Here is a 57544-nt window from a genome sequence, read left to right on the forward strand (position 1 = left end):
ATCCGTGAACGGACCAGGTTGGCGACCACCCCCCGGGCGTACGCGACGGGGTGGTCGGCTGCCCTGACCCGGTCCCAGTGCCGCCACATGGCGAGCAGCGCGTCGGAGGCCAGATCGTCCGCCGTGTCCGCCTCGCCCGTCAACAAGTAGGCGAGAGTGGACAGTTCCGCGTAGTGCCGCTCGAAGAACGCGTGGAATTCGGCGGCCGCGGTGTCGTCCACGACAGAGCTCACGACAAAACCGCCCCTTCTCCGCGGTGGTGTCCCCGCGGTCGACCGGCCCCCGTCGTACGCGTTTCCGGCCCGCCCTCGCCGGACCGGGCACGGTACGACGGCTCGGTCCGGCGGGCGCGGGCGCCCTGGCTCAGCCGTGGAAGGAGTGCTCCGTGGCCGAGCGGTAGGTCTGTCCGGGGCGCAGGACGGTCGAGGGGAACGAAGGCTGGTTCGGGGAGTCGGGGAAGTGCTGGGTCTCCAGGCACAGCCCGTCGCCCTGCCGGTAGACCCGGCCCGAGGTGCCGGCCAGGGTGCCGACGAGGAAGTTGCCCGAGTAGAACTGCACGCCGGGCTCCGTGGTGGCGATCCGCAGGATGCGGCCCGAGCCGGGGTCGCGGAGGGTGATGGCGTGCCGGGGCTCGGCCGTGATGCCCTTGTCGAGTACGAAATTGTGGTCGAATCCCTGGCCGCGCAGCAGCTGCGGGTGGCCGGTGCGGATGTCACGGCCGATGGGCTTCCCGGCCCGGAAGTCGAACGGTGTGCCCACCACCTTCGCCAGTTCGCCGGTGGGTATGAGGGTCGTGTCCACCGGTGTGTAGCGGGTGGCGGCGAGCGTCAGCTCGTGCCCGTACACATCGCCGCTGCCCTCCCCCGCCAGGTTGAAGTAGGTGTGGTTGGTCAGGTTGACGACCGTCGGGCGGTCGGTCGTCGCCGCGTACTCGATGCGCCAGCTGCCGCGCGGGGTCAGGGTGTAGGTGACCGCCGCCCGGAGGGTGCCGGGGTAGCCCATCTCGCCGTCGGGGCTGGTCCGGCGCAGGACGATCCCGACGTCCGAGCCCCGGGTGAACGGCTCCACGTCCCAGACGCGTTTGTCGAAGCCTTCCGTGCCGCCGTGCAGGGTGTTCTGCCCGTCGTTCAGCGGGAGCTGGTAGGTGCGGCCGTCCAGGGTGAAGCGGCCCTTGGCGATCCGGTTGCCGTACCGGCCGATGAGCGCGCCGAAGAAGGTGTCGGCCCCGAGGTAGTCGTCGAGGTTGTCGAATCCGAGGGAGACGTTGGCGTACCGGCCGCGGCGGTCGGGGATCTCCAGCGACTGGACGATGCCGCCGTAGCTGAGCACGCGCAGCCGGGTGCCGCCGTTCTCCAGGGTCCAGCGGTGGACCCTGGAGCCGTCCGGGAGCCGGCCGAACGGCTCCCGGACCGGGGCTCTGCCGCCGGCCTGTCCGGCCGGTCCTGACTCCGCTCGCGCGGTGGTCGCCGTGGCGGCCGCCAGGCCCGCGGCGGCGGCTCCCGCCAGGACGGTACGCCGGGTGGCGGGGCCCGTGGTGGTACGCGGGCGGGGTGTTTCGTTGTTCATCAGCGCGGCTCCTGCCGGGAATGCGTCGGGGTGTGTTCGGCCCGGCCCCGGTCCGCGCGAGGCGGCGGGCCGGGGGCCGGTGGTGTGTCACGGTGGTCCGGGCGGTCACGGACGGCGCGCGGTGGTGCCGGGGAGACGGGGTCAGCCGGCCCTGAGCCGCAGAAACGTGACCGAGTGCGGCGGAAAGGTGTGGGTGAAGGTGGCGCCGACACCGTCCCGTGTCGAGGTCACCGGCCTGATGGGCTGGTCGTCGACGGTGTTCACGGCCTCGGGGGCGCCGCTGAGTGTGGTCAGCCGGGCCGTCGGGGCGACGTTGCGCACCCCGGCCAGGCGGACGGTCGTACGGGCCGCGTCGCCCTGCGCGTTGACGACCTTGACGATGAGGTCGTCCCCGTCGCGGGTGACGACCTGGCGGAAGGGCTCGGCCGCCTTGTCGTCGGTGAAGCGCCCCCATTCCGCGCCGTCGAGGTAGAGGGTGACCTGACGGCCCCGGACCGCGACGCGTACGTCGTAGGTCCGGCCGGTCTCGATCTTCGTGTCCGTGGAGACGAGCGTCTGTTTGGCCCCGCCGACGGCCTTCTCCACGGCGGACTGCGTGTTGTTCCAGCCGCCCAGGTTCCACCAGTAGTAGTTCCCGGTGTCCCGGACGCCGAAGGCGATCAGGAAGCCCTCCTTGCCGGCCTGTTTGGTCGCCTTGACCCGCAGGTCGTAGTTCTGCCAGGCGGGGTCGCCCGCGGTGACGAGGGTGTTCTCGGCCGCCGTGTCCGTCTGGACGTAGGCGCCGTCCCGCACCGCCCAGCTTCCGGTGCCCGCCGCCTTCGTCCAACGGCCGTCACCCGCCGAGAAGTCGTCGGCGAACAGCGTCTTCCCGTCGGCGCCGGTGACCGTGACGTCGTCGTAGGCGGCGCTCGTCGCCCAGGTGGACAGGCCGACGGCGCCCGTGATGGGAGCGGTCCCGGCCGGGGTGGCGCTCGCCGTGCTGGGAACGACCCGGTCCCCGGTGTTCGTCATGAACAGCTTCTGCGTCTCGTAGTTCGCCGAGCCCCAGGAACGGGTGGTGTCGAACCAGATCATGTCGGGCCGCCACTGCACGGAGTCGGTGTTGGCGAGCAGCGGGGCGTACGAGGCGAGCTTGACGACGTCCGCGTTGCGTTCGAGGCCCGTCATGAAGGCGGCCTCGGCGAGGGCGTTGCCGAAGGTGTTGCCCTGGGAGGCGTACTCACCGAGGAACACCTTCGGTCCGGAGCGGTCGTAGGTGTCGTAGCGGTCGTTGTTCTCCAGGAACCACTGCGGGCTGTTGTAGTAGTGCTCGTCGACCATCGCCACCTTGGCGTCGCGATTGAGCTGCCAGGCCCTGTCGAAGGTGGCACCGGCGTCGTCGGGGCCGGAGTTGGAGATCACCGTGATGTCCGGGTGCGCGGCCTCGACGGCCTTGCGGAACTCGGTGAAGCGGGCGAAGAACGCGTCCGGGAGGTTCTCCTCGTTGCCCACCTCGATGTGGGTGAGGCCGAAGGGCGCGGGATGGCCCATCGCGGCGCGCTTGGCACCCCAGACGGAGGTGGCGGGCCCGTTCGCGAACTCGATGAGGTCGAGCGTGTCCTGGATGTGGCGGCGCAGCAGGGCCGGGTCGTCGGTCGCCGTGTCCTGACCGCAGCCGGTGACGAGGGCGGGGACGACCGGCAGGGCGGTCGCGCCGATGTCCTCGGCGAACTGGAAGTACTCGAAGTAGCCGAGTCCGTAACTCTGGTTGTACCCCCAGAAGTTGGCGTTGGTGGCGCGCTGCTCGACCGGGCCGACGGTGTCCTTCCACTGGTAGGAGCGCTTGCGCTGCCAGCCGGAGGCCGCGTCGTACCCCTCGTGGCTGCCGGTGTTGACCAGGCAGCCGCCGGGGAACCGGACGAACCCGGGGCGCAGCGCGGCGATCTTCTCGGCGAGGTCCTTGCGCAGTCCGCCGGGGCGGCCCTTGTAGGTGTCCCGGGGGAAGAGGGAGACCATGTCGAGCCGGACGGTGCCGCGGCCGGTCGCGGTCACGGCGAGGCGGCCCGCGGTGTGCGTGGCCGTGGCGGTCAGGGTCGCGGTGTACTTGGCCCAGCGGTCGCCGCGGGCGGTGATCCGCAGCGGCCGGGCGAGCGCGGTGCCGTCGGCCGCGCGTAACTCCACGCCCAGGGGGGTGCCTGCGGCCTGGTCGGTGCGCGCCCACAGGGAGACGTCATAGGTCTTGCCCCGCGCCACCGCTATGCCCGTGGTGAAGCCGGAGTTGACGACACCGGTGCCGGCCGCGCTCCCGTCGAGCCCGAGCCGCAGGTAGGTGCGGTTGCGTTCGTTCAGCCGGGCGGAGTCGTTCACGGCGGTGGCCGTGCCGGTCCCGGTGGGGGTCCACGCGGTCATCGGGGTGTACGAGGCGTTGTCCGCGGTGCTGTACTCGAACGACCGGTTCTGGACGAGTTCGGCGTAGAGCCCGCCGTCCGCCGCGCGGTTGATGTCCTCGTAGAAGACGCCGTACATCGTGTCGTCGATCGCCGGTCCCGGACGGCTCGCGTCGATGTCGATCGTGTAGTCGGTGGTGTCCTCGGCCGCCTGCGCGGGCGCCTGGAGCACGCCTGCCGTCACCAGGAGCGCGGCGGCCGCGAGAACTGGTCTCCAGCGTGTGCGTGGCATGGGTATCCCGTCGCTCCTCGTTCGATATCCCGGACGATGGCCAGAACTGCGAACGCACCATAGGAAGAGGCGCCGTGAGCGTCAATGGTCCGCGCAGCATGTCCTTGATCCGGGCCGGTCAGGCCGGTGCGGGCGGCCGCCGCCCCCGTACCGCCGCGGCCCGGACCGCTCCCGTGGGACGGGCCCGCTCCCGTGGGACAGGTCCGGGCCGCTTCCGTACGGGGGCGCGGTCAGATCTCCAGCAGGTCCCCGGCGCGCACCGGGCGGCCCGTGGCGAAGGACTCGTTGGCGGCCAGTCCGGTGACCAGGGAGCGCGCTCCGTCGGCCGCGTCCGCCGCGCGTCCGAGGACGTCCGGCGCGGCGGGGTCACGGTCCCCGAAGAGGTCGGCGAGCATCCGGACGTCCCCGCCGCCGTGCCCGCCCTCGCCGGTCGCCGGCGTCAGCGCCCGCGGTTCCTCCCAGAACCGGCGCAGCAGCAGTTCGGTCCGGCCGGCCTCGTCGCCGACCGCGGCACCGTGCATCACCGCGCTCACACCGTCGGTGCGGGGCCGGGGGCGGGCCCAGGTGGACTCCTCGACGAGCAGTTCCAGGCGGCCCTCGCTGCCGTTGAAGGCGATCCGGTAGCCCTCCCAGGGGGCGTACGCGGTGAGGTGGTAGGTGAGCGTCGCGCCGGTGGCGTAACGCACCAGGACCGCCATGTCGTCCTCGATGCTCACGCCGGGGCCGAACACGTTCCGGTCGCGGTGGTAGCCGTCCTCCGCCTCGGCGTCCAGGTAGAGGGAGCGCAGGACGGAGGAGTCTGCGAGGTGGACGGCGAAGGGGTCGTCGTCGGCGGCGGGCGAGCCGTGGGCGCGGGTGTAGTCACGGGCCAGGCCCCGGCGCCGGCCGGCCTCGTCGCCGTAGAAGAACAGCCCGCCGTGCGCGTACACCGTCTCCGGTCGCGTGCCCAGCCACCAGTTGACCAGGTCGAAGTGGTGGGTGGCCTTGTGCACCATCAGGCCGCCGGAGTTGGCCTTGTCGCGGTGCCAGCGGCGGAAGTAGTCGGCGCCGTGGCGCACGTCCAGCAGCCACTCGAAGTGCACCGAGCCGACCTCGCCGATCCGGCCGGCGGCGAGGGTCTCGCGGACGGCCGCGTGCACGGGGTTGTACCGGTAGTTGAAGGCCACCCGCACCTCGCGGCCCGAGCGCCGCCGGGCGTCCAGGATGCGCCGGGCCCGCTCGGCGTCCGTGGTCATGGGCTTCTCGGTGACCACGTCGCAGCCCGCGTCGAGGGCGCGAACGATGTAGTCGTCATGGGTACGGTCCACACTGCACACGACGACGAGGTCGACCCGCTCGCGGTGGAGCATCTCCTCGAAGTCGTCGGGGCCGTACGCGGGTACCGGGGGCCGACCGGGATGCGCGGCCGCGATCCAGTCGTTGTGGACCGCCATGCGGTGGGCGTTGACGTCGACGAAGCCGACCAGGTCGATCCGGTCCGCGTACGGTCCGGTGAGCGCCTCGGTGAAGAGCTGGGCTCGGGCGCCCAGGCCCACCACGGCGCAGCGGCGGCGTGCGGTGTCGGGGGACATCGGGATCTCCGTTCGACGGGGCCGTGGGGAGGGTGGTGGAGGCGGCGGCAACGATTGCACGCCGCTTCACCGCGGGACAAGGGGGGCCGAAGAGCCATGCCTTCACGGCTGATTCGGGAGTTTTCATTGACTGCCCGGTTGTCACAGGCGTAACTTCCCGGCCAGTTGGAAACCGGTTGGCAACGTTTGCAGCCCCCTCCCTCACCGCTCCCTCCCGCGTCGTTCCTCCGCCGCCCCCGCGTTTGTCCTCCCCGTCGCCGCCCGCCCGCACCCCCGTAACGCCCGCATCCGTCGAAGGGCCCGATGTGCACAGGTCAGCCGCGTTCGTAAGCGGCCGTCGACCCCCGTACCACCAGATGGGTCGGCAGCACCCGCCGCAGGGGTTCCGCTCCGTCGACGGCGGGTGTGCCCAGCATGCGGAACATCAGGTCGACAGCTGCTCGCGCGCCGTGTGCCTTGGGCACGGAGACGGTGGTCAGCGGTGGGGCGGCCATGCCGGAGAGGGCGATGTCGTCACAGCCCACCACGCTCATGTCGTCGGGAACCCGGACGCCGCGCGCGGTGAACCGGCTGATCAGCCCGAAGGCGACGATGTCGTTGAAGGCCACCACCGCGCTGGCGCCGCTGGCGAGCACCACATCGGCGGCGCCGGTGATCCCGCCGTCGAAGTGGGGGGCCACGCTGCCGACGTGGACGATCTCCACCGTGCCGGTCCTGGCCATCTCCTCGATTCCCGCGGCCCGTTCGCCGGCCGCCCAGGTGGAGCGCGGGCCGCCGACATAGGCGATCCTGCGGTGGCCGAGTGCGTGCAGATGCGTCAGCGCGTCCGTCATCCCCTCCAGCAGATCAGCCGTCACGCTCGCGAATCCCGGCTCGGATCTATGGAGCAGCACGATGGGCTTGTCGGTGAGTTCGCGCAAGCCCCGCAGCTCCTCCCCGCCGAGCTGGGGCGAGCACAGAAGGATGCCGTCCACCTGGGGTGCGAGGGTACGCACCGCGTCCAGCTCCAGCCCCTCGTCGTGCTCGGAGTCGCTCACGAACACGGCGTGCCCCAGGCCTCTGGCGCGGGCCTGCACCCCTTTGCAGATGTCGGCGAAGAAGGGGTTCAGCAAATCCGGGACGATCAGTCCGAGATGGCCCGTGCGGCCGGTGATCAGGCCCCGCGCCGACGGGTTCGGCCGGTAGCCCAGCCGGTCGGCCTCGGCCCGTACCCGCTCGCGCGTCCGCCGGCTCGCCGTTCCCCCCGGTGCGAGCGCTCGGGACACCGTGGACGGGGAGACCCCCGCCGCCTTCGCGACCTCTCGAATCGTCACCTGCACGCCCCGAGGTTGGCACCACCACCGACGGGCGTCAATGAACATCGGTGGCCGCCGTCCGCCCGCCGGCCGGCCGGCGCATCGCGCGCCGTACGACCGGATCCTGGAGAAGAGAGGTGAGTTCATCCATGCCCGCAGACAGGACGACGAGGCCCTGGGCACTCCTCGTGACCCTCGCGCTCACTGCCCTGCTCACCGCCTGCGGCGGTCCCGACGACAGCGGTGGCGGGGGCCGGGTCACCCTGCGCTACACCTGGTGGGGCAACCCGGACCGGGCGGCCAGGACCGAGCAGGCCGTCGCGCTGTTCGAGAAGCGGCACCCCGGGGTCGAGGTGCAGACGTCCTTCGCCGGCTACGACGCGTACAAGCAGAAGCTCGCCACCCAGGCGGCGGGCGGCGACGCGCCGGACGTGATGCAGCTCGACTACCGGATGATCGACCAGTACGCGACCGGCGGGGTACTGCTCGATCTCCGCGAGCAGTCCGCGGTGCTGCGCACCGACGACATCGACCCGGGGCTGCTGGCCACCGGGGAGGTGGACGGCGCGCTGGCGGGGCTCGTGCAGGCGCGGGGCACCGAGACCTTCGTGTACGACGCGGCGCAGTGGCAGGCCACCGGGGTGGCCCCGCCGCGCGCGGGCTGGACCTGGCAGGAGTGGGCGGACACCATGCGCGAGCTGACGCGGAAGTCCGGCAAGCCCGGCGCCACCGATCCCGGCCAGAGCGAGGACTGCTTCGAGGTGTGGCTGCGCGGTCAGGGCAAGTCCCTCTACCGCGAGGGTGGCGGGCTCGGTTTCACCGTCGACGACCTCACCCGGTGGTGGACCTTCACCGACGGGCTGCGGCGCGAGGGCGTGGTCTCCTCCGCCCGGCAGACGACCCAGCTGGACGGCACGGTGGAGAACACCGCGCTCGGGCGCGGGACGGCGATCGGGGACTTCAACTGGGACGCGCCCGCCAGCGGCTATCTGGGAATCGTCGGGGACGGGGTGACGCTCGGGCCGATGCCGTCGGGTGAGGACGGCAGGCCCGGCCAGTACTTCAAGCCCTCGATGTTCGTCGGCGCGGCGGCCAACACCGCGCACCCCAAGGAGGCGGCGCAGCTGATCGACTTCCTGATCAACGACCCGGAGGCGGCCGGTGTGCTCGGGGCGAGCCGCGGCATACCGGTCAACGAGTCGATCCGTGCGGACCTCGTGCCGAAGCTCGAAGGCTTCGACCGGACCGTTGCGGACTACCAGGACTCCGTCGACGGCAGCCTGGAGGCGCCACCGCAGGCACCGCCCTCGGGTGACAGCGCCTTGCAGACCACCTTCAGCCGCGACTACGACCAGGTGTCGTTCGAGCGGATGTCGCCCCGCGAGGCGGCCGAGAACTACGTCACCGAGGCGAAGGCGGAGCTGAGGTAAATGACCACCACCGACATACCCGCGGCCACCGCGCGCCGCACGCCGCCACCGGCCGCGGGCAAGGGCGCCGGCCGCCGGCGCGAGGGCGCGGCCTGGGTGTTCCTCTCCCCCTGGGTGCTCGGCGCGAGCGTGCTGACCCTGCTGCCGATGGCGGTGTCCCTGTACCTGTCGTTCACCGACTACGACATGTTCAACCCGCCGCGCTGGGTGGGGCTGCGGAACTACACGCAGATGTTCACCGAGGACCCCCGCTACTGGCGGTCGGTCGGCACGACCCTGCTCTACGTGGTGCTCGCCGTGCCCCTCCAGCTGGCGGTGGCGCTGGCGGTCGCGCTCGCGCTGAAGTCGGTGCGGCGCGCCAGAGGCTTCTACCGTTCGGCGTTCTACGCTCCCTCGCTGCTGGGCGCGTCCATGTCCATCGCCCTGGTCTGGCGGGCGATCTTCAACGACGGCGGTACCGTCGACAACCTGCTGGGCACCGGCGGCTGGGTGACGCAGCCCGGCTGGGCGCTGCTCGCCGTGGCCCTGCTGACGGTGTGGCAGTTCGGCGCGCCGATGGTGATCTTCCTGGCCGGTCTCCAGCAGATCCCTGCCGAGCTGTACGAGGCCGCGGCGGTGGACGGGGCGAGCAGGGGCCGACAGTTCGTGTCGATCACGCTGCCGATGCTGTCGCCGGTCCTCTTCTTCAATCTGGTGCTCCAGACCATCCAGGCGTTCCAGGTCTTCACCCCCGCCTTCGCGGTGAGCGCGGGCAAAGGCGGACCCGCCGACTCCACCCTCTTCTACACGCTCTACCTCTACGACCGCGGCTTCGTCGCCTCGCACATGGGTTACGCGTCCGCCATGGCCTGGGTACTGCTGATCGCGATCGGCGCCGTCACCGCGGTGCTGTTCCGCACCTCGCGCGCCTGGGTCTTCTACGCCGGTGAGGAGACCCGATGACCACGAACGCGCCGACCGCCGCGCCCGGCGCCCAGGCCGCGCCGCGCCGGCCGCTGCCCTGGCGGCGGATCGCCCTGCACACCGGCCTGCTGGCCGCGCTGCTGGTGATGCTGTACCCGCTCGGCTGGCTGCTGGCGACCTCGCTCAAGCCCGCCGACGAGGTGATCGCCAGCCTGAACCTGCTGCCCAGCCGGCTGGAGTGGGGCAACTACACGACCGCCCTGGACGGTGTGAACGACGTCTCGATCCCGCGGCTGCTGACCAACTCGCTGCTGATCGCGGGCGGCGCGGTCCTCGGCAATGTGCTGAGCTGCTCGCTGGCCGCCTACGCCTTCGCGCGGCTGCGGTTCCGGATGCGTGGCCCGCTCTTCGCGTTCATGATCGCCACCATCATGCTGCCGCACCACGCCGTGCTGATCCCGCAGTACGTCATCTTCAACCAGCTGGGCATGGTGAACACCTACTGGCCGTTGATCCTGCCCAAGTTCCTGGCCACCGAGGCGTTCTTCGTCTTCCTGATCGTGCAGTTCATGCGCGGTCTGCCGCGCGAGCTGGAGGAGGCCGCGCGGATCGACGGCTGCGGTCCCTTCCGCAGCTTCGCGCTGGTGATCCTGCCGCTGATCCGGCCCGCGCTGATCACCACGGCGATCTTCACCTTCATCTGGACCTGGAACGACTTCTTCACCCAGCTGATCTACCTCTTCTCGCCCGAGAAGTTCACCCTGACGCTGGCACTGCGCTCGTTCGTGGACGCCTCCAGCCAGTCGGCGTTCGGGCCGATGTTCGCGATGTCGGTGATCGCCCTGCTGCCGATCGTGCTGTTCTTCCTGGCCTTCCAGCGGTTCCTGGTGGAGGGCATGGCCAGTTCCGGGGTGAAGGGGTGAGCGCGGCGCGGGCCCGGGAGCCGGGCGAGCTGTTCGGGCCGCGCACGGCCCTGTTCGCGGACATGCTGAGCGTCGGCCTCGCGACGGCCGTGACATGCCTGCCGCTGGTGACCGTGCCGGCGGCGCTCTCCACCGCGTGCGCGGTGCTGCGCGGGTCCGTCCGGGACCGGCCCGTGACGGCGGGGCGGTACGTGGCGCTGCTCCGGCGGCGTGCCTGGGGCGCGGATCTCGCCGCGGGTGCGCTCCTCCTGGCCGGGGCGCTGCTGTTCGCGGCGGATCTCGCCCTGGCCGGGGCGGGGCTGCCGGGCGCGCGGCTCTTCGCGGTGACGGCCGCCGTGCTCGGCGCGGGTGCCGCGGTGGTGGGGCTGCGCGCGTGCGCCCGCCCGGAGTCGAGGGCCGCGGGCTGGCGGGCCGCGCTGCGCGGCGCGGCCCGTGACGCGGTGTCGGACGTGGGCGGAAGCCTGCTGGTGCTGCTCGCCCTGGCCACGGCCGGGCTGTGCGCGTGGATGACGCCGCCGCTGGCCTTCCTCGCGCCGGGGCCGCTGGCGTTGGCGCTGACCGCCGTCGACGTGCGGCGGGGCGGGCCCGCCGCCTCGCGGGCCCGTGTGAAGACCTCCCGTACCTGTGACACTTCCGAGACCGCCGAGACCTCCCGGGAGCGTGTGTGATCGCCCGCCGAACCCTCCTCGCCACGACCGTCGGCACCGTCACGGCGGCCGGTCTGGCCGGAGTTCTTCTCACTCGGGCACTTCCGCGCCGAGTCGCTGGAGGCCGTGGACGAGAGCGGGAGCGGAGGCGAGGGCTGGCGGCTGCGCGCGGATGCGCGGGCCGCGTTCCACCAGCCACTGTCCGGCCGGGGCCTGGAACCGCTCGCCGGGGCCCGGGACACCTACCAGCTCGTCAGCGGTGAGGCGGCGTACACGGTGGGCGAGGACAGGATCGTCTTCGGTCCGGGCAACGGCAAAGGCGGCAAGCAGCCCCCGGTCGTGGACCCCGGCGAGCGCTCAGCCGGAGAAGTCCAGGCGCGCCAGCCGGATCCGGCCGCGCAGCGTGACCCGCAGGTCATGGACGCCGGTCAGCGACACCTCGGCGTGCACCGAGGTGTAGTCGTACGGTCCGCCGGTGGCCGGGACGGCCAGGGCCGCCACCGCCTCGCCCCCGGGCAGGGACACCTCGACCGAGCCGGGGCCGCCCGAGACCTCGGCGGCGACCCGGGCCACGCCGCCGCCGAAGTCGCAGTCCCGGAAGAGGAGTTCGCCGTCCTCCCGCATCGGTGCCACCGCGTCGCCCCGGGTCTTGGCGCGGTCCACGATCTCGGTACCGCGCTGCTCGTCGTAGTCCGCCGCGGACAGACCGTTCACCCGTACGGCGCGGGCGCGCGGGGCCTCGCCCGGCAGCGTGACGCGGGCGGTGGCGCGGATGTCCGCGCTGGAGGCGCCGGCCTCGATCACGTACACCCCGCCCGGTAGGGTCCAGCGGCCGTGCGCGACGTCGTGGTGGCCGAGTTCGGTGAGGCGTACGGCCGTCTCGACGGTACGGGACTCCCCCGGACCGAGTGGCACGCGCGCGTAGCCGACGAGCTGGCGGTGCGGGCGCGGGACGCGCGGTGCCTCCTCGCGCGCGTAGAACTGCACCACCTCGTCGGCCGCGCGCGCTCCGGTGTTGGTGACGGTGACCCGGACCGGCAGGGTGTCCTTGCCGTCGGCGGGCGCGGCCGCCTCCAGGCCGTCGTAGCCGAAGGTGCTGTAGGACAGCCCGTGGCCGAAGGGGAACAGCGGCGTGCCGTCGAAGTAGAGGTAGGTCTGGCGCGAGCCGATGATGTCGTAGTCGAACAGGCCGGGCAGGTCGGCGTCGTCCGCGTACCAGGTCTGGGGCAGCCGCCCGGCCGGTGAGACGTCGCCGGCCAGGATCCGGGCCAGCGCGGTGCCCGCCGCCTGGCCGCCGTGCGCCGTCCACAGCAGCGCCGGGAGCGCGGCGCGCGCGTCCGGTACGGCGTAGGGGTAGGCGGAGACCAGCACCAGCACCGTGTCCGTGCCCGTGGCGTGGGCCGCGCGCCAGAGCCGGTCCATCCGCGCGGGCAGCGCGAGGGTGGTCCGGTCCTCGGTCTCCCGGCCGTTGATGTGCGGGTCGTTGCCCGCCACGACGATCACCACGTCGGCGTCCGACGCCACGCGGGTCACGGCCTCGTCGCCGCGTTCGACGGTCTCGATCTCGAACCGGTCGCCCTGGTCGGCAACCTTCACGCCGTCGGCGGCGACCGCTACGTGACGGCCGGTCCCGAGGTGGGCGAGGAGGTGTCCCCCGTCGTCATGTGGCACCAGCCGGAAGGTCTCCTGGACGACCCAGCCGCCGGGCTGGTCGGCGGAGGCGCGCACGTACCCGTCCTCGGCGACCGAGAGATAGCGGCCGTCGGGCGCGCGCAGCGTGATCACCCCGTCGCCCCAGTCGGTCAGGGCGACGGTGGTGGGCTCTTCGCCGCAGGTCAGCGGCGGCAGGTCGGTGCGGCCCGCGAGCAGCGCCGGGTCGAGCGCTCCGTCGGCGCCGCGCTGCTCGTCGGCGGCCTCGGAGACGGGCACCTGGAGTCCGCCGCCGGCCGCCGCCCTGATCCTGACCCGGTCGGCGCCGTCGGCGAAGGTGACCCGGTCCGCGCCGAACCGGCTCCGCAGTCCGTCCAGCGGGGTGGAGCGGTGGATGAGGGTGCCGCTGTACCAGTCGAGTTTGCACTCGTCGGCCAGCGGGCCGACCACGGCGATCCGGCGGCCGGGCTTCAGGGGCAGCGACCCGTCGTTCTTCAGCAGGACCACGGCCTCCTCGGCGGCCCGGCGGGCCAGCTCGCGGTGGCGGGGCGAGTCGATGTCCTTGACGTCCCGGTACGGGTCGAGTTCCGGGTCGAACTCGCCGAGCGTGAACCGTACGGTCAGCTGGCGCCGTACGGCCGTGTCGATGTCGTCCTCGCCGATCAGCCCCCGCGCCAGGGCGCCCCGGATACGTCCGATGACGATCGAGGGGTCGGTGCCGTGGTCGGTGAAGCTGTCGACACCGGCGCACAGGGCCGCCGCGGTCGCCTCCTCGTGCGTGTCGAAGTAGTGCTCGGAGTCCACCAGGTTGGAGGGCGCGCCCGCGTCGGAACAGACCAGCAGTTCCCGCTCGGTCCAGGTGCGCAGTTCCTCACGCAGGTACGGGGAGAGGTGGTTGGGCCGGCCGTTGACCAGGTTGTAGGCGGGCATCACGCCGGCCACCGCGCCGGCCTCGACGGGCTCGCGGAAGGCCCGCAGGTCGTACTCGTGCAGGACGCGGGGGCGGACGGAGGAGGAGCGGGTGGCCCGGTCGGTCTCGTTGTTGTGCGCGAGCCAGTGCTTGAGCACGGGCGCGGTGCGCCAGTAGGCGGGGTGGTCGCCGCGCAGGCCACGGGTGTAGGCGACGGCGGTGGCGGCGGTGAGCTTGGGGTCCTCCGCGTACCCCTCCTCGTTCCGGCCCCACCAGGGGTGGCGCAGCAGGTTGACGGTGGGGGCCCAGACGTTGAGTCCGACCCGGTCGTCGTCGGCGCGCATGGCCCGGACCTCGGTGGCGACGGCAGCGCCGATCCGGCGCACCAGCTCCGCGTTCCAGGTGGCTCCGAGCCCCACCGCCTGGGGGAAGACCGTGGCGGGTCCCATCCAGGCCACGCCGTGCAACGCCTCCTGACCGGTGCGGAACGGCCCGACGCCCAGGCGTGCCACCCCGGGCGTGAACTGGTGCAGCAGAGCGGTCTTCTCCTCGAGCGTCAGCCGCCCGAGCAGATCGTCGACGCGCCTTTCGAGGGAGAGCCGAGGGTCGCGGAAGGGCGGCTGCTGGTCTGCGGTCACGGGCGATTCCCCCTGAACAGATACGGGACGGAGCGGGTGGATCAGTATCGAAGCGCTTCGATGCTCTGGGTCGTATCGACAGGTGTCAAGACGCGCCGCCGTCAACGGCGTGCCGTAGCCGCACCTGTAACGCGGCGTGTATTTACCGCAGTTGGGGGTTCGGGCTCGCGGTTGAGGAATCTTGGAACCGGCCCTTGTGCCTCTGGAGACGTTCACTTAACCTCGCAGCAACATCGAAGCGCTTCGACGCAGCATGGGCCGATCGCGGCTCTGTGGCCGCTGACGCCCGGTCCGGACGGGACAGGACGGCCGTCGGTCACCGCCCGTCACACCGCTCGCCCCGCCTCCTGCCCTCACCTCCTGACACCGCCTCCGGTCGACGGCCCCCCGCCAGGTGTCCTGGCGCCCACGAAGGGTTGACGCAATGACGCAGAACGCCTGTTCCGCCCCGAGCCGGAGAAGTTTTCTGGCTTCCACGGCGGTCGCCGCCGTCGCGGTGGCGGGCGGTGCTCCGCTGCTGGCCGCCTGCGGCGGCGGTGGGCGGAGCGGCGGGGAGGAGGGCACCACCTCCGGGAAGGACGCGCGGAAGATCCTCCCGGCCTTCGTGGCACAGACCGTCGTCTCCCCCGACATCCCCGCGAAGAACGGCTCGTCCGCCGGGTTCCTCAAGGCGATTCCCGAGGCGCGGCTCAAGGCGTCGGTGCCCGAGAAGCTGGGCAGGGGCAGCACGATCAGGATCATGTCGCCGTTCTGGGGCACGCCTCCCGACGGCGCCAACCCGTACTACCGGGCCGTGAACGAGGCGATCGGTGTGCGAACCGTCTGGCAGAACCAGGACGGGAACACCTATGACGAGAAGCTGGGTGCCGTGCTCGCCTCGAGCGAGATCCCCGATGTGGTGGTCGTACCCGGCTGGAATCTGGGCGGCAAGATCCCGGGGGCCATCAACGCCAAGTTCGCCGACCTCGGGCCGTACCTCTCCGGCGACAAGGTGAAGGACTTTCCCAATCTGGCCGCGGTGCCCACCGACGCGTGGCAGCGGTCGATCTTCGGAGGCGCGCTGCGCGGCATCCCGATGCCCGCGTCGTACGTCGTCAACATCGCGCCCTTCTACCGCGCGGACATCTTCGACGCGAAGGGGTACGAAGTCCCCACGTCGGCGGACGAGTTCCTCGCCCTGGCCAAGGAGGCCACCAGCGCCAGGGCGAAAGTATGGGCCTGTGACGACCTGAAGTGGACCGCCTTCAACATGTTCGGGGTACTGCCGGGCGACGACAAGGCGCTGGCCTGGGACCTGGTGGACGGCAAGCTGGTGCACCGTATCGAGACGCAGGAATACCTCGAGGCCCTGGAGTGGACCCGCAAGCTGTTCGCCTCCGGCGCGGTCCACCCCGACGCGCGCGCCGGTACGGCCACGGACGCCGGCATCCGCTTCACCGCCGGCCAGGTCCTCGTCTACAACCAGGACCTCTCCAGCTGGTATGCCAAGACCGCCGAGCAGGGCGGCAGGAAAGGCTTCCGCATGGGGGCCATGGACATTCCGGGACACGCGGGCGGCGACCCGGTGCTGCACGCCGTCCAGCCGGCGAACATCTGGGCCTTCGTCAGGAAGGACGCGCCGGAGAAGCTCGTCCGGGACGTCCTGGCCGTCTCCAACTTCACCGCCGCGCCGTACGGCACGAAGGAGCGCATGCTCACCGACTACGGCGTCACGGGCACCCACTACACCTGGAAGGGCGGCCTGCCGGTCAAGAACGACCGCGGCAACTCGGAGATCATCGGGGCGTTCGACTACACCGGCGACCCGGCCGCGTACATCGCCCACCCCGACCTGCCGGACATCACCAGGTCGCAGGTGGAGTGGCAGCAGCGGATGGGCGCCTTCACCGTCAAGACCCCTTTCTACGGGCTGACCATCACCGAGCCCACGCGCTGGACCAACCTCGCCAACGACTTCGAACAGTTGGAGGACGACATCGTCCGCGGCCGGAAGAGGATCGGCGACATGCGGCAGGCGGTGGCGGACTGGAAGAGCAAGGGCGGCGACGGGCTGCGCGACTGGTACAAGAAGATCCTCGACGACTCCGGCCCGGCCGCGAACTGACCGGGCGAGGCGAGGAGTCGACGTGTCGCACAGTGGGGTACCGGTACCGGAGGCACGCCCCGCGCGGGAGAGCGGCGAGGCCGGTTCGAGTGGCGGAAGCGGTTCGGCCGTCGGGGGCGGTACGGGCGTCGAGCGGGGACCGGGCGGGGCACTCCCGCCGAAGACCGTCCGCGGCGACGGGCGCCGTGGCCGGCGGAAGGCGACACCCCGGGCGGACGGTGGCGGAGCACGGCGGGGACCGGGCCCGCGCGAACGGCTGCGCCGGGACCGGACGCTTCTCCTGCTGACCCTGCCAGCGCTCGCGCTGGTCCTGGTCTTCAACTACGTGCCGATCCTGGGCAACGTGGTGGCCTTCCAGGACTACGACCCGTATCTCAGCGAGAACGGCTTCGTGGCGATGCTGCAGAGCCCGTGGACCGGGTTCGAGCAGTTCGAGCGGATCTTCGCGGACTCCGCGTTCTGGGACGCCGTACGGAACACCCTGGTCCTGTTCGTCCTGCAACTGGCGCTGTACTTCCCCGTCCCGATCCTGCTGGCCCTGCTGATCAACAGTGTGATCCGGCCCCGGGTGCGGGCGGTGGCCCAGGCCGTGATGTATCTGCCGCACTTCTTCTCCTGGGTGCTGGTCGTCACGGTCTTCCAGCAGATCTTCGGCGGGGCGGGCATCATCGCGCAGGAACTGCGCCGGCACGGCGTCGAGGGCTTCGACCTGATGACCGATCCGGGGATCTTCAAGTTCCTGGTGACGGCGGAGGGCGTCTGGAAGGACGCGGGCTGGGGCATCATCGTCTTCCTCGCCGCGCTCGCCTCCGTCGACCACCAGCTGTACGAGGCCGCCGCCATGGACGGCGCGGGCCGCTGGCGCCGGATGTGGCATGTCACACTGCCCGCGCTGCGCCCGGTGATCGCCCTGCTGCTGGTGCTGCGGGTGGGCGACGCGCTCACCGTCGGTTTCGAGCAGATCCTGCTCCAGCGCGACGCGGTGGGGCCGGGGGCCGCGGAAGTGCTGGACACGTTCGTGTGGTGGAACGGCATCCGGAACCAGGACTTCAGCTATGCGGCCGCCGCCGGACTGATCAAGGGCGTCTTCGGGCTGGCACTGGTGCTCACGGCCAACAAGGTCGCCCATCTCATGGGCGAGCAGGGGGTGTACAAGAAGTGAGTGCCACCGGCACGGCCACGAAGGACACGGCGCGGAGCGGGACTCGACGGGCGGCGGCGAAGCGCTCGCGCTGGTCGGCCCCGCCCCGCCCAGTGTGGGAGGAGGCGCCCACCCGTCCCGGCCTGGCGGGCAAGGGCATCGTGCTGGCCGCCGCCTGTCTGGCGATCCTCTTCCCGCTGTGGATCGTCGTCGTCACTTCCGTGTCCTCGCGGGAGACCATCGAGGCGGCCGGCGGGCTGGTGATCGTCCCGAAGGATCTCACCCTCGTGGCGTACCGGGAACTGCTCAGCGGTGGCCAGGTGCAGCGCGCCGCCCTGGTGAGCCTGGGGGTGACGCTGGTGGGCACGGTGTTCAGCATGGTGGTGTCCATCGGCTGCGCGTACGGGCTGTCCCGGCCGGGCTCGGTCGGTCACCGCTGGATCCTGATGACGCTGCTGGCCACGATGTTCTTCGGGGCCGGCCTGATCCCCACCTATCTGCTGGTGCAGGCGCTGGGGCTGACCGACACCTACCTGGCGCTCATCCTGCCGAGCGCGGTGAGTGTCTTCAACATCCTGGTCCTGCGCTCCTTCTTCATGAACATCTCGCCCGAACTCCTCGACAGCGCGCGGATCGACGGCGCGGGCGACCTGCGCATCCTGTGGCGGATCGTCATGCCGCTGTCCCGGGCGGTGATCGCGGTCATCGCGCTGTTCTACGCGGTCGGTTACTGGAGCGCCTGGTTCAACGCGTCGATCTACCTGACCGACCAGAGCATGATGCCGCTGCAGAACGTCATGATCCAGCTGGTGCAGAAGCAGGAGCCGCCGACCGGCCTCGGCCAGCAGATCAAGACCGGGGCGCTCTCCCCGCTCGCGGTGCAGATGGCGGTGATGGTGATGGCGCTGCTGCCCGTCGCCGTCGCCTCGCCGTTCGTCCAGAAGCACTTCAGGAAAGGCATGCTCACCGGCGCGGTCAAGGGCTGATCCGGCCCCGGCCGCGCGTGCCACCCGCTCGCACCCCCACCGACGGAAGGTGACGTCATGGCAGACGACGACCGGAACCCCAGCAGACGTACGCTGCTCGCCACGGCCTCGGGGGCGGCGGCCGCCCTCGCCCTGACCGGCCCGGCCGCCGCCGTCGCCGCGACCGGCTCGCCCGCCGGCGCCGGTGTCCCGGCCGGGGCCCGGCCCGCCCCCGGGCGCGGGGCCGCGGCACAGGCGTACACCTGGCGCACCGCCGCCATCGGCGGCACCGGCTTCGTCACCGGAGTGCTCTTCCATCCGAAGGTCAAGGGTCTCGCCTACGCCCGTACCGACATCGGCGGCGCCTACCGCTGGGACGAGGCGGCCCAGCGGTGGACGCCGCTGACCGATCACATCGGCTGGGACGACTACCACCTGCTCGGGGTCGAGGCCCTCGCCGTGGACCCGGCGAACCCGGACCGGGTGTACCTCGCGCTCGGCGCGTACACCCAGTCCTGGGCGGGCAACGGCGCGGTGCTGCGCTCCACGGACCGGGGCGCCACGTTCAGCCGGACGGACCTGACGGTGAAGCTCGGCGGCAACGAGGACGGGCGGGGCACGGGGGAACGCCTGCTCGTGGACCCCCGCGACAGCGACGTGCTGTACCTGGGGACCCGGCACGACGGGCTGCTCCGCTCCGCCGACCGGGGCGCCACCTGGGCCGCCGCGTCCTTCCCCGCCGCGCCGAGCGGGAGCGGCCAGGGCATCACCTTCCTGGTGGCCGCCGAGCGGACCGTGTACGCGGGGTGGGGCGACGGTGGCGGCGCCCTGTACCGCACGAGCGACGGGGTGACCTGGCAGGCCGTGCCGGGCCGGCCGGTCACCGCGGCCACCCGGGTGCCGGTCCGGGCGGCGTACGACGCGGGCGCGCGCGGTCTGTACGTCACCTACGCCAACACTCCCGGCCCCAACAACCAGACCGACGGGGCCGTGTTCCGGCTGGACACCGTCACCGGGGCGTGGACCGAGGTGACCCCCCTCAAGCCGTCGGGCGGCGACGCCTTCGGGTACGGCGGCGTGGCGGTCGACGCCCGGGTGCCCGGCACGGTCGTGGTCTCCACCAACAACCGCTGGGGCCCGGTCGACACGCTGTACCGCTCCACCGACGGCGGCCGGACCTGGATGTCCCTGAAGGAGACCGCGGTCCTCGACGTCCGCGAGACGCCCTACCTCACCTGGGGCGGCTCCGCGCCGAAGTTCGGCTGGTGGATCCAGGCGGTCGCGATCGACCCGTTCGATTCGCGGCACCTCGTGTACGGCACGGGCGCCACGCTCTACGCGACGCGCGACCTGGTGCGCTGGGCGCCGTGGGTCAGGGGCCTGGAGGAATCGGCCGTACGCCAGCTCGTCGCACCGCCCGCCGGGGGCGCGACGCTGCTGAGCGGGCTCGGTGACGTCGGTGTGATGTACCACGACACACTGACGGCCTCGCCCTCGCGCGGCATGGCCACGAATCCGGTCTTCGGCACGGCCACGGGTCTGGCGCTGGCGCCGCTGAAACCCGCGTACGTCGTCCGGGCCGGCTGGGGGGACCAGGGCAACGGGGCGTACTCCACGGACGGCGGCAGGAGCTGGCGGCCCTTCGCCGCGCAGCCCGCCATCGCGTCCACGGCCCCCGGACCGATCGCGGTGAGCGCCGACGGCACCACCCTGCTCTGGTCGTTCGTCCACTGGGACGGCACGAAACACCCCGGCTTCCGCTCCACCGACAACGGGGCGTCCTGGGCCGAGGTGACCACGTTCCCCAGGGGCGCGGTGCCGGTCGCGGACCCGGTGGACCGCACCCGTTTCTACGTGTACGACACGGACGCGGGCGCGGTGTACCGTTCCACGGACTCGGGTGCCACGTTCACGCGCGGCGCGGGCGGACTGCCGTCGGGGGACGTCCAGTTCCGTATCGCCGCGGCCCCCGGCCGGTCGGGCGACCTGTGGCTGTCAGCGAAGTGGAACGGCCTGTACCGGTCCACCGACGGCGGTGCGTCCTTCACCAAGGTGACCAGTTGCTGGGGCAGTTACGCGCTGGGCTTCGGCAAGGCCGCGCCGGGCGCCGCCTACCCCGCGATCTTCCAGACCGGCGCGACGGAGCACTTCGTCGGTGTGTACCGCTCCGACGACACGGGCACCAGCTGGATCCGCGTCAACGACGACACCCACCAGTGGGGGTGGACCGGCGAGACCATCACCGGCGATCCCCGCGTCCACGGCCGGGTGTACCTCGGCACGAACGGCCGTGGCATCCAGTACGGAGACCCCGCCTGATGCCCTCCCTCTCCGACGCCACCCGTGGCCGCGTGCTGTTCGGCGGTGACTACAACCCCGAGCAGTGGCCGGAGGAGATCTGGCCGGAGGACGCGCGGCTGATGAAGGAGGCCGGTGTCACCTCCGTCACCGTCGGGGTCTTCTCCTGGGCCCGGATCGAGCCCCGTCCCGGGGTGCGGGACTTCGGCTGGCTGGACCGGCTGATGGACCTGATGCACGGATCCGGCATCGGGGTCGTGCTGGCCACGCCGACCGCGTCCCCGCCGCCCTGGATGGGGTCCCTCCATCCCGAGACGCTGCCACGCGACGAGGACGGCAGGACGGTGTGGTGGGGCTCGCGGCAGCACTTCTGCCCCAGCTCCCCGGTCTACCGCCGGTACGCCGCCGCCGTCACCGAAGACCTCGCCGGACGCTACGCCGGCCATCCGTCCCTGACCATGTGGCACATCAACAACGAGTACTGCACGCACTGCTGGTGCGACGAGACGGCCCGGCACTTCCGGCGCTGGCTGCGCGCGCGGCACGGCACACTCGACGCGCTCAACGAGTCCTGGGGCACCTCGTTCTGGAGCCAGCGCTACGACTCCTGGGAGGAGATCATCCCCCCGCGCCGGGCCCAGTACATGAAGAACCCGGGGCAGGTGCTGGACTTCAAGCGATTCACCTCCGACGCCCTGCTGGAGTGTTACGAGGCCGAACGCGACATCGTCGCCCGGCACAGCCCCCGGGTCCCGGTCACGACGAACTTCATGCCGCTGTGGTCCGGGCAGGACGCCTGGAAGTGGGCCGAGCGGGAGGACGTCGTCTCGGTCGACGTCTACCCGGACCCGAAGGACCCGTACCGCGGGCAGTACAACGCGATGCTCGGGGACATGACCCGCTCCCAGGCGCGCGGGCCGTGGGCCCTGATGGAACAGGCCGCGGGCGCGGTGAACTGGCGGGGCGTCAACCACCCCAGGCCCCGCGGTCTGAACCGGCTGCTGTCGCTGCAGTCCGTGGCCCACGGGGCGGACGTGATCTGCTACTTCCAGTGGCGCCAGTCCCGGCAGGGCGCGGAGAAGTTCCACTCGGGGATGCTCTCCCACGCGGGCGAGCGGGGGCGCGCCTTCCAGGAGGTCAAGCGGATCGGCGCCGAGCTGGCCGCGCTGGGACCCCATGTGGCGGGGACCGCGCTCACGGCCGAGGTCGTCGTCCTGCACGACTGGGACTCCTGGTGGGCGGACCAGCAGGACGGCAGGCCGTCGGAACTGGTGGAGTACACCGAGCTCGTACGCGCCTGGCACCGCGCGCTGTGGGAGTCGAACATCCCCGTCGACTTCGCCCGGCCCGATCACGACCTGAGCGGTTACCGGCTGATCCTCGTACCGCACCTGTATCTCCTGGGTGACCGGGCGATCGAGAACCTGGTGCGGTGCGTACGCGAAGGGTCCACCCTCGTCTGCGGTTTCCTGACCGGGGTGGCGGACGAGGACGACCGGGTGCGGCCGGGCGGCATGGACGGGCGCCTGCGGGAGTTGTTCGGCATCGGAACCGTCCACGAATGGTGGCCGCTGGCCGCCGGGGAGCAGGTACGGTGCGACGGCTTCCTGGCCGGCCTGTGGTCCGAGGAGCTGGAGCTCTCGACCGGCGAGCCCGTCGCCCGCTACCGCGACGGCGAACTCGCCGGACTGCCCGCGGTCGTACGGAACGGGCGCGCGTGGTACGTCTCGACCCTGCCCGAGCCGGCCGCGCTGCGGGCGCTGCTGGCCGAGGCGGCGGACGGCGCCGGGGTGCGGCCGGTGCTGGCCGGGCTGCCGGCGGGCGTGGAGGCGGTACGCCGCGGGGAGCTGCTGTTCCTGCTCAACCACGCCCCGACGGCGGTCACCGCCCCGGTGGCGGGCCGCCACCGGGAGTTGCTGGGCGGCCGGACGGTGGACGGGGCGGTGGAGCTGGAGCGGTACGGCGTGGCGGTGCTGCGCGAACTGCCGTCCGATCCGGCGGCGCCCCGCGCGGGCGGCGGGTGAGCCGCCCGCTCGTGAGCCACCGGCACGGGGCCGCCGCCCGGCCCGCCCCCGATCTCCGCCGGCTCCCCCACGGTCCGTGTGACCCCGGCCGGCGGGCCCGGTCTCTCCCGAGGCCGTGGCACCACCCCCACCCATGGAAGGACACCATGGCGCATCGCATCCTGAACACGAGCCTGCTCGCCCCCGCCGCCGCGTTCGCCGCACTGGTCGGGTTCGCCGCGGCCCCCGCCCAGGCGGCCGTCTGGTCCTCCTCGGAGCAGTGGGGCAACTACACCACCTCCGACGGCTACATCCTGTACAACAACATCTGGGGCTCCGGCGCGGGTGCCCAGACGATCTGGGCCAACTCCTCCTCGGACTGGGGCGTGTGGGCCAACCACCCGAACACCGGCGGCATCAAGTCCTACCCCAACGCGAAGAAGGTGATCGGGAAGGCGATCAACTCCCTCTCCTCGCTCAGGAGCGGGTACAACGTCACGGTACCGGCGGCGGGCGCGTACAACTCGTCGTACGACATCTGGGACAAGGACTACACGTACGAGGTCATGCTCTGGGTGAACTACAACGGAGCCGTCGGCCCGCTGGGCGGCTCTCAGGGGACGGCGACCCTCGGCGGTCACACCTGGAACGTGTACAAGGGGAACAACGGCAACAACGAGGTGTTCTCGTTCCTGCGCACCTCGGACTCCACCGCCGGCACGGTCGACATCCTGCCCATCCTGAAGTGGATCAAGGACGCCAAGGGCTGGTGGGGAAACGTGACCATCGGTGACGTCCAGTTCGGCTACGAGATCACCTCGTCGGCCGGCGGCCTGGACTTCCACACCAACAGCTTCTCGGTGTCGGGTAGCTGACAGTCCGTCAGGGCCTCATGGACCGACTGTCACGGGAGCGGGTCTCCGGCCACGGCCCGGGGGCCCGCGCTCTCCCGTACGGTCAGCTCCGGCTTCAGCAGGACGACCTCGTCTCCGCCCCGTCCGGCGAGTTTCGCGACGACCTGCTCGACCGCGCGCCGGCCCATCTCCTGGGCCGGCAGGGCGACCGAGGTCAGGGGCACCGACGCCTGTACGGCCACCTGGTCCGGGCAGATGGCGACGACCGAGACGTCTTCGGGCACCGCCCGGCGCTGCTGGCGCAGCAAGGCCAGCAGCGGGTCGGTGGCGGCCTCGTTCTGGACGACGAAGGCGGTGGTGCCGGGCCGTTCGTCGAAGATCCGTCCCACGGTGGCGGAGACCGAGGCGTAACCGCCCTCGCACGGGCGGTGGAGCAGCCGCAGACCGAGTTCGCCACAGCGTTCCCGCAGTCCGCTCAGGGTGCGTTCGGCGAAGCCGGTGAGCCGTTCGTAGACGCCCGGGGCCTCACCGATCACGGCGATCTCCCGGTGTCCGAGCCCGGCCAGGTGCTCGGCGCACAGGGCGCCCGCCGCGGCGAAGTCGAGGTCGACGCAGCTGAGGCCGTCGGTGTCGGCGGGCAGGCCGATCAGCACCCCCGGCCGCCGCGCGGCACGCAGCGGCGGCAGCCGGTCGTCGTGCAGCTCCACGTCCATCAGGATCATCGCGTCCGCCAAGGCGCTGCCCTCGATGCGCCGGACGGCGTCCGCGCCCTCCTCGCCGGTGAGCAGCAGGACGTCGTAGCCGTAGGCGCGGGCGGTGGTGGCGACGGCGATGGCGATCTCCATCATCACCGGCACGTACATGTCGGTGCGCAGCGGCACCATGAGGGCGATGATGTTCGACCGGTTGCTGGCCAGCGCGCGGGCACCGGCGTTGGGGTGGTAGCCGAGCTGCTCGATGCTGCGCTCGACCCGGGCGCGGGTGGAGGCGGAGATGGACCGCTTGCCGCTGAGGACATAGCTCACGGTGCTGGCGGAGACTCCGGCATGCTGAGCGACATCGGCGAGGGTGACCATTCAGCTCTCCAAGGCAGACCGAGGTGAAGCGCTTCGACGCGATTGTCTACGACAATAGGTCGCACCCCTATGACCTGTCCATAAGAGCGTCGAAGCGCTTCGACTACGTCCTGAAAACCGGTCATATCCGCAGCCCGGAAACGGACGTTGCCCGACGGTGCGGTGTCCGGGGGCAACGGTACGCGCTCGGTGTGCCGGGCCGGCTCGTGCGGGAGGGCGGGCCGGCCCGGGCGGCACCGTCAGGAACCGGCCAGTGCCGTGAGGATCACGGCCGCGAGCGCGGCGCGGTCGACCAGGCCGGTGGCCGTGGTGTGTTCGGAGCGGGCGTGGGCGCCGGCGCCCAGGGCGCCGAGACCGTCCAGGACCGGAATCCCCGCGGCGACGACGAAGTTGCCGTCGCTCGCGCCGCCCACCGCCGCCTCGCGGAGGTCCTCGCCCAGCAGGGCGGCGCAGTCGCGCGCCAGGTCGGCCAATCGCGCGACGCCTTCTGTCCGTTCGAACACGGGCCGGTTCCAGCCGCCGGTGACCTCGAGGGACGTACGGGGGTCGACCGGCCGCAGGGCGGCCAGCGCCGCGCCGATCCGCTCCTGCTCGGCGGCGGTGGCGACGCGCACGTCCAGGTGGGCGACCGCTCGGCCCGCCGTGACATTGGAGCGGGTGCCGCCCTCGATCACACCGACGTTCAGGGAGGTGCCCGCCGCGCTGTCGCGCAGCGCGCCCAGCCGCAGAATCTGGTGGGCGAGTTCCTCCACCGCGCTGGCGCCGGCCGTGGGGTCGAGGCCGGCGTGCGCCTCCCGCCCGGTGACGGTGAGGGTGAACAGCCCGACGCCCTTGCGCGCCGTCTTGAGGGCCCCGTCGGCGGCGGCCTCGAAGACCAGCGCGGCACGGCTCTCGCGCGCTTCCGCGACGATGGTTTCACTGGAGTGGAGGCTGCCGGTCTCCTCGTCGCCGTTGAGCAGCAGCGTGCACGCCGGGCGGGGCAGCCCGGCCGCCTCCAGGGCGCGCAGCGCCCACACCGCCTGCACCAGCCCCGCCTTCATGTCGAACACGCCGGGGCCGGTGATCCGGTCGCCCTCGCGGTGGAAGGGCCAGGTCGCCAGGGTGCCGGTGGGCCACACCGTGTCGTAGTGGGCGAGCAGCAGCACCGGCCGCTCGCCCGTACCGGGGTAGCGGCGGATCACGACGTCGGCCGCGCCCGGGCTCCGGCGCACCTCTTCGGTGTATTCGGTGCCGAGGGCCGTGTCGAGCCAGTCGCGCAGCCAGGCCAGGCACTCCGCCAGCGCCTGCGGGTCGTCGCTCGCGCTCTCCCGGGAGGTGTACGCGGCGAGATCGGCGACCATCTCGTCCTGGTGGGCGGCGAGGTGGGCCCGGATCTTCTGGGCCGCGCTCGCGTCGGGGGCCGCGAGCGCGGGTTCGGACGCGGCGACGGGCGTGGCCGTGGTGGCCAGCCGGTCCAGGGCGTCCAGCCGTGACTCGGCCATCAGGCCGGGGTCCCGTTCCAGTTCGCGCAGGCCCGCGATGACGGCGCGCAGCACCGGTGTCGCCATGCCGTGCCGCTCGGCCTGCTCGAAGACGTCCGCGTAGTGCGTGGTCACCTCGACCGGCCGACGGCGTACGGCGAGGTCGCGCCAGATGCCGCTGCGGTCCTTGGGCTGGGTGCGCAGCCACGCGGTCAGCCGGCCGGTGGCCGCGCGCCGCAGGGCCGGGTCGGCGCCGCGCCGGAACGCCTCGGGCTCGAAGGCGTCGAACGCCTCCAAGGTGACGCCGAGCGCGTCGGCAACCTGGAAGACCTCGGCGGCGAGCGCGTCCATGGCGGGTGCGTGGCGGTCGATCAGTTCGGCCATCGGCGCGTCGGCCAGCGCCGTCGCGGCCAGCATGGCGCCGAAGCCCGCCTTGGCCCAGAGATAGCCCTCGACATTGTCGCTGCTCTCGGCCGGGCCCCAGCTGGTGAGGTCGGCGACGAGGCCGCGTACCCGGGCGGAGACCGGGGCGCCGCCGGGTTCGCCGATGACCAGCGCGCCGGCCCCGCCGTCGCGGATCACCCCGGGTTCGATCACATCGGCGAAGATGTTGACGAAGGCCGCGACGGTGCGCTCCGCGCCGATCCGCCGGGCTATCAGGTCCTCGTTGAATCCGTTCTGCACGGAGACGACCCAGCCGTCCGGGGCGAGCCGGGGCTCGATCCAGTCCAGCGCGGCGTCCGTGGCCTGGGCCTTGACCGCGAGCAGCACCCGGTGGAGGGGGCCGTCCAACGCGTCCGGGGTGGCCGCCTCGACGGCGACGCTGCTGCGTTCCCCGCCCCGGTCGAGCGTCAGCCCGTGCGCCTGGACGGCGGCCACGTGCGCGGTGTCGGTGTCGATGACGCGGACCGGGTGTCCGGCCCTGGCCAGGCTGTGGGCGAGGGTGCCGCCGATGGCTCCCGCCCCCACCACCGTGTAGGCGTCGCGGGTGCTCTGGCGCGTAGCGGAACTCATCCGTGGTGTCCTTCCCCGGCCTCGGCCGGTGGGTGGGCGGTGGCGGTGGTGCCGCCCGTCTCGTCGTGGTCGTCCGGCGGCCAGATCCGGGGCAGGTGGAGCGCCCCGGTGCTCGATCCCCCGTCCACTCGCAGGATCTCGCCGGTGATCCAGGAGGCGTCGGGGCCCGCGATCCAGCGGACGGCGCGGGCGATGTCCCGCGGGGTGCCGGGCCGGCCGAGGGGGTTGGCCCCGATCGCCGCGGCGTACCGCGCGGAGACCGGGTTGCGGTCGCTGGCGACCGGGACGAAGCCGGGGCTGACCGCGTTGACCCGGATGCCCCGGGCGCCCAGTTCCAGCGCGGCGGCGCGGGTGGCCATCTCGAGCGCGGCCTTGGAGGAGGCGTAGGGGCCGCCGCCGGGCCGGGCTCGCAGTGCGGAGCCGGAGGAGATGTTGACGACCGCCCCGCCCGTGCCGTGCTCGGCGGCCAGCCGGGCGAAAGCGGCGGTGGCCAGCACGGGTGCGCGCACGTTGACGGCGAAGAGGCGGTCCCATGCCTCGGCCCGCACCTCGTCCATGTCCAGCGACGGATATACGCCCGCCGCGTTGACCAACACGTCAACACCCCGGACACCGCCGGCGGCACCGACGGCGCCGGTCGCCTGCCAGGCGCGTTCGACCAGCCGGGCGGGGGCGTCGGGGTCCGTCAGGTCCACGGTGACCGCCACGGCCGGGGTGGTGGCCGCGAGCCGGTCCGCGGTCCGCTCCAGTTCGTCCCGGTCCTGGTCGGCGAGGGTGAGCGCGTAGCCGTCGGCCGCGAACTCCTCGGCGACGGCCCGGCCGATGCCCCGGGCGGCTCCCGTGATCAGGGCGTGGAGCGGTGGCGTCGTCCCGCCGGGCGCCCGGAGCCCGCGGAACTCGTTCTCCGTCACCGGAACTCCTTGTCCTTGGTCTCGGGCATGGTCACGTACACGAGGAAGGAGATCAGCGACGCGGCACTGACGTACACCCACAGCAGGTCGCTGTGCCCGTTCTCGTGCAGCCAGGTGGTCAGGTACGGCGCGGTGCCGCCGAAGAGGGCGACGGCCAGCGCGTACGGCAGCGCGATCCCGGTGGCGCGGACCTCGGGCGGGAACTGCTCGGCCATGATCACCGCACAGTTGGCGGAGTAGCCGAGCACCAGCAGCATGCCGGCCAGCTGCACGAGGAACACGCTCAGGAAGCTGTTGTCCAGCAGCCGCAGCAGCGGCCAGGAGAACACCACGAATCCGCCGGCGAACGCCGCCATCGTCGGTTTGCGGCCGAGTCGGTCGGACAGCAGCCCGGCGAACGGCAGCGACACGACGAAGACGATCAGGCAGAGCGTCTGCGAGAGCAGCGCGGTCTTCAGGGGGATACCGGTGGTGAGGTTGGCGTAGGTGGGCAGGTAGTTGACCCAGATGTAGTACGTCAGTGTGCCCGCGATGGTGATGCCCGCGACGCGCAGCGCGGCGCCCGGGTGCTCCACGAACATCGCCTTGAGCGGGTTGGCCCGGGTACGGCCCGTGCCCCGCGCCTCGGTGAAGGAGGCGGTGTCCTCCACCGAGACCCGCAGCCACAGGCCGACCAGGCCGAGGAGCCCGCCGAGGACGAAGGCGGCCCGCCAGCCCCAGGAGTGCAGGGCGGCGTCGCTGAGCAGGGAGGTGGCGACGGTGCCCAGCAACGAGGCGATCAGCACGCCGCCCGCCACCGACACCTGTTGCCAGGACCCGGCGAAGGCGCGCCGGCCGCGGGCGGCCGACTCCACCAGGAAGGCCGAGGAGGAGCCGAACTCGCCGCCCGCGGAGAAGCCCTGGACCAGCCGGGCCACCAGCAGCACGAGGGGGGAGAGCACACCGATGCTGTCGTAGCCGGGGGTGAGCGCGATGACGAAGGCCGCGCCCGCCATCAGGCCGACGGTCAGTGTCATGCCCTTCTTACGGCCGTGCCGGTCGGCGTAGACACCGAGCACGGCGGCGCCGACGGGCCGCATGACGAAGCCGACGGCGAAGACGGCCAGGGTGGACAGCAGGGCGACGGCCCCGTCCCCGGCCGGGAAGAACTCATCAGCGATGATCTTGACGAAGATCGAGTACAGGGCCCAGTCGACCCATTCGACGGTGTTGCCGATGGTGCCGGCCACGATGGCCTTGCGCTGGGCGGGGGTCATCCGGTGGGACGTGACCGGGGCCGCGGCGGCGGCCTCGGCGGGCTCGGTGCTCATGGCGTGTGCTCCGGGGATTCGGGGCGAAGCGCGGTGCGGGCGGCCTCGGCCAGTTCGGCGTGGGTGGCGTACCAGACGCCCGGGTGGGCGGCGATGTGGTCCAGCAGTTCGCGCAGCACGGCCATGCGCGAGCGGTGCCCGATGACATGCGGGTGCAGGGTGAGCTGGAAGACCCCGCCCTCGCGGTAGGCGGCGTCGAACTCGTCGGTCCAGATCTCCAGCACGTCGCGCGGGCGGCTGTGCGGGCGGACCGAGCCGTAGCGGTCCATGGTGAAGTACGGCGCGTCGTCGCGGATCCAGTCGACGGGGATCTCGACCAGTCCGGTGGGCCGCCCCTCGGCGAGGATCTCGTACGGCTCGTCGTCGGCCATGAGCGAGGAGTCGTAGGCGAAGCCGAGTTCGAGGATGGTGTGCAGCGTGGAGTCGGAGAAGTCCCAGGAGGGCGTGCGGATGCCGACCGGTCGTCGGCCCGTGAGGTCGGTGAGTGTCCGCAGCGCGCGGCTCACCAGTTCCTTCTCGTCCTGGCGGCCGAGCAGGGTGTTGCGTTCGTGGATCCAGCCGTGGACGGCGAGTTCATGGCCGTCGCGGGTGTAGGCGCGGGCCTCCTCGGGGTGCAGGAGCGCGGAGACGGCCGGCATGAAGAACGTCGCGGGCACGCCGTGCCGGGCGAGGAGTTCCAGGATCCGGGGGGCGCCGGCCCTGGCTCCGTACTCGCCCTGCGCGAGCCGGCCCGGGCTGGTCTCGCCGTCGCGCAGGGGGATGGTCTCGTGGTCGGGGTCGAAGGACAGCGCGACCGCGACCCGGGCCCCGCCGGGCCACCGGTCGGGCAGCAGCCGCCGCCCGGCGCGGACCGCGTCGACGTGGCGGCGCCACTCGCTCTCGGGCCAGCGCCAGCTCTCGGCGGACGGGTTCGGGTCGGTGCGGGACACGCCGGTTCGGGACATGGGTGCTCCCTGGGAGGTTCGAGTGTGCCGTGCCGCACGGCATGGGCGGGGCCGGGCGCGGGCGGTCGGGTACGGGGTGGGCGGCCGCCCGGTGCTCCGAGGAGGACGTGCGGCAGGCGGGCGAGGAGGTGGTGCGGGCAGGGGTGAGAAGGGCGGGGCGAGTGCCGGACGGTCAGCCGAACTGGTCCATCCGGGTCCAGCCGTACTTGACGGTGGACAGGTGCAGGGTGACGTCGGAGGCGTTCAGCCCGGGCAGGGCACCGACGACTTCGCCCGTGTAACGGAAGAGATCGGTGCGGCGGGGCAGAACCACGTGGCCGACCAGGTTGAACCGGCCAGTGGCCGCCGCCAGGAACTTGGTGCCCGGATGGCGGGCGAGCTGCCTGCCCGCCGCGTCGAGACGGTCCGGCTCGATGGACAGCCACACCATGAACTCGGCGTCGTAGCCCAGCAGCGCCGGCTCCACGAGGGTGCGGAAGTGCAGGACGCCCCGGCCGACCAGCCGGTCGAGGGCGCGCGCGACGCTGGACTCGCTGCGGCCCAGCCGGCGCGCGAGGGTGCTCACGGGGAGCCGGCCGTCCGGGGCGAGTGCGTCGGCGACGGCGTGTTCGAGGTCGGAGAGCGCTTGTGGCGCCTGGTCCCAGTCCTCCCGGTCGCACGGTGTGGCCAGCGCGGCGGGGCGCAGATTGGCGGCGGCCTCGGCCGGGAGCAGACCGGTGTCCCACAGTGCCGCGGAGGTGAAGGTACGGATGACGGCCACGCATTCGGTGCCCGCGATGAGGTGGGCGCCGGGCAGGTCGGTGAACAGCAGCCGCATCAGGTGCTCGTTGTCCTGGGCGACGAAGTCGACGATCAGGTCGGCGGTGCCGGTGACCACGGCCAGGAACCGCACCTCGCGGCAGTCCGCGAGCACTTCCGCCAGCTCCAGGCCCTTGCCCGGCAGTGCCTGGACGCGTACCAGCATGGAGGAGCCGGCCGTGGTGCGGTCCAGCTCCAGCGCGGCGACGACATGCAGCAGCCGGCGCTCGCGCAGCGCCTGGTAGCGGCGCTGCGCGGTGGTCTCGCTGGCGCCCGCCCAGCGGGCGACCGCGCTCCACGGGGCACGGCCGTTGAGCTGGAGCGCGGCGATGACGCGGCGGTCCAGCTCATCGATCATGTCGGCGCGAGCGCGGGTGGTCATGGGGCGGGACGCTAATCACCACTCCGGCACCCGTCAACGAAGGAATCCTGCGTCCGCCCGGGCCCGGGACGCGCTCTCCGGCCGCGCGAGTGTTACGGGCGAGGAAAATCCGCAGATCGACGGGGTGGACGGGCGGGGTGCCGGTTCGCGCCGGATCACACCACCCGCCCGCCGAATTTTTCCGTCGCGCACCGGCCCGGGCAGGCGCCGTGCGCCACGTGCGGCGCCTGCCGTACGCCGCGTGTGCGCGAAGAGGGACACACCGCACGCCGGGAGCGCGACATCCCCGGACACCCGAGGCGACGGTCAAGGGGCCGGGCCGTTGGCCCCCTGACCGTCACGGGGCCAACGGCCCCGTCGGCCCCCGTTTCAGGGGCGCGGGCCGATCTCCCGGGCCCCGTCGAAGACCGCGATCGCCATCGCCGGGCAGGAGTCGGCGGCGTCGAGCACCAGCTCGTCGGGGGCGGTGCTGCCGGCGACCGGGCGGGAGGTGTCGCCGTCGAGCACGAAGTGGTCGGGTGCCACGCCCGCGCAGATCCCCGACCCCATGCAGCGCCGCGCGTCCACGGCCAGCCGCCAACTCATCGGCTCACCACCCCACCGGCATGGTGCGCGGGCCCCGGACGAGCATCTGGTCCTTCCAGACGACGTCGCCGGCCAGACGCAGCCCCGGCAGCCGGGTGAGCAGCGCGCGCAGCGCCTCCTGGAGCTCGACCCGGGCCAGGGGCGCGCCGAGACAGTGGTGCACACCGTGGCCGAAACCGAGGTGCTGGACCTGCCGGCGCTCGACGTCCAGGACGCCCGGCGCGCTGAAGCGGATCGCGTCCCGGTTGGCCGCGCCGGTCGCGACCAGCACCGGCTCCCCCGCCTTGACGAGCGTGCCGCCGACCTCGATGTCCTCCGTGGCGTACCGGGGGAAGGCGGCGCCGGCGCCGAGCGGTACGAACCGCATCAGCTCCTCCACCGCGCCCGCGATCAGCTCGGGCCGTTCGGCGAGCAGCCGCATCTGGTCCGGGTGGTCGAGCAGGACGTGGACGAAGTTGGGGATCTGGCTCGCCGTGGTCTCGTGGCCGGCCACCAGCAGGCCGACGCACATGTCGATCAGCTCCGTCTCGGAGAGCCGGTCCTCGACGTCGCGCGCCTCGATGAGGGCGGACATCAGGTCGTCGGCGGGCTTCGCGCGGTGCTGGGCCACCAGTCCCGCCATGTAGTCGGTCAGCTCCTGCCGTTTGGCCAGGAACTCCTCGGCGGTCAGCCGACTGGTGGACAGCGCGGCGTCGCTCCACTCCCGGAACAGCGGCCGGTCCGCCACCGGGACACCGAGCATCTGACAGATCACGGCGACCGGGATCGGCAGCGCGTAGTCCTCGACCAGGTCGGCGGGCGGGCCGGTCTCGATCAGTCCGTCGACGAGGTCGTCGGCGAGCCGGGCGATGTCGGGCCGCATCTTCTCCATGCGGTGCACCGTGAACGCCTTGGTCACGAGCGTGCGCAGCCGCGTGTGGTCGGGCGGGTCCATGGAGAGGATCCCGCCGGTGCGCTTCGCGGGCATCGGCCGGGGCGGGTCGTCGTGGTCCCGCTCCGCGGCCCGGCTGAAGCGGCGGTCGCCCAGCACGAGCCGGGCGTCGGCGTAGCGGGTGGCCAGCCAGGCCGGCTCGCCGTAGGGGAGCTGGACCCTGAGCAGTCCGGGCTGCTCACGGGCCCGTTCGTACGCGTCCGACAGGCCGATCCCCTCGGAGGTGTTGAACGGATAGCTGACGGGTTCGGCGGGTGCGTGCTGTACCTCGGTCATCGATGGGCCCCGATCGCGAGTCGTGGCGGGCACTGGACAGGGACGTACGTGCGCGCGCCATGGCCGCCGCACAAACGCGTGCAGCCACCATGTAAGCGTACGATTACAAACGTAGGAGGGCCGTACTCCCGCGTCAACGGGGCCCCGTCCGCCCGCTCCTGGGCCGTTCGGCGGAGTCACCGGCCGCCCCGGTGGAGCGACCGCCCGGACGCATTGGGCCCGGTGCGGTACTACGGTGTCCGCAGTCCGGTGTACGGGAGGTACGGCATGGCCCAGCGGGGGGCGGGAGCGCGGCGCGATGCCGCCGCGACCAGGCAGGCACTGCTCGACGCCGCGGCGGCGCTGTTCGCCGAGCGCGGTTTCGAGGGCACGACGGTCCGGGACATCGCGCGTCGCGCCGAGGTGAACCAGGCCCTGGTCTTCCGCTACTTCGGCTCCAAGGAGGGGCTGTTCGAGCAGGTGATGGCCGGGGTGGGCCGGGAGTTGCTGGCCGGTACGCCCGCCGGGGGGATCCTGGCGGCGGTCCTGGAGGGCCTGCTCGCGCCCGCGGCCGAGCGTGACGCGTCCCTGGAGGCGTTCCTCCGGTCGAGCGGGGACACCGGGGCGGTGTCGTCCGTGCGCCGCGAGCTCGGCGAGGAGTACGCGCGGGCTCTGATCACACTGACCGACGCGCCGAACGCGGCGCTGCGCGCCGATCTGGTGCTTGCCTGGGTGGTGGGCATCGGGCTGCTGCGGGTGGTGGCGCCCAAGGAGCCGCTGTCCACGGCGGACCCGGCCGAGGTGAGCTCCCTGGTCCTGGAGGCCGTGGGAACGCTGTTGGAACGGGTGGACCGGAGGGCACACGGCGTGCACCAGGCGGACGGTGACGCGACGCGGGCTCCCCGGACGCCGCGGGCACGTCCCGAGGCGGTGCCCCAGCCGCAGGACGGCTAAGGGGTCCTTTCACTATGCCCGTCCGGGTCACCCGGCCTGGCACCGCACCTCGCCGCGTTGCCGAAAAGCCCAGGTAGCTCCTTCCCCGAGCTCTCAACTCCGTTCGAGCAGGGGAGACCCCATCCCAGGACTCTCCGGCGCCTTGCGATGCTCCCCCTCGGCCCAGAGGGCCGGGGAGGTGCCCCCTGCACCAGACCACGCGCCCTGCTCGGACGCTCATAATCCTGAGCGGGTCAGATGCGCCAGCCGCGCAGGTGCTCGGCCACCTGGTAGACGGAGACCTTGCCGCCCTGGACGGACCGCACGAGTTCGACCAGCGCGCCGTAGGGCGGGTCGATGCCCTCCCCCGAGGCGTGCATGTACGCGGCGGCCACCTGGCAGGCGTACAGGCTGTTGCGGTACGGCAGGGGTTCCAGCCGTACGAGGGTGTGCAGGAGGGCCGCCGCCCGCCAGGCCACGTCCGGGTCGCTGGTGGCCGGGCGCGGGATCCGGGTCCTGTGCCGGGCGACGGCAGCGACCAGTGCCGAGTAGTCGGCCACCGAGACGTCTTCCGGCACGGCCTGCTCCTGGACGTCCAGGAGCCAGGCCACGTCGATGAACAGGTCTGCCATCAGGCGGCTTCCACCCGCCCGTCCGCCCGGGCGGGTGGCACTTCGTTGGCGAACGCCTCGTCGAACTCGCCCCTGTGCCGCTCGCCCCAGCCCACGGCGTAGCGGACGAACTGCAGCCGCTGCTGCTCCCGCAGCGGCAGGTCGTGGACGTACTGCTTGAGCGACTTGCCCTCGGCGGCCGCCGCCGCGCGGACCGCGTCCAGCTCGTCCTCGGTGAAGCTGATGTTGAGTGATGGCATGCATCCACGGTACCTAACAGGTACCGGAAAGGAAAAGCGGGCCTTGGGGACCGTTCGGTGCCAGGTGTCCGGTTTCGCCCCCGGACACCTGGATCGCGGTGGCCGGGGCGCGTGCCCGGTCCCCGCGCTCTCAGCCGGACGACGTTCCCAGCCGGATCACGTTCCAGGACAGCGGCTCCAGCGTGGCGCGCAGGACACCGCCTTCCAGGGCCGTGCCCCGGGCCGGGTGCGGGACGACCCGCTCCGGTTCGGCCAGGGTGTTGCGGGCCTCGGGGTCGGCGTCGGCCAGCACGGAGTGCTCCACGAGGGTGGTGACGCCGGCCGCGCGCAGGTCGATCTCCAGGGGCAGCCCCTCGCGCTGGTGGCGGTTGACGGCGAAGACCGTGACCGCGCCCGTGGTCTCGTCCTGAACGGCGGTGGTGTGCAGGAGCGGTACCTCGCCGTACGCCGCCGTCTCGTGCACCGGGGACTCGACCGCGGTCCGCAGCACCCGGCCCCGGCCGTACGCGGAGGCCTGGGCGAACGGGTAGAACGTCGTCTGCCGCCAGGCGGGGCCGCCCGGCTCGGTCATGATGGGGGCGATCACATTGACCAACTGCGCGAGGCAGGCGACGGTGACCCGGTCGGCGTGGCGCAGGAGGGCGATGAGCAGCGAGCCGAAGACGACCGCGTCGGTGACGGAGTAGACGTCCTCCAGCAGCCGCGGGGCCTCCTGCCAGTCCGTGACCGGATGCGGGTTGGGCCGGTTCATGTACCAGACGTTCCACTCGTCGAACGACAGGTTGATCTTCTTCTTGGACTTCAGCCGCGCGCCGATGTGGTCGCAGGTGGCCACGACGTTCTCGATGAAGGACTCCATGTCGACGGCGGAGGCCAGGAAGGAGTCACGGTCGCCGTCGCGCTCCTCGTAGTACGAGTGCAGGGAGATGTAGTCGACGAGGTCGTAGGTCTCCTCCAGGACCTTGGCCTCCCACGCCGCGAATGTGGGCATGCCCTGGTTGGAACTGCCGCAGGCGACGAGTTCGACGCCCGAGTCGAACTGCCGCATGGCGCGCGCGGTCTCGGCGGCGAGCCGGCCGTACTCCTCCGCGGTCTTGTGGCCGGTCTGCCAGGGTCCGTCCATCTCGTTGCCCAGGCACCACAGCCTGATGCCGTACGGGTCCTTGTCGCCGTGGGCGATCCGCCGGTCGGACAGGGCGGTGCCCCCCGGGTGGTTGGCGTACTCCTGGAGTTCGAGGGCCTCGGCGACGCCGCGGGTGCCGAGGTTCACCGCCATCATGGGCTCGGCCCACGGGCCCACCTCGCGCAGGAACGCGATGTACTCCCCGAGCCCGAACCGGTTGGTCTCGGTGGACCGCCAGGCGAGGTCCAGCCGACGGGGGCGCTCCTCGACCGGGCCGGTCCCGTCCTCCCACCGGTAGCCGGAGACGAAGTTGCCGCCGGGGTAGCGGATCGTGGTGACGCCGAGTTCCCGGACCAGGTCCAGGACGTCCGTCCGCAGGCCCGACTCGTCCGCGCGGGGGTGGTCCGGTTCGAAGATGCCGGTGTAGACGCAGCGGCCCAGGTGTTCGACGAAGGAGCCGAAGAGGCGGGGATCGACGGTGCCCACGGTGAAGGCGGGGTCGAGGACGAGCTTCGCGGACTGGTTCATGAGGCCCTTCTCGGGGTCGGTTCATCGGCGCCACGGCAGGGAGAAAGCGTTTTCTCCGCCGGCCCACCGCATTTCATCCCGGGCGTCGTCCACGGTCAAGCCCGCCCGCGCGGCATCGCGCCCGCCACGGCCGGGAGGAAACCGCCGGGGCGGTGAGGGGCTCGTCCCCTCACCGCCCCGGCGGTGGTCGTGGCGCCGCTCGCCGAAGGCCGGCGGGCGCGGGGCGCGGCCCCGGCGCGGTGTCGCGCGATGCGGCGCGATGCGGCGCGATGCGGCGCGATGCGGCGCGATGCGGTCAGCGCTTGATCTCCTTGATCCGCAGCATGCGCGTGATGACCTTGTCGAGCTCCTCGTCGTCGAAGACCTTCTTCCAGTCGTCCTTGACGATCGACTCGCGGCCGTAGTCCATGGCGATCAGGCACGCGTCCGAGAAGGGGTTGTCACCCTTGAGCGTGTTGGCGAGGGCGACCTGGGTGTGGCCGAGGAGCATGGCGCGGGCCGCCGCCTCCGGCACGCCCACCGTGTGGACCGTCTCGTGCAGCGCCTCGGTGAGCAGCGCGCCCACCATGCAGGCGATGGTCTCCACCAGCGTCGGCTCCAGGACGGCGAGCTGCTTGACCGTCACCCAGTGCACGTCCACGACCGGCGCGTACATCGTGCGGACCACGGCCTCGGTCAGCTCCTGGGCCGCCGGGTCCGCCCCTTCGAAGGCCGCGACGACCTCCTGGGGCGCGGCGATCCCGCCGAAGGTGTCCGCGTACTCCTCCTTGGTGGTGCGCTCCAGGAAGACGGAGGGGTGGCAGGGGTGGGCGCAGGCGTTGTGCACGTCGTCACGGCGGGCGAGCAGACCCGCGTAGGCGGCGGCCGGGTCGAGGGTGAGCAGCACCGCGCCCGGCTTCATCAGCGGAACGAGCTGCTCGGAGACCGTGCCGAGGACGACGTCCGGCACGGCCAGGATCACCACGTCGGCGCGGGCCGCGGCCTCGGCGGAGTCCGTCAGCTGCCTGCCGAGACCGGTGATGAGCTCCTGGCCCTTGGCCGAGTTCTCGGCGAACAGGACCGTGAAGTCGCTCTTGACGAGATTGTTGGAGACGCGCTGGCCCATCTTGCCTGCGGCGCCGATGACGGCGACGGTCTTGTTCTCGGTGGCCATTACTTGCTCCTCAGAAGTGTGTTGATGCTGTGCCGGGTCCACTGGTCCTCGATCCGGGCGGTCGTCTCGAAACCCTCGTCCTGCCAGGGAAGCCAGTGCTCGGCGATCTGGTTGATCCCGCGCTGCTCGGGCCGCACGGTGCGCACCATGTGGGCGTAGTCGAGCAGTCCTTCGCCGAGCGGGCAGCCGGCATAGGTGAAACCGACCCAGCCGTCCCGCCGGCTGAAGGCGAAGTCCTTGACGTGGATGTTCACCACGTACGGTGCCGTGGCCTCGACGACGGCCCTCGGGTGCTCCAGGCGGGCGACGCAGTTGCCCGGGTCCAGGACGACGCCCAGGTGCGGGTCGTCGACGGCCCGGACGACCGCCAGGAGGTCGTCGGTGGAGACCTGTTCGTAGGTCTCCAGGCCGAGGGTGACCCCGCGCTCCGCGTACCGGGGGACGCTCTCGCGCAGGAGGCCGGTCGCCTCGGCGGTGCCCGGCCGGTGCTCGGCGGTGTTCAGCATCGAGCGGACGAAGCGGGCGCCCAGCTTCTCCGCCAGTCCGAGGTACGTGGCGAGATGGCCGGGGCGAATGCCCCGGGTGCCCAGTTCCAGCGCGATACCCAGGTCCTCGGCGGTGGCCCGGACGGCCGCGAGCCGGGTGTCGTCGTAGGTCTCGATCGGCGCGTAGTCGCAGATCTGGAAGACCTCCGCCCCCAGTTCCCGGGCGTCGAGGAGCATCTCCTCGACGGTCAGCGGCCGCGGGGCCCGCGCGGAGATCCGCCAGAAGTAGCAGTAGGTGCTCAGTCCGTACGCCATCACGCGCCCGCCTTCACGGCGCCCCGGGCGCTGATCTCGTCCAGGATCAGCCCCACGGCGGCCGGGTCATGGGCGAAGCGGCCCAGGAAGAGACCGTCCACACCGTCGCCGAGCGTACCGAGCAGACCGGGGCCCGCGCTGCCGCCGTAGATGACGCGGCTCTCCGCGTACCGGGGGCGCGCGCCCAGCCAGTCGGTGAGCGCGGCGCACACGGTGGTGATGTGTTCGGCGGAGGCGGGTTCGGGGGCGCCGATGGCCCACTGCGGTTCGTAGGCGACGACCACGCGCCCGGCGTCCGCGCCGTGCCCCGCGGCGGTGTCGAGGATCCGGGCCAGTTCGGCGGCGGTGCGCTCGGCGGCCTCGGCGGGCTCGGCCCGGTCGAGTTCACCGACGCAGAGCACGGGGGTCAGTCCACTGCGCAGCGCCGCGGCCGTCTTGGCCGCGACCACGGTGTCCCCCTCGCCGAAGAGGCGGCGCCGCTCGGCGTGGCCGACCTCGGCGTAGGAGCAGCCGATCTCCTTCAGATACGGCCCCGAGACCTCGCCGGTGTAGGGGCCCCGGTCCTCGGCGGCCAGGTCCTGCGCGCCGACGGTCACACCGGTGCCGGCGAGGACGCTGTGCACGGGGACGATGCCGGGGAAGGCCGGCAGGACGAACACCTCGGTCAGGCCGCCCGTGACGGCGGGGTGCCGGGCGGCGAGGTCGCCGACGCGACGGGCCCAGTTGAGGGTCTCGTGATGTCCGAAGTACATCTTGAGACTCACCCCGAGCAGGGTGGGTGCGGACATCAGGCGGCGTCTTCCTGCTCGGTCTCGTAGTCGTTCATCAGCTGGACCTTGGCCGCGGAGGCGGAGGTCTCGTCGAAACGGTAGGAGAGCCATTCGGCGGCGAGCCGGCGGGCCAGCTCCAGGCCGACGACGCGCTGGCCGAAGGTGAGCACCTGGGCGTTGTTGGAGAGGATCGCGCGCTCGACGGAGAAGGAGTCGTGGGCGGTGACGGCCCGGATGCCCCTGACCTTGTTGGCGGCGATGGCCACGCCGAGGCCGGTGCCGCACACCAGGAGCGCCCGGTCGGCCTCGCCGCGCGCGACCATCTCGGCCGCCGCGATGGCGATGGTCGGGTAGGCCGTGTGACCGTCGGCGTCCACCCCGACGTCGGTGACGGCCGCGACCAGGTCGCTGTTCTCGAGGTCCCGCTTCAGTACTTCCTTGTAGTCGTAACCGGCGTCGTCCGAGCCGACGACGATGCGCAGCTTGTTGTCGCTCATGGGGGTGGTGCTCCTCAATGGGTGGTGAGTACGCCGTGGACGGCGCGGACGATCAGGGCGAGCGAGTGGGCGCCGGCGTCCGGGGTGCCGAGGGACCGTTCGGCGTGCGGGCGGGCGCGTCCCATCCGCGGCACGAGGTCGGCGGTGGCCTTGGCGGCCTGTTCGGCGGCGGTGGCCGCGCGGTCCCAGGCGGTGGCCAGGTCCTCACCGGCGGCGGTGGCCCCGGCCAGGGTCTCGGCGAAGGGGACGAGGACGTCGACCATCGTCTTGTCGCCGACCTCGGCCTTGCCGAGCCTGCGGACGGCGGCGGACGCCTCGGTGACACCGTCGGCCACGGCGCGGGCGGTGGGCCGTTCGGTGTCGCCGAGCGCGGTGCCGACCGCGTGCAGCAGGACGCCCCACAGGGCGCCGGAGGTGCCGCCGGCCCGGTCCGCCCAGGCATCGGCGGCGGCGGCGACGGTCGTGCCCGCGCCGGCGTCCGCCCCGGCGGCCTCGGCCGCGGCGCGGTGCGCGGCCTCGGAGCCCCGTCGCATGCCGATGCCGTGGTCGCCGTCACCGGCGACGGCGTCGATGCGGCCGAGTTCCTCGGCGTGCTCGTCGACGGTGTCGCGGACGGCCTTCAGCGCGGCGACGGCGGTCGCGGCGACGGCCCGTGAGGCGTCGGTGGCCGCCGCGGGCCCGGCGGTGCGGGCCGTCCCGGCGGCGGGCCCGGACGCGTCCGTGTGCGCCGGCGCGTCCGGGGCGGTGTCCAGCCGGCCCTTGCGGTAGGCGGGGGTGTCGGCCCCGGCGGTCCACAGGGCTTCGAGGTCCTCGTCCAGCCAGCACAGGGTGAGCGAGACGCCGGCCATGTCGAAGCTGGTCACCAGCTCGCCGACGTCCGGCTCGACGACCTCGACACCGGCCTCGGCCAGCAGCTGGGCCACCCGTCGGTAGACGACGAAGAGTTCCTCGTACTTGACGGATCCGAGCCCGTTGAGAATGACCGCGGCGCGGCTGCCGCGCGCCCGCTCGACGTCCTCGGGGAGTTCCGCCAGCAGTGTGGCGACCAGGAGTCCGGCCGCCTCGTCGGCGCTCGGCACGTCCCGCTCGCCGATGCCCGGCTCGCCGTGGATGCCGAGGCCGACCGCCATCCGCCCCTCGTCCACGGTGAACAGCGGGTGGTCGGCGCCGGGCAGCGTGCAGCCGCTGAACGCGATGCCGAAGGAACGGGTACGGGCGTTGGCGCGCCGGGCGGTGGCGACGACCTCGGCCAGCGGCCGGCCCGCCTCGGCCGCCGCGGCGGCCGCCTTGAACACCGGCAGGTCACCGGCGATGCCGCGGCGCTTGTCCGCCTCGGCGGCGTCCGCGCTGGAGACGTCGTCGGTGACGGCCACGCACACCGTCTCGACGCCCTCGGCGGTCAGCTGCTCGGCGGCCTGCCCGAAGTGCAGGACGTCGCCCGCGTAGTTGCCGTACATCAGGACGACACCGCCGCCGGCCTGCGCGTTCTGCGCGACGGTACGGATCTGCCGCGCCGACGGGGAGGCGAACACGTTTCCGACCGCAGCGCCGTGCGCGAGCCCGGGGCCCACCAGCCCGGAGAAGGCCGGGTAGTGGCCGGAGCCGCCGCCGATCACGACGGCGACCTGGCCGGGGGGCGTCGGCGCGGCGCGTACGACACCGCCGGCCACGGGCCGCACCCAGCGCCGGTGGGCCGCAACGAAGCCCTCCAGTGCCTCGTCGGCGAAGGCGGCGGGGTCGTTGAACAGACGGGTCATGTCAGTGCACCTCGAGGAGCGGCTTGTCCGCCGAGTCGTTGGGGCCGGTGTGTCCGCGGGTGGCGAGGACGGTCATCAGGGCCGCGGAGAGCAGCATGAATCCGCCCACGACGAACATGGGGAGGGTGTAACCGCCGCTGAAGTCCTTGAGCCAGCCCGTGACGTAGCCCGCGGCGAATCCCGCGATGTTGCCGGCCGTGTTGATCAGGGCGATGCCCGCCGCGGCGGCGGCGCCGGTGAGGAACCGGGAGGGCAGCGACCAGAACACCGGCAGCGCCGCGAAGATCGCGCAGGCCGTCACGGTGATCACGGCGATGGTCGCGGAGGGGGAACTCATGTACAGCGCGACGGGGATGGAGACACCGCCGACGACGGCCGGTCCCGCCACGTGCCAGGCCTTCGCGCCGTGCCGGGTGGCGTGCCGGGACCAGAAGAACAGCACGATGGCGGCGGGCAGGTACGGGATGGCGGTGATCAGCGCCTTCTCCATGACGCTGAACGACGTCCCGAAGCTCTCCTGGAAGCCCTCGATGATGGTCGGCAGGAAGAAGGCGAGCGCGTACAGGCCGTAGATGAAGCCGAAGTAGACCATCGAGAGGACCCAGACCCGGCCGCTGCGGAAGGCATCCTTGAGGGCCTCGCGGCCGTGGCTGTTCTCCGAGTGGCCCGTCTTGGTGGCGTTCTCGGCGGCCAGCTCCCCGGTCAGCCAGTCCTTCTCCGCCGGCGACAGCCACTTCGCGTCGGCGGGCCGGTCGATCAGGTAGAACCAGGCGACGACGCCGAGCAGGATCGCGGGGAGCGAGACGAACAGGAACATCACGCGCCAGCCCTCGAGCCCGAACAGGCCGTGGTGACCGATCAGCCAGCCCGCGAGCGGGGCGCCGAGCACCGTGGTCAGCGGCTGCGCGAGGTAGAACAGGGCGAGCACCTTCGTGCGGTGCCGGGTGGGCACCCACTGGCTGAGGAAGAGGATCGCGCCGGGGAAGAATCCGGCCTCGGCGACGCCCAGCAGGAACCGCAGGACGTACAGCTGCTCGCTGTTCTGCACCCAGGTGAACAGCAGGGACACGATGCCCCAGGTCACCATGATCCTGGCCAGCCAGCGGCGGGCCCCGAACCGGTGGAGCGCCATGTTGCTCGGCACTTCGAGCACGATGTAGCCGATGAAGAAGACGCCGGAGGCGAAGCCGAACTGCGCCGCGGTGAGCGCGAGGTCCTCCCCCATCCCGTTCGGCTCGGCGAAGGACACGGCCGTGCGATCCAGGTAGTTCACGAAGAACATCAGGGCCACGAACGGGACGAGCCGCAGCGAGACCTTTCTGATCGCTGATCTCTCCACGCCGGACGGCGCGGACGACAACGCGGTGGCACCCATTGGTGACTCCCTTTGCTGCGCCGGACAACTCTGTCCGGACTCGGGTCATAGTCGGCAGCGATCGTGGCTGAGACGGAGCGCAGCACCCGCTCGACCGGCTGATGTGTCCTCAACGTAACCCCCGGAAGAAAATTGGTCACCAATTAACCAATGTGGCCAGGGTCACTCTTGAAATGGCTCGACCTTCTCTTGACAAGGAGCGGCTCGCATGCATCGCGATCTCTGCCCGGAGGACCCGTGAACAGCGCAAACGAACGTCTGGTGTACTGGTGACCGTGACCAGTCAGCCCGTTCAGCCGTCGTCCGCCCCGCCGGACCTCGCCCAGCTCCTGCGCCCGGTGGTGCGCGAGTCCTCGGTCAGCGAGGTGGCCAAGCGGCTCCTCGACCACCTCTCCGCGGGTGACATCAGGCCGGGCACCCGGCTGCCCGCGGAACGCCAGCTCGCCGAGGCGCTCGGCGTGGCGCGCTCCAGCGTGCGGGGCGCCCTGTCGGCCCTCGACGTGCTGGGCATCATCGAGATCCGCCCCGGCTCCGGATCGTACGTGCGGGCGGGCACCTCGGAGTTCCTGCCGCGCGCCATCAACTGGGGCCTGATGCTCGGTCAGCGGCGCACGCAGGACCTGGTCGAGGTGCGGACGCACCTGGAGGGTGTCTCGGCGCGGCTGGCGGCGGAACGCGCGACGGCGGGGGACGTGGCGCGACTGGAGGAGCACCTGACGCGGATGCGGGAGGCGGGGACGGACGCGGCGGCGTTCATCGACGCGGACATCGCGTTCCATCTGGAGACGGCGAACATCGCGCGGAACTCGGTGCTCAGCGACATCCTGCACAGCATCCGCGCACTGTTGCAGGTGTGGATGGAACGGGTCAGCGACCTGGAGGGCACGGTCAGCGGCACGCTGTGCGAGCACGACGCGGTGCTGGCGGCGATCCGCGCCCATGACGCGGACGCGGCGAGCGAGGCGATGGCGGAGCACATGCGGATGGCGAACGCGCGGCTGCGGTCGACCATCGACGCGACGGAGGGAGCGGCGGACTGATCCGCGGCGACGGAGGCTCGGCGGAGCCGGCCGGGCCCGGGCGCAACACGTCCTCCGGTCGCCCCGTCGCGGGACCGCGGCCGGCCGGACAGGTCCGGTCAGCGGCCGCCGAGCTCCCGGCCGCCGGGCCGCGGTCCGGCCCGGTGCCGGCCCGCCCGGAGCACGGTGGACTCCTCCTCCGGCAGGCTCGGCCAGACGGGCCGCCGCGGCGGCTCCTCGCGCGGGCTCTTCGCCTCCTCCGGCCGGTTCCACTCCCCCTCACCCAGCACGAGCAGCGGATCGAACATCACCACGACGCCCGCGACCACCATGAAGACCACCGGGCCGATCAGCATCGGGAACAGCAACGAGGTGGGCGAGCCGCCCTCCGGGGCCACCCCCGCGATCCCCTCCAGCCGCACACTGACCGAGGCCATGGCCGTGTAGTGCATGCCGGACACCGCCAGGCCCATCACCCCGCTGGCGCCCAGACTGGGCAGGAACCCCTGGATGGACACGGCGGCCCACAGGGCGGCGGTGGCGGCGGCGACCGCGATCACGACGGACGCGACAACTCCCGGCAGTGCGTACTCCACTTGCCCGTGCATGCGCATCCCGGACATCCCGATGTAGTGCATGGCGGCGATCCCGGCCCCCATGAACACACCGGCGCAGATCAGCACCGCTCGCCGGCCACCCCCGTACCCGGCGATGAAGACACCCACGCCCACCACGGTCACCGCCACGACGAGGCTGAGGACCGTCGTCGGGACGTCATAGCTGATGGGCGCCTCCATCACCCGGAATCCGACCATGGCGATGAAGTGCATCGTCCAGATGCCGGAGCCGATGCAGGCGGCCCCGAGCCCGAGCCAGCCGGGTTTGAAAGTGCGCTCGGTGAACAGCGACCTGGTCACACAGCGAAGCCCCAGGACGCTGCCCAGGCACGCCATCAAGAAGGCCGCCACCGGAGTGACGAGGCCGTAGGAGAACCCGTCGATCGTGCCGTACATGTACGGTATGCCCTTCCCCCGGGAACGTGGTGTGCACGAGTGTTCGCACGGTGCGACGATAGGGGCCCCGATCTCACAGCGCGCGCTCTTCGTATCACTAATTGGTAAAGGTGTTGGCTCGTGTCACGCGAGAGGGGCCAAGCAGCCCGAAATCCCCTCAGAGCACCGCGAGTTCGGCCTCCAGGTCGGCCAGCCCCAGGGAGCCCTGGGACAGCGCGGCCATGTGCCACCGCTTCAGGTCGAAGGCGGAGCCCCGCCGCCGGCGGGCCGCTTCCCGGCCGCGCAGCCAGGCGCGTTCACCCAGTTTGTAGCCGATGGCCTGGCCGGGGGTGCTCAGATAGCGGGTCATCTCGCTGCGGACGAAGGCGTCCGGGCGAGCGCAGTGGGCACGCAGGAAAGCGGTCGCGGACGCGGGGGTCCAGCGCTCGCCGGGATGGTGCGGTGAGTGGGCGGGGGCGGTCAGGGACAGGTGCGTGCCCAGGTCGATCACGACCCGTACGGCACGGGTCAGTTGGAGGTCGAGGTGGCCGAGCCGGTGTTCGGGATCGGCGAGGAAGCCGAGTTCGTCCATCAGCCGTTCCGCGTACAGGGCCCAGCCCTCCGAGCCGGCGCTCACGGTCCCCACGGCCGTCTGGTAGCGCGTGAGCCGGTCCGCCCGGTGGGCCCACTGCGCCAGTTGCAGATGATGACCGGGCACCCCCTCGTGGTACCAGGTGGAGACCAGTTCGTACGTCGGGAAACGCCTGCGGCCCAGCGTCGGCAGCCAGGTGCGGCCCGGGCGCGTGAAGTCCAGGGAAGGGGCGGTGTAGTAGGGCGCGGCGGCGCCGCCAGGCGGGGCGATCCGGGACTCGACACGCCTGATCCGGTCGGCGATCTCGAAGTGTGTGCCGTCCAGGCGGTCGATCGCCCGGTCCATCAGGTCCTGGAGCCAGGCGCGCACCCGCTCCTCGCCCTCGACGGCGTGCCCGTACGTGTCGAGGTGGGTGAGCACGTCCCAGGGAGAGGCCGCGTCGGGCAGGATCTTCGCGGCCTCGACGCGCATCTCCTCGCGCAGGCGGTGGAACTCGGACCAGCCGTACGCGTACGCCTCGGGCGGGTCGAGGTCGATCCCGGTGTAGTAGCGCGCGGTGACGGCGTAGCGGTCGGGGCCCGCCACGTCCGGGGCGCCGTCGACCGCCGGGGCGTACACCTCCCGCAGCCAGTCCCGCAGGTGGAGGACGCCGTCGGCCGCCGCCCGGGCCGCGCCCTCCACCTCGCCGCGCAGTGGCTCGGGCGCGCCCGCGGCGAAACGGCCGAACCAGCCGCCGTGCCCGCCCCGTTCCCCCGCCCACTCGCCCAACTGGACGATCATCGGGGCCACATGCGCGGGCCCGCCCGGCAGGTTCCGCCGCAGGCCCTCGGCGAGGGAGGCGCGATAGGAGGCCAGCGAGGCCGGGACGGAGCGCAGCCGGCGCGCGGCCACGCGCCACTCCTCCTCGTTCCCGGTCGGAGTCAGGGTCAGGGCGGTGCGGACGCGGTGCACGGGCGAGTAGATCGGGGACATCGACCTCAGTGTCTCGCCCGTTTCGTGCATCGCCAGTTCGGCGGTCAGCCGCTCGCGGAGCAACCGGGCGCAGCTCCGCTCGGCCGCGTCGGCCAGGTCTGCCTCGCCTGGCGGGACCGGGCCGCCGCCGTGCGCGCCGTGTACGCGGTGCGCGCCGTCCAGCCGGCGCAGTGTGTGCCTCGCGAGGTCCGCGACGGCGTCGAGTCCGTCGGGGGAGAAGTCGGGCAACCCGCTGTGGCTCTCCCGGTGGCCGAGCATCGTGCCGAGTACGGGGTCCAGGGCGATCAGGGCGTCGGTGTGGTCGTCCGCGATCCGGCGGGGCGCCGTCGGTCGTCGCGCCGGGGTGTTGGCTCCGTCCGTCATGCCGTCCATCCTCGCGCCGCAGGGCGACCGGCCGCCCGGAAAACGGGACACGCGAGGGGAACGCGCGGGCAGGGCGGCGATGCCGCGCGGTGCGGGGTGGACGGCGCGGCCCCGGCACCCGGCACCCTTGCCGCTGCCGCGCGGGCCGTCGACGGCGAGGATCTCGCCGTCGCGTACGCCGAGCGAGATCTCCTCGAGGGCCGGCGAGCCGCCGGCACCCGGCACCCGGCACCCGGCACCCGGCACCCGGCACCCGGCACCCGGCACCCGGGGGCTCAACCGGAGGTCAGCCGCCTCGCGTTCCCGAGTCGTCGGCCGGAGACGGGGGACGGGGCCGGACACGGCCGGCTCACGGCGCGGCGGACGCCAGCCAGGACAGGGCCGCCGCCGTCATCGCCGATATCCCGGTGGGCAGCGCGGTACGGACGTCCGGGGCGAACTCGGGCGAGTGATTGGGCGGGAGCGCGGCGAGCTTCTCCTCCGCCGTACCGGGCAGCCGCGCCCACGCGGCGGGGCCCACGGCGCCGAGCATCCAGTAGGACAGCGCGATGCCCGGCATCCCGTGGGTGGCCGTTCCCGCGTCGCCGTAGAACGGGAAGTCCTCGGTCGCCATGGACGGGTGCCAGGCGATCACGCGTTCGGCGCCCAGCAGCCGCACGTGCGCCTCGCGCACCCGCGCGGTGGCCGCCGGATCGGGGTGGGTGGCCGGGGAGCGGGAGACGACCGCGATGTCCGGGTCCCGCGGGCAGCCGGAGGCCGCGCATTCGGCCCGGATGACCCGCTCCACCGCCAGGGCCGTGCGGTCCAGCGAACGCTGCGACAACGCCCTTACCGTGACGGCGAGTTCGGCACGGTCGGAGATGACGTTGCCGCTCGTCCCGGCGTGGAAGGAGCCGACGTGGACGACAACGGACTCGGTGGGCGCGGCCTCGCGCGACACCGTGCTCTGAAGCCTGATCACCGCCGCGGCCCCGGTGACGACGGGGTCCACGGCGAGGTGCGGGGTCCCCGCGTGTCCGCCCCTGCCGTGGATCACGGCCTCCAGGCCGACGCTCCCGGCCAGCATCGGCCCGTAGCCGTGGGCGACCATGCCGGCCGGCAGGGGGACGGTGTGCTGCGCGAGTACGACGTCGGGGCGCCCGAAGCGCTCGTACAGCCCGTCCGCCAGCATGGCCCGCGCGCCCGTGAGGGTCTCCTCCGCCGGCTGGCCCACGATCACCGCTGTCCCGCGCCAGTGGTCCCGGCCGCGGGAGAGCAGGGTCGCGGCGCCCGCCGCCGCGGCCAGGTGCAGGTCGTGTCCGCAGGCGTGCGCGGCCGGGCCCCGGCTCGCGTAGGGCAGTCCGGTGCGCTCGCGTATGGGCAGGGCGTCCAGTTCGGCGCGGATCATGACCCGCGGCCCGTCGCCGTTGCGCAGGACCCCGACGACGCCGTGGCCGCCGATCCCGCCGGTGACCTCGTACCCGGCGTCCCGCAGCCAGGCGCCCAGCCGGGCGGCGGTACGCCGTTCCGCGCCGGACAGTTCGGGGTGCCGGTGCAGTTCGAGGCAGAGGGTGACCGCCGGGCGGAGGACGTCGCGCAGGCCGTCCAGCACGGGCATGTCCCCTTCGGCGCGCGACGGCGGATCCGCGTCCGACGCCGGGGCCGTGCCCGGGTCCGGCGTGTTCGCGTCCGGGGACGTGGCCGGGTCGGAGGGCGTGCCCGGGTCGGAGGGCGTGCTCGGGCATGGGGACGTGCCCAAGCCGGGGGGCGTGCTCGGGTCGGGGACCGGATTCGTATGCGGTCCCGGGTCCTGAGCGCCGGGGTCCGGCTGCGCGAGGGTGCTCACGGCGCCATCGTGCGGCACCGGCCCGGGGGGTGGCCTACAAATCGCTGACACGGGCCGTCAGTGGAAGACCGGCCGATCCGTCGGCGCGGTCCGCTGCAATGGCCTGGCGCACCACGGACCACCGGGAACGCCCCGGGGGCCGTGCTCCCAGAAGGAGTCACCATGGCTGACAAGACCGCGCTCGCCTCCCTCGCCGACGAGATCATGGAGCTCGAGTCGGAGACCTTCGAGATCTCGGACTACTCGGACGCCAGCGAGGTCGTGCTCGCGGGCTCCACGAGCTGCAGCTCCACCTCGACGTGCTCCTCCACCACCAGCACCACCTCCTGCAGCGCCTGATCCTCCGCACCGCGCACGCCGGGCGGGCGGCACCCCGGGGCTTCCCCCGGTGTGCCGCCCGCCTGGCGCTTCTACGCCCCTCGAGGCTACGGGAAGGGGTGTGGCACGCGCCGGATCTCCCGCTCGGTCAGCTCCCGGGTGCGCAGCCCCGCCCGGTACGCGGCCGTCCGCAGCCGCGGCATCCGCGGGGCCCGCTGGCGTGACCAGCCGAAGTCGATGGGCAGCAGGCCCGGGACGATCGCGCAGACCGTGCGCAGACCGATGTGGCGCTGCTCGGGTGTGGTCTGGTCGACGACGAGGACGTCGTGCCCCGCCCCGACGAGCTGGTCGCGGCAGTAGGCGACGTCGTCACGGAGGTCGCCCGTCCGGGGGCGGTCCCGCTCCTCCCACGTCCGGTAGACGTCGGCGAACGGGCGGACGGCCGACGGTTCCCGGTAGGTACGGACGTGTTCTGACATCCGGGGAAGCCCGTAGAGCTGGGCGTGGTCCTTGAGATGGCGCACTTTCCCGAAGTCGTCCGCCATCGCCTCCAGTTCGGCGCGGCGCTCCTCGACCTGCCGGGGGAGGTGCGGGATGTAGGTGAGGACCTCGGAGAGGGCCGCCTCCAGGGCCGCCCCGGGGTCCAGGGCGGCGCCCGCCCCGAAGGAGAAGGTGCCGGGGCCGCCGTCGCGCCGTACCGCGAGGCCGGTGACGACCGGGACGCTCAGGTCGATCCGGTTGTCGAAGGCGTGCACGTCATAGCCTTGGAGGGCGGCCCGGTCGACCATGGTGCGCACGGTGGGGTCGGTCACGGAGTCCAGGGCGATCTCGGTGAGCGGTGTGCCCCCGTACCAGGCGAGCAGGAAGGCGTCACGCTCGATGAGTTCGAGGAGGCCGCCGAGGATGGCCTCCTCCGCACAGCCGCCGGTGGCACAGCCGTTGGAGCACTCGAAGACGAAGTTGTCCGAGGCGAGGCCCGCGCTGTAGTGGACGAGCCGGGCCGGCACGAGTACGGGGCGCTCGTCGCGCAGGGAGTGGCCCCACAGCCAGGGGATCGGCCGGTCGGGGTCGAAGGGGCTGACCATGGGGTCGTCGCGGTAGGTCTCGGGCGCGTAGAACCCGCAGTCGGCGGGGTCGAGGACCGCGTGCGGACCGGCCTTCAGCTCGTGGTACGAGGCGGTGAGCGCGGTGGTGCCGGTGCGCCGGTGGGTGCCCGCGTACCGCTCCAGCCCCTCCAGGAACGCCAGGTCGCGGCTGGCGTCGAAGCCGCTCGCCTGGCCGCTCCAGGTGACGTCCGTCAGTCCCGCGTAGCCGCGCATGAAGACGCTGCCCGCGACCGGGGCCGTGGTGGGCGAGGTGACATTGATCCAGGTTCCCGCACCGAGCACGCCGCAGACGGGGTTGGCGAGGGCCTTCACCGGCAGGGGGTACGCGGACGCCGGGCGCAGCCGGTAGGTGTCCGGGGTCGGTTTCGGCCGGCTGCGCGGTGTCAGTCGCGCCGCGTCCGGCCGGTCCGCGCCGCGCGGTCCGCAGTGCGGGCAGAGCGGGTCGGCGAGCAGCGGGAACGTCCGGACGGTCAGGGTCTCGAGATCGAGCCGGGAGACCTGGCTCAGGCGCCGGTCCGCCGCGCCGGGCCCCGGGGGCAGCGCCGTGTCCGCGAGGATCACGGCGCCGTACAGGGCGTGCACGGCGTCGACGGCGTACACGGGGAGCGGGGGCCAGTGGCCGATCGCCGAGGTGCGCACGCCGGTCTCCAGCGCGTCCCGCTCGGTACGGGTCCGCAGCCGCTGCCAGCGCATGGCCAGGCACCGGCCGCAGGCGCGCACGGCTCTCTCCCCGCCCCACGGCCCCACCAGGACGGCCCGGGCGGTGAGGTGGACGTCCGCCGAGGGGCGCAGCGCGGCGAAGGGGTCGGCATCCGGCCGGCCGAGCACGTCGCCGGCGCCGAGGGGGACCACGGTGGGGGCGGGACCGGGCGCGAGCAGGTCCGTCAGGGCCCGCTGGAGCCGGTCGCGGGCCGCCGCCAGCGGTGTCCCGTCGGCCGCTCCGGCCGGGCCGGTGGGCACCCGGTCGGTCTCTGTCGTCGTCATGTCGTGTTGCTCCAGCGGAACGTCTTCAGGGCGATCGCCCCGAACAGGACGGTGAACACGGCGAGTCCCGCGCAGCCCAGGGCGATGTCGCCCGGTCCGCCGCGTCCCGCGAGTGCCGAGGACATCGCGTCGTTGAGATAGCGCAGCGGCAGTACCCGGGAGATGCTCTGGAGCCATGACGGCATCATGTCGAGCGGCAGGAACGAGCCGGAGAGGAACGCCATCGGCACCATCAGGCAGTTGGCTATGGCGGCGACCGCCTCAGGGGTGTTGGCGTACGAACCGATCACGACGCCGATGGCCAGGAACGCGGTGATGCCGAGCACGAGCACGGGCAGCGCCAGCGGCCACCGGCCGTCCAGCCGGAGACCGAACAGCGGCAGCATCGCGACCGCGAGGAACACCACGGCCTGGACGGCTCCCACCACGAGGGCGATGACGTAGCGGGCCGCCAGGACGGCCGGGAGCCGGGCCGGCGTCATCCTGATGAGCCGCAGCAGGTCGTCGCGGCGCCACTGCATCAGGGTGAACGCGACGCCGAACACGGCGGCGTTGGCCACGCCCCAGGACATGACGCCCGGCGCGATGTACGAGATGTAGGGGCGCCCGGTCTCCGGCACTTCCTGTCCCCGGAAGATCAGTCCGAAGACGATCAGGAAGAGCAGCGGGAAGGCGAAGGTGAAGAAGAGAGTGGCCTTGTCCCGGACCTGGGCCCGGAAGCCGGCTCCTGTCAGTGCCGTGTACGCGCTCATGCCTGCCGCTCCGTGTCGTGGTCGTGCTGGTCGCCGTGGCGGGCGCCGGTGAGTTCGAGGTAGACGTCCTCGAGGGTGGCCGTACGGGTCTGGACGCCGTCGAGGCCCGTGAGCGCGTCGAGCGCCTGGAGCACCTTCCCCGACGTCGCGGTCTCCAGAACGAGGGAGCCGCCCTGCACGGTGACCCGGTCGACCCCGGCCATGGCCGCGGCCTCCTCGCGGCTCAGCCGTTCGACGGGGAGCAGCACCCGGGTGGGCGCCGCGGCGGCGCTCACCAGGTGGTGCGGGGAGTCCAGCGCGGCGACCGACCCCGCGACGAGGATGGCCACCCGGTCGCACAGCGCCTCGGCCTCGTCCAGGTGGTGCGTGGTGTAGACGATGGTGCGGCCCGCGCTCTTCAACTCTCTCAGCACGTCCCACAGATCGCGGCGGGCCTGCGGGTCCAGGGCGGCGGTGGGCTCGTCCAGGAAGATCAGTTCGGGCCCGTGGACCAGGGCCGAGGCGATCGCCAGCCGCTGGCGCTGGCCGCCGGAGAGGTTCTCGACCATGACGTCGCGCTGCCCGTCGAGCCCGACGTCTGCCAGGGTGCGGTCGGCGTCGTCGCGGCCCGCCCCGTACAGGGCGGCGACCGTGCGGAGGTGTTCCCGCGCCGTCTGGCGTACGAAGAAGGCGGAGGTCTGGGTCTGTACGCCCAGCCTCGGCAGCAGGGCCACGTTCCGCGGCCAGGGGGACTGCCCGAGCACGGTGACGGTACCCGAGTCCGCCCGGCGCAGCCCTTCCATCATCTCGACGAGGGTGGTCTTGCCCGCGCCGTTGGGGCCGAGGAGGCCGAAGAACTCCCCCCGGCGCACCTGAAGTGACACCCCGTCGACCGCCTGGTGGTCTCCGTACCGCTTGCGCACCTCCTCGATGACGATCGCCGCGTCGGCGGCTTCCTCGTGCGGCGCGAACGCCGTGCTCCTGGCCTCGCTCATGTGGTTCTGTACCCCTCGGATCGGGTGTGGGACATCGGGTGTCGTGGGTGGCTGTGGCTGTGGCTGTGTCGGGGATCGGGTGGGCGGGTGCGTCAGGCGACGAGCAGGCCGGTGAGGACCACCGCCAGGGCTGTCGTCGCCGCCAGGATCAGCAGGACGAGCAGCGCCGAGCCCAGCGCGTACGACACGTAGATCCGCCGCGCCCTGCGCGGGTAGCGGGCGGCGGCCGGGCGGTCGCGCACGCGGAGTCGCAGGTACCGTCCGCTCTCCGGGGCGAGCCGGATGACGCGCAGGGCGTGCCCGAGCATCGTGTAGCCGTCCAGCGGGGGCAGCGGAACCAGGTTGACCAGGGCCTGCACACTGCCGAGGAGCAACAGGGCGGAGAGCACCCGGCGGGTAGGGTCGCCGGGCGGCAGCGCCGCCCACCAGGCCAGGAACGGCAGCAGGAACAGCAGGTTGGCGAAGGCACCCGCGCCCGCGACGGCCAGCTGGTGCCAACGCGTCCGGAGAAAGCGGTAGTTGTCGACAGTGCAGTACATCACGGCTGCGGGCAGCCGCCAGCGCAGTCCGATCTCACCGACGGTTCCCCCGTGGTGGCGGGCGGCGACTCCGTGGGCCAGCTCGTGCAGCGCCGTGCTGAGCCACAGCAGAGTGCAGACGGCGAGCAGCGGAACGGGATGCCGCAGCAGCCACCAGGTGTCGCGGCCCAATTCGGGCAGGCGTGCGGCGAGCAGGACCTCCATGGCCACCGTGAGCGCGGCCGCCGGCAGGAGCACGGCGGGGCGCAGGACGGGGCGCAGGAGCCGGTGCAGCCGGCCGGTGGTGGCGTTCGCGTCGGCAACCAGCCGCAGGGTGCCGCGCAGCACGGTGCCCCGGAGCATGGCGCCGGAAGGGCTGCCGGACCGGACCGGTGTGGTCGGCGGCGTGGCCGGGCCGCCCGCCAGCAGCCCACGGGCGCCGAGAAGTCGGAGGAGCTGCCGCCAGTGGGCCTCGGCCAGGCGTTTGCCGAAGGCGTGGCCGTACTCCTCGCCGATCTCCGCGAGGCGGCGGGTCCCGTCCAGCCGGCGCATCAGGAAGTGTTCCTTCGCCCCGACCTCGAAGGAGCCGCCCCCGACCGGATCCTTGACCAGGTGCACGGTGGCGGGGCCGTGCAGCAGGGCGGGGCTCAGCAGGACGTCCGGGCGCAGCGCGGGCCGGTGGGAGAGGAAGTCCCCGGGCGCGGCGGCGCCGTCCGGGGCGGTGGTGGTGCCGCGGCCGACGGGAGTGCCTGGTCCGGCCGTGGCGTCCTGTTCCGCGGGGCCGGCGGGGACATCCGGTCCGGCGGGGGTCGCGGTCATGGGGCCGCCGCCGGTTCCGGCGAGCCCGTGGCGTCCTCGCGCAGCACCCGGCCGAGTACATGGGCGAGGTACGCCTCGTCGCGGATGGTCACGTGCAGCCGGTTGTTCGTCATGTGCATGTACGGCGAGAGGAGCAGCGGCAGCGCCACGGCGGGGTCGCTCACCCGCTCGTCCCGGGTGCCGTCCCAGGAGCGGAAGACCAGCTCCCCCCGGACGGCCAGGTCCTCGGCCCGCGCCCGGAGTTCGAGGCAGTGTGCGGCCCAGCCGCGCAGGAAGACGGGCAGCCGGTCCATCGCTCCGGTGCGCACGGCCCGCCGGATGCCGTCGAAGCGGCGGCCGAGGCCGGGGGCCAGCTCCGTGTAGTTCTTGTCGTACTCCTTCGAGCCGATGAAGCCCGTGCCGGGGAACGCGGTGTGCCAGAACTCGTAGTACCGGTCCAGGTAGTCGGCGAGTTCCCGCCGGCCGGGCAGGAAGCAGCTCGCCATGACCATCATGAGCTGGGCCGAGGTGCCGAGCAGGACGGTCCGCAGATGGAGGTTCATCGTCCGCAGGGCGTCCATGACGAGGTCGCTGGAGTGGGCGAAGTGCCACTCGGCGAGCGCGACCCCGGCCGGCCCGCCGTACTTGCCGTACTCGGGTTCGTAGGGTTCGTACGAGAAGGAGTTGTTGGGCCGCAGGTTCATCCGGCCGTCCGGGGTCATGAACGCGCCCCGGTCACCCTCCGGGAACTCGATCTCGAAGAGTTTGTTGTAGAACTCGTTGAGGAAGCCGGAGTCGACCTCGTACAGCGCCGGCCGGGCCCGCAGGAAGCCTCTGACGGCCGCCTCCGCGCGCCGTCGGACCTCATCGGTGGCCGCTGCGTCGGCGGGGCGGAGCCGGAGGCGGACGTGCGGCCCTTCCAGCCAGTAGTTGATGAAGAAGTGCCCGGCCAGCAGGCCATCGGCGGTCAGCTCCGCGATCAGGGGGCGGAGGCACGTGACCAGCAGGGGCTGCGGGTTGGCGGCGTAGAAGATGTGCAGGGCCTGCCACTCCCCCGGCACGGGCCCGGGGCTCGTGCCGGGAGCGGCGCCGGTGGCGGGGGCGGGGCCGGCCGCCGTGGCCCGGGAAGCCCTGTCCGGGCCCGTGGCCCGCTCGGGTATCAGCTCTGACATGTCGGTACGCCCTTCGTCCGTCGGGTCCAGGTGAAGGTCTCCACGGCCAGCTCGGCGACATGGCGGCCGCGTGCGGTCCGGACGTACGGACCGTCCGCGCCGGGGAGCGCCTCCCGCAGGACGACCCGGTCGTCCGGGCGGGTGAGCAGCGCCTCGAAGGCGGAGAGGGAGAGCGGGCTGTCGAAGTCCACGTACTGGGGCTTGGCGCCCGCCCCGCCCCGGGGCCCGCCGGACACCGTGGCGAAGACCTGGTCGGGCAGCCCGTGCGTACGGCGGAAACGCTGCCAGGCGAGGAAGCGCTCGTGTTCGCCCGTCCCCGGCCCGGGAGCGGGCAGGACACCTGCCGTGGTGGTCCAGCTCCGGCGGCTGAGGACGACGTCGCCGTACAGCACCCGGGGCCGTGCGGTCACCCCGGCCGCGGGCTCCCCCTCGGGCACGCCGGCCCACACGTCGACCGGGGACATCGACGTGGGGGACATCAGCAGCAGGGTGCGCGGTATCTCGGGCAGCGCGAGCGGCACGAGGTAGCCGAGGTAGGCGGGGACGACCTCGGTGCCGCCCAGCCGCTCGGAGCGCAGGACCAGGCGGTCGGCGTCCGCGTCGTGCTCGGCGTAGAGGTCGTCGAGGTGGAGGCGCCGGTCCTCGGGGACGGTGCTGACCTCACCGGGGCAGACGATCTCGTACTCGGTGAGCCTGCCGTGCAGGTTGAGGTTGCTGGTGACCGCTCCCCCGGTGATCTCGGCCAGGACGGCGCCGTCGGGGGTACGGGCGGCGGCGTCCTCGCGCAGTGCCCGGGAGAACGGTTCGGGGGACCCGCCGGGTCCGGTCGAGTCGTACACGTGGGTGAACCGGCTGAAGGGGAAGGACAGTCCGCCGTAGGAACGGTTGAGCACGGTCAGCCGGGCGCCGTTGTCGTGGGCCAGTTGGATGTGATGGGTCCGGGGGACGAAGTGTCCGGCCAGCGGGGCGAGCGCGTCCGCCACGGGGGCCAGATCCGCGTCGTCGAGCCGGATCGGCTCCGCCGGGCCGTGCTCGGTCCGGGCCGCCCACGCCCGGCGCATCCGGGCGATGAACGCCTGCCGGGCCGCGTCCAGGGCACGGATCCCCGGCAGGCCGAGCCAGTTCTCCTCCGGCACGTAGTCGCCCCGTTCGTCGAACGGGCGGCGTTTGCCGGCGAAGGAGAGGTACTGGTCGAAGAAGTCCTCGTGGAAGTCGTGGACGAGCCCCAGGAGGTCGTCGCACCGTCCGCCCCGGCCGTACCGGGCGGTGAAGAAGCCCTGGAAGGTGATGCGTTGGGGCAGCGTCAGGTCGAAGGCGGGAAGGATGGACTCGACGCGGCGCAGCGCCCCGCCGTCGTCCCCCGCCCCACTGCCGGTCCCCGCCCAGCCGTCGGCCCCGGTCCACGCGCCGAGGCGGCAGGTCACCTCCCGGCCGGCGCGGACGTCCTCGTACAGCAGGGTCCGCGGCAGCGTCGCCGCCCGTTCGCCGTCCGCGCCGCCGTGGCCGGCGGGCAGCAGGAGCCGCTGCGCGTCGCTCAGCCCGGCCCGCAGTTCGCGCAACAGCCCGGCCCGCTCCGCCCGGTCGGCGGACGCGTAGCGCTCGACGGCCCGCGCGGGACCTTCCAGGGCGGCGGCCAGGCCGTCGGCCCAGGGGCGTCCGAGTTCGCCGAGCGCGTCGCGGTAGGACCGCAGCGGATCGGGGCTGTGCACGTCGGTGTCCAGGCAGTCCACCCGGACCAGTCCGAGCTGGAGCAGCGCCGCCACGTAGGTCTCGCACTCCTCGGGTTCGGCGTCGTGCTCGGTGCGCAGCCACCGCACCAGATCGCCGTAGCGCAGGTCGTCGCGCCCGTCGAACAGCGAGAGGAGCCGGTCCAGCGTCCCGCTGCGGCGCAGGTAGAACAGCCGGTCCTTGACCGCGTCGAAGGTGACCGCCGCCGCGTCGTCGCCGGTGACGGCCCACTGACGGACGTACCGGATCCGGTCGTTCTCGTGTTCCCAGCCCGACGCCGGGCGTACGGGCAGGTCGCCGCGCCGGGCGGGGTCGGCGAGGACGAGTTCGGTGAACCTGGCCAGTACGACGACGTTGAGGCGGACATGGCTCGACCAGCGGTCGTCGACGCCGGCCACCGGG

Annotated in this window: 45 protein-coding genes (2 of these 45 cut by a window edge); 13 read left to right on the forward strand and 32 right to left on the reverse strand. The window is 72.6% G+C overall.

Annotated elements, in window-relative coordinates:
- The 5 genes from ACU6P3_RS00265 to ACU6P3_RS00285 all read right to left on the reverse strand — a co-directional run.
- Window positions 1–233, reverse strand: partial view of a SigE family RNA polymerase sigma factor gene (locus ACU6P3_RS00265; protein WP_447195349.1) — the start only. Its footprint begins 328 nt before the window's first position; 233 of the gene's 561 nt are visible here — the first part of the coding sequence; the start codon lies at window positions 231–233; its stop codon lies off the left edge, out of view.
- Window positions 234–363: 130 nt separating this feature from the next.
- Window positions 364–1566 (reverse strand): aldose epimerase family protein, encoded by a 1203-nt coding sequence (locus ACU6P3_RS00270; RefSeq protein WP_447195350.1) that lies wholly within the window; start codon window positions 1564–1566, stop codon window positions 364–366.
- A 141-nt stretch (window positions 1567–1707) separates the two neighbouring features.
- Window positions 1708–4224, reverse strand: coding sequence for an alpha-L-arabinofuranosidase family protein (locus ACU6P3_RS00275; protein ID WP_447195351.1), 2517 nt, complete (start codon window positions 4222–4224; stop codon window positions 1708–1710).
- A gap of 230 nt (window positions 4225–4454) precedes the next feature.
- Entirely contained in the window at window positions 4455–5795 is a 1341-nt protein-coding gene (locus tag ACU6P3_RS00280) for a Gfo/Idh/MocA family protein (RefSeq protein ID WP_447195352.1), read from the reverse strand.
- 314 nt (window positions 5796–6109) lie between these two features.
- Window positions 6110–7114 (reverse strand): LacI family DNA-binding transcriptional regulator, encoded by a 1005-nt coding sequence (locus ACU6P3_RS00285; RefSeq protein ID WP_447195353.1) that lies wholly within the window; start codon window positions 7112–7114, stop codon window positions 6110–6112.
- 125 nt (window positions 7115–7239) lie between these two features.
- Between ACU6P3_RS00285 and ACU6P3_RS00290 the strand changes: the two genes are divergently transcribed.
- Genes ACU6P3_RS00290 through ACU6P3_RS00305 form a run of 4 tightly spaced genes read left to right on the forward strand, consistent with a single transcriptional unit; the run spans window position 7240 to window position 11014 of the window.
- On the forward strand, window positions 7240–8520 hold the full coding sequence (locus ACU6P3_RS00290) for an ABC transporter substrate-binding protein (protein WP_447195354.1): 1281 nt from the start codon (window positions 7240–7242) through the stop codon (window positions 8518–8520).
- A complete protein-coding gene (locus tag ACU6P3_RS00295) occupies window positions 8521–9462 on the forward strand; it encodes a carbohydrate ABC transporter permease (protein WP_447195355.1) in 942 nt (313 codons plus the stop codon).
- Window positions 9459–10346 (forward strand): carbohydrate ABC transporter permease, encoded by an 888-nt coding sequence (locus ACU6P3_RS00300; protein WP_447195356.1) that lies wholly within the window; start codon window positions 9459–9461, stop codon window positions 10344–10346. Before ACU6P3_RS00295 ends, ACU6P3_RS00300 begins: the two co-directional genes overlap by 4 nt.
- Complete coding sequence (locus tag ACU6P3_RS00305; RefSeq protein WP_447195357.1) at window positions 10343–11014, forward strand: hypothetical protein; 672 nt, start codon at window positions 10343–10345, stop codon at window positions 11012–11014. Before ACU6P3_RS00300 ends, ACU6P3_RS00305 begins: the two co-directional genes overlap by 4 nt.
- A gap of 336 nt (window positions 11015–11350) precedes the next feature.
- Here ACU6P3_RS00305 and ACU6P3_RS00310 read toward each other — a convergent pair whose 3' ends face one another.
- Window positions 11351–14191: a glycoside hydrolase family 3 C-terminal domain-containing protein gene (locus ACU6P3_RS00310; RefSeq protein WP_447195358.1), complete on the reverse strand. Its 2841-nt coding sequence runs from the start codon at window positions 14189–14191 to the stop codon at window positions 11351–11353.
- 424 nt (window positions 14192–14615) lie between these two features.
- On the opposite strand from ACU6P3_RS00310, the gene ACU6P3_RS00315 reads away from it, so the two are divergent.
- From ACU6P3_RS00315 to ACU6P3_RS00340, 6 genes are all read left to right on the forward strand, one after another.
- Window positions 14616–16295: an extracellular solute-binding protein gene (locus ACU6P3_RS00315; protein WP_447195359.1), complete on the forward strand. Its 1680-nt coding sequence runs from the start codon at window positions 14616–14618 to the stop codon at window positions 16293–16295.
- Between the two features lie 22 nt (window positions 16296–16317).
- Window positions 16318–17457 (forward strand): ABC transporter permease, encoded by a 1140-nt coding sequence (locus ACU6P3_RS00320; RefSeq protein WP_447195360.1) that lies wholly within the window; start codon window positions 16318–16320, stop codon window positions 17455–17457.
- A 92-nt stretch (window positions 17458–17549) separates the two neighbouring features.
- The gene (locus tag ACU6P3_RS00325) at window positions 17550–18422 is read left to right on the forward strand and encodes a carbohydrate ABC transporter permease (RefSeq protein ID WP_352088379.1); all 873 of its coding nucleotides are present in this window, start codon (window positions 17550–17552) and stop codon (window positions 18420–18422) included.
- A 57-nt stretch (window positions 18423–18479) separates the two neighbouring features.
- Window positions 18480–20720, forward strand: coding sequence for a WD40/YVTN/BNR-like repeat-containing protein (locus ACU6P3_RS00330; RefSeq protein ID WP_447195361.1), 2241 nt, complete (start codon window positions 18480–18482; stop codon window positions 20718–20720).
- Window positions 20720–22723, forward strand: coding sequence for a beta-galactosidase (locus ACU6P3_RS00335; protein ID WP_447195362.1), 2004 nt, complete (start codon window positions 20720–20722; stop codon window positions 22721–22723). Before ACU6P3_RS00330 ends, ACU6P3_RS00335 begins: the two co-directional genes overlap by 1 nt.
- A gap of 146 nt (window positions 22724–22869) precedes the next feature.
- Window positions 22870–23577 (forward strand): GH12 family glycosyl hydrolase domain-containing protein, encoded by a 708-nt coding sequence (locus ACU6P3_RS00340; RefSeq protein ID WP_447195363.1) that lies wholly within the window; start codon window positions 22870–22872, stop codon window positions 23575–23577.
- 29 nt (window positions 23578–23606) lie between these two features.
- Here the strand turns inward: ACU6P3_RS00340 and ACU6P3_RS00345 are convergent, their stop codons facing one another.
- The 8 genes from ACU6P3_RS00345 to ACU6P3_RS00380 all read right to left on the reverse strand — a co-directional run bounded on the left by ACU6P3_RS00345 (window position 23607) and on the right by ACU6P3_RS00380 (window position 33243).
- Window positions 23607–24632, reverse strand: coding sequence for a LacI family DNA-binding transcriptional regulator (locus ACU6P3_RS00345; protein WP_447195364.1), 1026 nt, complete (start codon window positions 24630–24632; stop codon window positions 23607–23609).
- Between the two features lie 239 nt (window positions 24633–24871).
- Window positions 24872–27106, reverse strand: a complete 2235-nt coding sequence (locus tag ACU6P3_RS00350; protein ID WP_447195365.1) for a 2-dehydropantoate 2-reductase — start codon at window positions 27104–27106, stop codon at window positions 24872–24874.
- Window positions 27103–28017: an SDR family NAD(P)-dependent oxidoreductase gene (locus ACU6P3_RS00355; protein WP_447195366.1), complete on the reverse strand. Its 915-nt coding sequence runs from the start codon at window positions 28015–28017 to the stop codon at window positions 27103–27105. The genes ACU6P3_RS00350 and ACU6P3_RS00355 overlap by 4 nt, the downstream gene beginning before the upstream one ends.
- A complete protein-coding gene (locus ACU6P3_RS00360; protein WP_447195367.1) occupies window positions 28014–29327 on the reverse strand; it encodes an MFS transporter in 1314 nt (437 codons plus the stop codon). The genes ACU6P3_RS00355 and ACU6P3_RS00360 overlap by 4 nt, the downstream gene beginning before the upstream one ends.
- Window positions 29324–30271, reverse strand: a complete 948-nt coding sequence (locus ACU6P3_RS00365) for a polysaccharide deacetylase family protein (RefSeq protein WP_447195368.1) — start codon at window positions 30269–30271, stop codon at window positions 29324–29326. Before ACU6P3_RS00365 ends, ACU6P3_RS00360 begins: the two co-directional genes overlap by 4 nt.
- Before the next feature lie 172 nt (window positions 30272–30443).
- Window positions 30444–31427 carry an Lrp/AsnC family transcriptional regulator gene (locus ACU6P3_RS00370; protein WP_447198159.1) on the reverse strand — a complete coding sequence of 328 codons (984 nt, stop codon included), beginning with the start codon at window positions 31425–31427 and terminating at the stop codon, window positions 30444–30446.
- A 393-nt stretch (window positions 31428–31820) separates the two neighbouring features.
- Window positions 31821–32036, reverse strand: coding sequence for a ferredoxin (locus tag ACU6P3_RS00375; RefSeq protein WP_447195369.1), 216 nt, complete (start codon window positions 32034–32036; stop codon window positions 31821–31823).
- A 4-nt stretch (window positions 32037–32040) separates the two neighbouring features.
- Window positions 32041–33243 (reverse strand): cytochrome P450, encoded by a 1203-nt coding sequence (locus ACU6P3_RS00380; RefSeq protein WP_344284632.1) that lies wholly within the window; start codon window positions 33241–33243, stop codon window positions 32041–32043.
- A 267-nt stretch (window positions 33244–33510) separates the two neighbouring features.
- Between ACU6P3_RS00380 and ACU6P3_RS00385 the strand changes: the two genes are divergently transcribed.
- A complete protein-coding gene (locus tag ACU6P3_RS00385) occupies window positions 33511–34176 on the forward strand; it encodes a TetR/AcrR family transcriptional regulator (protein WP_447195370.1) in 666 nt (221 codons plus the stop codon).
- A 233-nt stretch (window positions 34177–34409) separates the two neighbouring features.
- On the opposite strand, the gene ACU6P3_RS00390 is transcribed toward ACU6P3_RS00385, so the two are convergent.
- From ACU6P3_RS00390 to ACU6P3_RS00430, 9 genes are all read right to left on the reverse strand, one after another.
- The gene (locus tag ACU6P3_RS00390; RefSeq protein ID WP_030742893.1) at window positions 34410–34787 is read right to left on the reverse strand and encodes a hypothetical protein; all 378 of its coding nucleotides are present in this window, start codon (window positions 34785–34787) and stop codon (window positions 34410–34412) included.
- The gene (locus ACU6P3_RS00395; protein WP_030742891.1) at window positions 34787–35026 is read right to left on the reverse strand and encodes a type II TA system antitoxin, ParD family; all 240 of its coding nucleotides are present in this window, start codon (window positions 35024–35026) and stop codon (window positions 34787–34789) included. Before ACU6P3_RS00395 ends, ACU6P3_RS00390 begins: the two co-directional genes overlap by 1 nt.
- 130 nt (window positions 35027–35156) lie before the next feature.
- Window positions 35157–36677 (reverse strand): arabinosylfuranosidase ArfA, encoded by a 1521-nt coding sequence (gene arfA / locus ACU6P3_RS00400; protein ID WP_447195371.1) that lies wholly within the window; start codon window positions 36675–36677, stop codon window positions 35157–35159.
- Between the two features lie 295 nt (window positions 36678–36972).
- A complete protein-coding gene (locus tag ACU6P3_RS00405) occupies window positions 36973–37830 on the reverse strand; it encodes a phosphogluconate dehydrogenase C-terminal domain-containing protein (RefSeq protein ID WP_344284642.1) in 858 nt (285 codons plus the stop codon).
- Window positions 37830–38630, reverse strand: coding sequence for a sugar phosphate isomerase/epimerase family protein (locus ACU6P3_RS00410; protein ID WP_447195372.1), 801 nt, complete (start codon window positions 38628–38630; stop codon window positions 37830–37832). The genes ACU6P3_RS00405 and ACU6P3_RS00410 overlap by 1 nt, the downstream gene beginning before the upstream one ends.
- Entirely contained in the window at window positions 38630–39418 is a 789-nt protein-coding gene (locus tag ACU6P3_RS00415) for a triose-phosphate isomerase family protein (RefSeq protein ID WP_447195373.1), read from the reverse strand. The genes ACU6P3_RS00410 and ACU6P3_RS00415 overlap by 1 nt, the downstream gene beginning before the upstream one ends.
- Window positions 39418–39897 (reverse strand): ribose-5-phosphate isomerase, encoded by a 480-nt coding sequence (locus ACU6P3_RS00420; RefSeq protein WP_030742877.1) that lies wholly within the window; start codon window positions 39895–39897, stop codon window positions 39418–39420. Before ACU6P3_RS00420 ends, ACU6P3_RS00415 begins: the two co-directional genes overlap by 1 nt.
- Before the next feature lie 14 nt (window positions 39898–39911).
- Window positions 39912–41654 (reverse strand): dihydroxyacetone kinase family protein, encoded by a 1743-nt coding sequence (locus tag ACU6P3_RS00425; RefSeq protein WP_447195374.1) that lies wholly within the window; start codon window positions 41652–41654, stop codon window positions 39912–39914.
- A 1-nt stretch (window position 41655) separates the two neighbouring features.
- Window positions 41656–43029 carry an MFS transporter gene (locus ACU6P3_RS00430; RefSeq protein ID WP_447195375.1) on the reverse strand — a complete coding sequence of 458 codons (1374 nt, stop codon included), beginning with the start codon at window positions 43027–43029 and terminating at the stop codon, window positions 41656–41658.
- A gap of 269 nt (window positions 43030–43298) precedes the next feature.
- Here ACU6P3_RS00430 and ACU6P3_RS00435 point away from each other — a divergent pair, with 269 nt between their 5' ends.
- Window positions 43299–44069, forward strand: coding sequence for a FadR/GntR family transcriptional regulator (locus ACU6P3_RS00435; RefSeq protein WP_447195376.1), 771 nt, complete (start codon window positions 43299–43301; stop codon window positions 44067–44069).
- 98 nt (window positions 44070–44167) lie between these two features.
- On the opposite strand, the gene ACU6P3_RS00440 is transcribed toward ACU6P3_RS00435, so the two are convergent.
- The 3 genes from ACU6P3_RS00440 to ACU6P3_RS00450 form a co-directional block, all read right to left on the reverse strand.
- Window positions 44168–45061, reverse strand: a complete 894-nt coding sequence (locus ACU6P3_RS00440; RefSeq protein ID WP_447195377.1) for an MHYT domain-containing protein — start codon at window positions 45059–45061, stop codon at window positions 44168–44170.
- Between the two features lie 157 nt (window positions 45062–45218).
- Window positions 45219–46967, reverse strand: coding sequence for a DUF885 domain-containing protein (locus ACU6P3_RS00445; RefSeq protein WP_447198160.1), 1749 nt, complete (start codon window positions 46965–46967; stop codon window positions 45219–45221).
- Between the two features lie 349 nt (window positions 46968–47316).
- The gene (locus ACU6P3_RS00450) at window positions 47317–48564 is read right to left on the reverse strand and encodes an amidohydrolase (RefSeq protein WP_447198161.1); all 1248 of its coding nucleotides are present in this window, start codon (window positions 48562–48564) and stop codon (window positions 47317–47319) included.
- A 390-nt stretch (window positions 48565–48954) separates the two neighbouring features.
- On the opposite strand from ACU6P3_RS00450, the gene ACU6P3_RS00455 reads away from it, so the two are divergent.
- Entirely contained in the window at window positions 48955–49131 is a 177-nt protein-coding gene (locus ACU6P3_RS00455; protein WP_344284465.1) for a thiazolylpeptide-type bacteriocin, read from the forward strand.
- Between the two features lie 86 nt (window positions 49132–49217).
- Here the strand turns inward: ACU6P3_RS00455 and ACU6P3_RS00460 are convergent, their stop codons facing one another.
- The 6 genes from ACU6P3_RS00460 to ACU6P3_RS00485 form a co-directional block, all read right to left on the reverse strand.
- Window positions 49218–51200, reverse strand: a complete 1983-nt coding sequence (locus ACU6P3_RS00460; RefSeq protein WP_447195378.1) for a TOMM precursor leader peptide-binding protein — start codon at window positions 51198–51200, stop codon at window positions 49218–49220.
- Window positions 51197–51952, reverse strand: a complete 756-nt coding sequence (locus ACU6P3_RS00465; protein ID WP_447195379.1) for an ABC transporter permease — start codon at window positions 51950–51952, stop codon at window positions 51197–51199. The genes ACU6P3_RS00460 and ACU6P3_RS00465 overlap by 4 nt, the downstream gene beginning before the upstream one ends.
- Window positions 51949–52926, reverse strand: coding sequence for an ABC transporter ATP-binding protein (locus tag ACU6P3_RS00470; protein WP_344284456.1), 978 nt, complete (start codon window positions 52924–52926; stop codon window positions 51949–51951). The genes ACU6P3_RS00465 and ACU6P3_RS00470 overlap by 4 nt, the downstream gene beginning before the upstream one ends.
- Window positions 52927–53018: 92 nt before the next feature.
- The gene (locus ACU6P3_RS00475) at window positions 53019–54263 is read right to left on the reverse strand and encodes a metalloprotease (protein ID WP_447195380.1); all 1245 of its coding nucleotides are present in this window, start codon (window positions 54261–54263) and stop codon (window positions 53019–53021) included.
- Window positions 54260–55414, reverse strand: a complete 1155-nt coding sequence (locus ACU6P3_RS00480) for a lantibiotic dehydratase C-terminal domain-containing protein (protein ID WP_344284450.1) — start codon at window positions 55412–55414, stop codon at window positions 54260–54262. The genes ACU6P3_RS00475 and ACU6P3_RS00480 overlap by 4 nt, the downstream gene beginning before the upstream one ends.
- Window positions 55402–57544, reverse strand: partial view of a lantibiotic dehydratase gene (locus tag ACU6P3_RS00485; protein WP_447198162.1) — the 3' portion only. It continues 653 nt past the right edge of the window; the window shows 2143 of its 2796 coding nt (coding positions 654–2796); its start codon lies beyond the right edge, outside the window — the gene reads right to left on this strand; the stop codon is at window positions 55402–55404. Before ACU6P3_RS00485 ends, ACU6P3_RS00480 begins: the two co-directional genes overlap by 13 nt.

The sequence above is a fragment of the Streptomyces hebeiensis genome, from assembly GCF_052983195.1.

Bases quoted from the DNA above. Each gene is read 5' to 3' on its own strand.
- ACU6P3_RS00270 (WP_447195350.1), bottom strand. From the start codon at position 1,566: ATGAACAACGAAACACCCCGCCCGCGTACCACCACGGGCCCCGCCACC.
- ACU6P3_RS00275 (WP_447195351.1), bottom strand. From the start codon at position 4,224: ATGCCACGCACACGCTGGAGACCAGTTCTCGCGGCCGCCGCGCTCCTG.
- ACU6P3_RS00280 (WP_447195352.1), bottom strand. From the start codon at position 5,795: ATGTCCCCCGACACCGCACGCCGCCGCTGCGCCGTGGTGGGCCTGGGC.
- ACU6P3_RS00290 (WP_447195354.1), top strand. From the start codon at position 7,240: ATGCCCGCAGACAGGACGACGAGGCCCTGGGCACTCCTCGTGACCCTC.
- ACU6P3_RS00295 (WP_447195355.1), top strand. From the start codon at position 8,521: ATGACCACCACCGACATACCCGCGGCCACCGCGCGCCGCACGCCGCCA.
- ACU6P3_RS00300 (WP_447195356.1), top strand. From the start codon at position 9,459: ATGACCACGAACGCGCCGACCGCCGCGCCCGGCGCCCAGGCCGCGCCG.
- ACU6P3_RS00315 (WP_447195359.1), top strand. From the start codon at position 14,616: ATGACGCAGAACGCCTGTTCCGCCCCGAGCCGGAGAAGTTTTCTGGCT.
- ACU6P3_RS00330 (WP_447195361.1), top strand. From the start codon at position 18,480: ATGGCAGACGACGACCGGAACCCCAGCAGACGTACGCTGCTCGCCACG.
- ACU6P3_RS00335 (WP_447195362.1), top strand. From the start codon at position 20,720: ATGCCCTCCCTCTCCGACGCCACCCGTGGCCGCGTGCTGTTCGGCGGT.
- ACU6P3_RS00340 (WP_447195363.1), top strand. From the start codon at position 22,870: ATGGCGCATCGCATCCTGAACACGAGCCTGCTCGCCCCCGCCGCCGCG.
- ACU6P3_RS00345 (WP_447195364.1), bottom strand. From the start codon at position 24,632: ATGGTCACCCTCGCCGATGTCGCTCAGCATGCCGGAGTCTCCGCCAGC.
- ACU6P3_RS00350 (WP_447195365.1), bottom strand. From the start codon at position 27,106: ATGAGTTCCGCTACGCGCCAGAGCACCCGCGACGCCTACACGGTGGTG.
- ACU6P3_RS00360 (WP_447195367.1), bottom strand. From the start codon at position 29,327: ATGAGCACCGAGCCCGCCGAGGCCGCCGCCGCGGCCCCGGTCACGTCC.
- ACU6P3_RS00365 (WP_447195368.1), bottom strand. From the start codon at position 30,271: ATGTCCCGAACCGGCGTGTCCCGCACCGACCCGAACCCGTCCGCCGAG.
- ACU6P3_RS00370 (WP_447198159.1), bottom strand. From the start codon at position 31,427: ATGATCGATGAGCTGGACCGCCGCGTCATCGCCGCGCTCCAGCTCAAC.
- ACU6P3_RS00375 (WP_447195369.1), bottom strand. From the start codon at position 32,036: ATGAGTTGGCGGCTGGCCGTGGACGCGCGGCGCTGCATGGGGTCGGGG.
- ACU6P3_RS00380 (WP_344284632.1), bottom strand. From the start codon at position 33,243: ATGACCGAGGTACAGCACGCACCCGCCGAACCCGTCAGCTATCCGTTC.
- ACU6P3_RS00385 (WP_447195370.1), top strand. From the start codon at position 33,511: ATGGCCCAGCGGGGGGCGGGAGCGCGGCGCGATGCCGCCGCGACCAGG.
- ACU6P3_RS00390 (WP_030742893.1), bottom strand. From the start codon at position 34,787: ATGGCAGACCTGTTCATCGACGTGGCCTGGCTCCTGGACGTCCAGGAG.
- ACU6P3_RS00395 (WP_030742891.1), bottom strand. From the start codon at position 35,026: ATGCCATCACTCAACATCAGCTTCACCGAGGACGAGCTGGACGCGGTC.
- arfA (WP_447195371.1), bottom strand. From the start codon at position 36,677: ATGAACCAGTCCGCGAAGCTCGTCCTCGACCCCGCCTTCACCGTGGGC.
- ACU6P3_RS00405 (WP_344284642.1), bottom strand. From the start codon at position 37,830: ATGGCCACCGAGAACAAGACCGTCGCCGTCATCGGCGCCGCAGGCAAG.
- ACU6P3_RS00410 (WP_447195372.1), bottom strand. From the start codon at position 38,630: ATGGCGTACGGACTGAGCACCTACTGCTACTTCTGGCGGATCTCCGCG.
- ACU6P3_RS00415 (WP_447195373.1), bottom strand. From the start codon at position 39,418: ATGTCCGCACCCACCCTGCTCGGGGTGAGTCTCAAGATGTACTTCGGA.
- ACU6P3_RS00420 (WP_030742877.1), bottom strand. From the start codon at position 39,897: ATGAGCGACAACAAGCTGCGCATCGTCGTCGGCTCGGACGACGCCGGT.
- ACU6P3_RS00425 (WP_447195374.1), bottom strand. From the start codon at position 41,654: ATGACCCGTCTGTTCAACGACCCCGCCGCCTTCGCCGACGAGGCACTG.
- ACU6P3_RS00430 (WP_447195375.1), bottom strand. From the start codon at position 43,029: ATGGGTGCCACCGCGTTGTCGTCCGCGCCGTCCGGCGTGGAGAGATCA.
- ACU6P3_RS00440 (WP_447195377.1), bottom strand. From the start codon at position 45,061: ATGTACGGCACGATCGACGGGTTCTCCTACGGCCTCGTCACTCCGGTG.
- ACU6P3_RS00445 (WP_447198160.1), bottom strand. From the start codon at position 46,967: ATGACGGACGGAGCCAACACCCCGGCGCGACGACCGACGGCGCCCCGC.
- ACU6P3_RS00450 (WP_447198161.1), bottom strand. From the start codon at position 48,564: ATGCCCGTGCTGGACGGCCTGCGCGACGTCCTCCGCCCGGCGGTCACC.
- ACU6P3_RS00455 (WP_344284465.1), top strand. From the start codon at position 48,955: ATGGCTGACAAGACCGCGCTCGCCTCCCTCGCCGACGAGATCATGGAG.
- ACU6P3_RS00460 (WP_447195378.1), bottom strand. From the start codon at position 51,200: ATGACGACGACAGAGACCGACCGGGTGCCCACCGGCCCGGCCGGAGCG.
- ACU6P3_RS00465 (WP_447195379.1), bottom strand. From the start codon at position 51,952: ATGAGCGCGTACACGGCACTGACAGGAGCCGGCTTCCGGGCCCAGGTC.
- ACU6P3_RS00470 (WP_344284456.1), bottom strand. From the start codon at position 52,926: ATGAGCGAGGCCAGGAGCACGGCGTTCGCGCCGCACGAGGAAGCCGCC.
- ACU6P3_RS00475 (WP_447195380.1), bottom strand. From the start codon at position 54,263: ATGACCGCGACCCCCGCCGGACCGGATGTCCCCGCCGGCCCCGCGGAA.
- ACU6P3_RS00480 (WP_344284450.1), bottom strand. From the start codon at position 55,414: ATGTCAGAGCTGATACCCGAGCGGGCCACGGGCCCGGACAGGGCTTCC.